Here is a 56,501-nt window from a genome sequence, read left to right on the forward strand (position 1 = left end):
ACCGATGAGCAGGACGTCCTCGCGGTGATGGCGGAGCGGGTCGGAGTGAACGACGACGCCGAGCACCGCCACGGCCAGGACACCATCGACCCGGAGCTGACGGTGGCCGCGCTGGAGCGCATGGCGGCCCGGCTGCGCAAGGCGGCGGACGGTCAGCAGCGGGTGCTCTTCGCGACCGGCCACCCGGGCGGCCTGCTCGACGTGCACCGTGCGACGGCGGACGCCCTGCGCGCGGCCGGCTGCGAGATCGTCGTGATCCCGGAGGGACTGCAGACCGACGAGGGTTACGTCATGCAGTTCGCGGACGTCGCGGTCCTGGAGCACGGCGCCACCCTGTGGCACACCCACTCCGGGCAGCCGATGCGGGCCATCCTCACCGGCCTCGAGCGCGAGGGCCGCCCGCTGCCGGACCTGGTCGTCGCCGACCACGGCTGGGCGGGGTACGCCGGGCAGCACGGCGTCGACTCCGTCGGCTACGCCGACTGCAACGACCCGGCGCTGTTCCTCGCGGAGTCGGAGGGCACGGTGCAGGTGGTGGTGCCCCTGGACGACCATGTGGTCAGCCCGCGCCACTACGACCCGATGACGGCGTATCTGCTGCGCGAGGCGGGCTTCGTCGAGTAGGGGGTTGTACTCGACCGCGTTGAAATCTCGGCGAACCTTGCGGGATTTCTTCGTGGAGGTCGCATCCCTGCACACATCCCCCTGAGACACGTCCCTGTCTGTTCAACCGGAAACAGAAGTGACGGAGTTTCTCAGGGGAACGGATGTTGCTGATGCGCGGAATCGACAGTGGACCTACGGCCCTTCTTCGGGCGCCGGGCGCGATGCGTGTGCCCTCGCAGCCGCTCCCCCCGCTCGCGGAGACGGTGCCCGCGCGGGAGGGACGCCGGCTGTATGTGATCGACGGGATCCGGCTGCTCGCCGCGCTGGTGGTGGCCGTGCACCACTACGCCGGCACGGACCGGCTCGACCAGCCGGGCAACCCGGTCTGGGGCCGGCCGGTGTCCGAGATCATGCCCACGGTGTTCCGTCTCTCGGCCTACGGCTGGATCGGCGTCGAGATCTTCTTCGTCATCAGCGGCTTCGTGATCTGCATGTCGTGCTGGGGCCGCACACCCCGGCAGTTCTTCGTCTCGCGGGTCATCCGGCTCTACCCGGCGTACTGGTTCGCCATCGCCTTCACCACGGCCGTCATCGTGGCCCTGCCCGGGGTGTGGGAGCGCCTGCGACTGCGGGACATCCTGCTCAACCTCACGATGCTCCAGTCGGGTTCGGCCTCGCCGCACGTCGACGGCGTGTACTGGACCCTGTGGACGGAACTGCGCTTCTATCTGCTGTTCCTGGTGGTCGTCGCCATGGGCCTCACCTACCGCAGAGTGGTCGTCTTCTGCTGCGTCTGGGGCACCGCTGCGATGATCGCGCCGATCTCCGAGCTGCGTCTGATGATCCTGATCGTCAACCCGGTCGCGGCCTGGTTCTTCATCGCCGGTCTGGTGCTGTACCTGATGTACCGCTTCGGCCAGGACCTGCTGCTGTGGGGCATGCTGACCATGTCGTGGCTGATGGCGCAGGTGGAGATCGGGCGCCGTATCGAGTCCGTCGAGCATGTCTCCGGCTGGCGCGGCAGCGCGCTGATCTACACGGTGTTCCTGCTGTTCATGGTCGCCGTCGCACTGGGATACACCGACCGGATCCGGTGGAGGTGGCTGGTCACCGCGGGGGCACTGACATATCCGCTGTATCTGACGCACTACCTCGCCGGTACGACGCTGATCAACCGGCTGCGGGACACCATGGACCCGCGGCTGCTGGTCGCCGTGGTGATTGCCGGGTTCCTGGGCCTGAGCTGGCTGGTGCACCGGTGTGTGGAGCGTCCGGCGGCCCGGCTGATGAAGCGGGGCCTGGACACGTCCTTCGCGCGGCTGCGGAACGCCACCCGCTCTTAGCGCGGGACCCGGACCACGCCCTCCTGGATCACCGACACCGCCAGCCGGCCGTCCTGCGTGTAGATACGGGCCTGGCCGAGCCCGCGTCCGGCGTACGCCGACGGTGACTCCTGGTCGTACAGCAGCCATTCGTCGGCGCGGAAGGGCCGGTGGAACCACATCGCGTGGTCCAGCGAGGCGCCGACCACATCACCGACGGCCCAGCCGCCCCGGCCGTGCGCGAGCAGGACGGAGTCGAGGAGGGTCATGTCGGAGACGTACGTGGCGAGGACGACGTGCAGGAGAGGGTCGTCGGCGAGCTTGCCGTTGGTGCGGAACCAGACCTGGGAGTGCGGTTCGCGCGGCTCGCCGAATTTGCCGTACGGCGGCTCGTCGACATAGCGCAGGTCGACCGCCTGGCGGGCCTCGAGGAAGCGCTCGACGACCGCCGGGTCGAGGTGGTCGTAGCCGCGCAGCCGCTCCTCGGAGGTGGGCAGCGACTCCGGGTCCGGCGCGGGCGGGATCGGGGTCTGGTGGTCCAGGCCCTCCTCGTACGTCTGGAAGGACGCCGACAGCGCGAAGATCGGCTTGCCGTGCTGGACGGCGACCACGCGGCGGGTGGTGAAGGAGCGGCCGTCACGCATGCGGTCGACGTTGTAGACGATGGGCGCGCCCGGGTCCCCCATGCGCAGGAAGTACGCGTGCAGGGAGTGGGCGGGCCGGTCCGCGGGCACCGTGCGGCCGGCGGCGACGAGCGCCTGGGCCGCGACCTGTCCGCCGAAGACGCGCGGGACGACTGCGGAGCGGGACTGGCCGCGGAAGATGTCCTCCTCGATCTGCTCCAGGTCGAGCAGATCGAGGAGGTCCTCAAGTGCCTCGTTCATGGCACCTTTTCTACTGGCAGGGGATTTCAGGAGCCTTAAAGGCCCATGTCCTTCGCGATGATCGACTTCATGATCTCGCTGGTGCCGCCGTAGATGCGGTTGACGCGGTTGTCCGCGTACAGGCGAGCGATCGGGTACTCGTTCATGAAGCCGTAGCCGCCGTGCAGCTGGAGGCAGCGGTCGATGACGCGGTGGGCGACCTCGGTGCAGAACAGCTTCGCGGAGGCGGCCTCGGCGGGGGTCAGCTCACCGGCGTCCAGGGCCTCCAGGGCTCGGTCGGCGACGGCCTCGGCGGCGTCCACCTCGGCCTGGCAGGCGGCCAGCTCGAACTTGGTGTTCTGGAAGGAGGCGACGGACTTGCCGAAGACGGTGCGGTCCTGGACGTACTCCTTGGCGAACCGCACGGCGGCCTTGGCCTGCGCGTAGGCGCCGAAGGCGATGCCCCAGCGCTCGGAGGCGAGGTTGTGGCCGAGGTAGTAGAAGCCCTTGTTCTCCTCGCCGAGGAGGTCCTCGACCGGGACCTTCACATCGACGAACGCCAGCTCGGCGGTGTCGGAGGTCTTCAGGCCGAGCTTGTCGAGCTTGCGGCCGACGGAGTAGCCCTCGGACTTGGTGTCCACGGCGAACAGGGAGATGCCGTGGCGGCGGTCCTCGGCGCTGGGCGCGTCGGTGCGGGCGCAGACGATCACACGGTCGGCGTGGACGCCGCCGGTGATGAAGGTCTTGGCGCCGTTGAGGACGTAGTGCGTGCCGTCCTCGCTCAGCTTGGCGGTGGTCTTCATGCCCGCGAGGTCGGACCCGGTGCCCGGCTCGGTCATCGCCAGCGCCCACATCTCCTCACCGGAGACGAACTTCGGCAGGAAGCGCTTCTTCTGCTCATCGCTGGCGAGCATCTTGATGTACGGCAGGCCGAGCAGCACGTGCACACCGGAGCCGCCGAACTGCACACCCGCGCGGGCGGTCTCCTCGTACATCACCGCCTCGAACTTGTACGAGTCGATGCCGGCGCCGCCGAACTCCTCGTCGACGCGGATGCCGAAGACGCCCAGCTCGGCGAGCTTGTAGTAGAAGTCGCGGGGCGCCTGGCCCGCCGCGAACCACTCGTCGTAGACCGGCACGACCTCGGCCTCGATGAAGGCGCGGATGGTCTCCCGGAACGCCTCGTGATCCTCGTTGAACACCGTACGGCGCACGCCGCCCACCTCCACCGGTACATGTCTAAGCGCTTGCTCACTCAACCGTACCGGCGAGTATCCACAGGCGTCCAGAGGTCAAGGTCCGTAACGCTCGTCACGCTTCCAGCGGTACGTCTCCCCTGTGCTCGTAGTTCAGCCCGTGCTCGGCGCAGGGCCGCCCCGCCTCATGTGGGCAGATCATCGAGTACGCGGTGACCCGGGCCCGGTACACCCGCCAGCGGGCCGGTGCTCGCACCTCGTCCGGCGTGATCGTCCAGCCGCCCCGGCCGGCGGGGTTCGGGATGACCCGCAGCGCCTCCAGCGCCTCCGCCCCGGCCAGCTCCGTCGCGGTGGCGGTCAGATACAGGGCGCGCGGGGCGGCCGTGCCGACCGGTGCGCGGGAGTCGTGGATGACGATGCCGACCCGGGGCTCATGGGCGAGGTTGCGCGAGTGGGTGACCTCGGGGGACGAGACCCAGTAGAAGTCGCGCCCGTCCTCGGTGGAGTAGAACACCGGCGAGGCCCAGGGGGCGCCGTCAGGGCCGACGGTCGCCAGCACCATGTACATGTTCCCGTCGATGATCGCCCGCGCCGCACTGCCGCTGCCGGTGTCGTCCGTCTGCTCGGTCATGCGTCCCCCTCGTTCCGCAGGCATGCCGCCGGAGAGGGGACCACTCTAGGGGCGCCGTGTGGAACCCGACCCCGCCGGACGGCGCCGCGCGCCACGCCCCGCCCGGAGCAGCCGTATGCCGACGAAGGCCAGCACCGCCACGCCCACCGCCGCCAGGATCACCTTGGAGTAGAGGCCGACCACGTCGGTGACCTCGTGCCAGCGGGCGCCGAGGGCGTAGCCGCCGGCGATGAAGGCGGCGTTCCAGATGAGGCTGCCGGCCGCGGTGAGGGCGAGGAAGAGCGGCAGCCGCATGCGTTCGACGCCGGCCGGTATCGAGATCAGGCTGCGGAAGATGGGAACGAAGCGGCCGAAGAAGACGGCCTTCGTGCCGTGCCGCAGGAACCACGCCTCGGTCCGCTCCACGTCGGCGACCTTCACCAGCGGCAGCCGGGCCGCCACCGCGATCAGCCGCTCACGGCCGAAGAGCGCGCCCAGCAGATACAGCACCAGCGCGCCGACCACCGATCCCGCGGTCGTCCAGGCGATCGCGGAGAAGACGTCCATCCGGCCCTGGCTCGCGGTGAACCCCGCCAGCGGCAGGATCACCTCGCTGGGCAGCGGCGGGAAGAGGTTCTCCAGGGCGATGGCCAGTCCGGCGCCGGGCCCGCCCAGCTTCTCCATGAGGTCGGAGGCCCAGCCGGCGACTCCGCCGAGGGGAGCCTCTGCAGCAATGATCATGTGCTCCACTTTACGAAGTCTTGACCTAAAGGCGGTATGAGGAAGGCCGCAGACCCGGCTGTGGCGATCCGCACGCCGACAGTGCGGTTTTCCGCAGGGTGCCGCCCCCGCACCCTTGGCTAGCCTGACCCGTCGTGATCGGATTCACCGAGCGCTGGCTGCGCCTCGCCGCCGGACTGCTGCTGGGCGGACTGACGGCGCTGGCCGAGTTCGCCTGTGTCGTCGGCGGCTGGATAGGCATGCCGGGGACGGGTGCGCTGCGCCTGGCCGAGTGGGAGCGCCGCCGCCTCGCGGTGTTCCAAGCCGCCGAGCTGGACCCTCCACGCAGCCGGAAGGCGGCCCTCGCATACCTGTCCGCGCGCTGGCCGCTCGGCCTGTTCGGGCTGCTGGTGCTGCTGACCTCGCTGATCGCCCTCGCGTACGCCTCGCTGCCGCTGTGGGCCTGGTTCGTGCTGGAGCCGGACGCCCCCTGGGACATCGTCTTCTCCGCGCTGGGCGGGCTGTTCCTGCTGTTCCTGTGCGCGCAGGGCGGCCGGGGCCTGGCGCAGCTGGACGAACAGCTGGCACGCCGCCACCTGGGCCCCAGCGAGACGGAACTGCTGCGGCGCCGGGTGGGCGAGCTGGCCGAGACCCGCGCCGGGGTGATGCAGGCCGTGCACGACGAACGACGGCGCATCGAACGCGACCTGCACGACGGGGTCCAGCAACGCCTCGTCGCGCTCGGCATGCTCCTGGGCCGCGCCCGCCGGGCCACCGACCCGGCCAAGGCGGACGCCCTGCTGCACCAGGCACACGAGGAGTCCGCGCACGCCCTGACCGACCTGCGCGAAACGGCATGGCGCATCTACCCCGCCGCCCTGGACGAGCGGGGGCTGGCCGCCGCGCTGGAGGGACTGGCGGAGCGATCAGTGATCCCGGTCCAGGTGTCGTACGAACTGGACGGCACCCCTCCCCCGGTCCCCGTGCAGACGGTGGCCTACTTCGTCGCCGCCGAGGCCGTCACCAACACCCTGAAGCACTCGGGCGCCACGCGCGCCGACATCCGGGTGACCCGGCGAGACACGGAGGTGATCGTGCGCATCGAGGACGACGGCGACGGCGGAGCCCCACGCCGCCCCACCACCGGCGGCCTGCTCGGCCTGTCCCGGCGGGTCGCCGCCCTCGACGGACGGCTCGACGTGGACAGCCCACCCGGGGGCCCGACCGTGATCACGGCGGAGCTGCCATGCGGGTGATGATCGCCGAGGACTCGGCGCTGCTGCGTGAGGGACTCGTCCGGCTGCTGGCCGACGAGGGACATGTGGTGACGGCCGCGGTGGGCAACGCGGACGCGCTCCTCGCGGCGGTCGCTGCGGACCCGCCCGACATCGTGGTGATGGACGTACGCATGCCGCCCACCCACACCGACGAGGGGCTACGGGCCGCGCTCCAGGTCCGCGAACGCCATCCCGGCACGGCCGTCCTGGTCCTCTCCCAGTACGTCGAGGGCCGCTACGCCACCGAGCTGCTCAGCGGCAGCAGCGAGGGCGTCGGGTACCTCCTCAAGGACCGGGTCATGCAGGTGGAGGAGTTCCTCGACGCCCTGGAACGGGTCGGCGCGGGCGGCACCGTCTTCGACCCCGAGGTGGTCCGGCGGCTCCTCAGCCGGAAGGACCCGCTGCACCGGCTCACCCCACGGGAGCGGGACGTACTCGGGCTCATGGCCCAGGGCTGCACCAACGCGGCCATCGCCCAGCGGCTCTACGTCTCCCAGAGCGCCGTGGAGAAACACACCAACGCGATCTTCGACAAGCTCGGCCTGACGGGTACGACCGGCTACAGCCGCCGCGTCCTCGCGGTGCTGCGGCACCTGAGCGCCCCCGACGGGTAGGTCACGCCGCCGCGAACGCCCCCCGCGCCATCCGGTGCAGCAGCACCGCCGTGACGCCCCGCCCCGGCAGCGACCCCGGCCGCCCCAGGTGCGGCGTCGAGTTCAGCAGGCCGAAGACCGAGTGCACCGCCGAGCGGGCCGTCGGCTCGGTCAGGTCCGGGTACACCTCGCGCACCACCTCCACCCACAGCTCGACGTACTGCCGCTGGAGCTGGCGCACCAGCTTGCGGTCGCTGTCGCGCAGGCGGTCCAGCTCGCGGTCGTGCAGGGTGATCAGGGGGCGGTCGTCGAGGGCGAAGTCGATATGGCCCTCGATGAGGGAGTCGAGGACCGCCTCGGCCGGCACTCCGTCGGCCTCCGCGAGGCGCCGCTTCGCGCCGGTCAGCAGCTGACCGCTGATGCCGACGAGCAGCTCGGCGAGCATCGCGTCCTTGCCGGCGAAGTGCCGGTAGAGACCGGGGCCGCTGATGCCCACGGCGGCGCCTATCTCGTCGACACCGACGCCGTGGAATCCACGCTCGGCGAAGAGCCGCGCGGCCTCCTTGAGGATCTGTTCGCGGCGGGTGGGGGCGTCGGTTCTGGTGGCCATGAAGGTAATTCTAGACAGGGAGGTTAGCGGTCGTTAACCTGATGGAAATGGTTAACGCTCATTAACAGGCGCTCATCCACCGTCGATCACTGGTGAGGGGACCGCAGGATGCATGAGGCACCGGAGCTCCACAGCGCGGCAGATCCCGCGTCGGAGGCCTTTCGGTCCAACGAGGAGGCCCACCGGGCGCTCGGCGAGGAGCTGCGCGGCAAGCTCGCCGCGGCCCGGCTCGGCGGCGGTGAGAAGGCCCGCGCCCGGCACACCGCGCGCGGCAAGCTGCTGCCGAGGGACCGGGTGGACACCCTCCTCGACCCCGGATCGCCCTTCCTGGAGCTGGCGCCGCTCGCCGCCGACGGCATGTATGACAACCAGGCCCCGGCCGCCGGTGTCATCGCCGGGATCGGGCGGGTCAGCGGCCGCGAGTGCGTGATCGTCGCCAATGACGCCACCGTCAAGGGCGGCACGTACTACCCGATGACCGTGAAGAAGCACCTGCGCGCGCAGGAGGTGGCCCTGGAGAACCGCCTGCCGTGTCTGTACCTGGTCGACTCGGGCGGTGCTTTCCTGCCCATGCAGGACGAGGTCTTCCCTGACCGGGAGCACTTCGGGCGGATCTTCTACAACCAGGCCCGGATGTCGGGCGCCGGGATCCCGCAGATCGCGGCCGTGCTCGGCTCGTGCACGGCCGGTGGCGCCTACGTCCCCGCCATGAGCGACGAGGCCGTGATCGTCCGCAACCAGGGCACGATCTTCCTCGGCGGCCCCCCGCTGGTGAAGGCCGCCACGGGTGAGGTCGTCACCGCCGAGGAGCTGGGCGGCGGCGAGGTCCACTCGCGTGTGTCCGGCGTGACCGACCACCTCGCGGAGGACGACCCGCACGCCCTGCGGATCGTGCGCAACATCGTCGCCACCCTCCCCGCGCGCGGGAACCTCCCCTGGGAGGTCGTGCCCGCCGCAGAGCCGAAGGTCGACCCGTACGGCCTCTACGGCGCCGTCCCCGTCGACTCCCGCACCCCTTACGACGTACGCGAGATCATCGCGCGCGTGGTCGACGGCTCCCGTTTCTCGGAGTTCAAGGCCGAGTTCGGGCAGACCCTGGTCACCGGCTTCGCCCGGATCCACGGCCACCCGGTCGGCATCGTCGCCAACAACGGCATCCTGTTCTCCGAGTCCGCCCAGAAGGGCGCCCACTTCATCGAGCTGTGCGACCAGCGCGGCATCCCGCTGGTCTTCCTCCAGAACATCTCCGGCTTCATGGTCGGCAAGGACTACGAGGCCGGCGGTATCGCCAAGCACGGCGCCAAGATGGTGACGGCGGTGGCCTGCACGCGCGTGCCGAAGCTGACGGTGGTGGTCGGCGGTTCGTACGGCGCCGGGAACTACTCCATGTGCGGCCGGGCGTACTCCCCCCGCTTCCTGTGGATGTGGCCCAACGCCAAGATCTCCGTCATGGGCGGCGAGCAGGCCGCCTCGGTCCTCGCGACCGTCAAGCGCGACCAGTTGGAGGCGCGCGGCGAGGACTGGCCCTCGGAGGCCGAGGAAGCCTTCAAGGCGCCGGTCCGGGAGCAGTACGAGCGCCAGGGCAACGCCTACTACGCCACCGCCCGCCTCTGGGACGACGGCGTCATCGACCCGCTGGAGACCCGGCAGGTGCTGGGCCTGGCACTGACCGCCTGCGGCAACGCGCCCCTGGGTGACCCCCAGTTCGGCGTCTTCCGGATGTGAGGGGGGCATTGATGTTCGACACCGTGCTTGTGGCCAACCGGGGCGAGATCGCCGTCCGGGTCATCCGGACCCTGCGCTCGCTGGGCGTGCGCTCGGTGGCCGTCTTCTCCGACGCGGACGCCGACGCCCGGCATGTCCGGGAGGCCGACACGGCGGTACGGATCGGCCCGGCTCCGGCCGCCGAGAGCTATCTGTCGGCCGAGCGGCTCCTGGAGGCCGCCGCCCGCACCGGCGCCCAGGCCGTGCACCCCGGCTACGGCTTCCTCGCGGAGAACGCGGCCTTCGCGCGCGCGTGCGCCGACGCGGGGCTGGTCTTCATCGGGCCTCCCGCCGACGCCATCTCGCTCATGGGCGACAAGATCCGCGCCAAGGAGACGGTGAAGACGGCCGGTGTACCGGTCGTCCCCGGCGGCCGGGATCCCGAACTGGCCGATGCCGCCCGTGAGTTGGGCGCACCCGTGCTGCTGAAGCCCTCGGCGGGCGGCGGCGGCAAGGGCATGCGTCTGGTGCGGGACCTGTCCGTGCTTGAGGAGGAGATCGCCGCCGCCCGCCGCGAGGCCCGCGCCTCCTTCGGCGACGACACCCTCCTCGTCGAGCGATGGGTCGACCGGCCCCGGCACATCGAGATCCAGGTGCTGGCCGACGGCCACGGGAATGTCGTCCATCTCGGCGAGCGCGAGTGCTCGTTGCAGCGCCGCCACCAGAAGATCATCGAGGAGGCGCCGTCCGTCCTGCTGGACGAGAGCACGCGCGCGTCGATGGGCGAGGCGGCCGTCCAGGCGGCACTGTCCTGCGGCTACCGGGGCGCGGGCACGGTCGAGTTCATCGTGCCGGGCAACGACCCCTCCTCCTACTACTTCATGGAGATGAACACCCGCCTCCAGGTGGAACACCCCGTCACGGAGCTGGTCACCGGCCTGGATCTGGTCGAGTGGCAGCTGCGGGTGGCGGCGGGCGAGCGGCTGGACTTCGGGCAGGACGACGTACGGCTCACCGGTCACGCCGTCGAGGCCCGTATCTGCGCGGAAACTGTGTCCATTAAAGAGGGCGCGCGCGGGTTCCTCCCCTCCGGCGGCACCGTCCTCAAGCTCCGCGAACCCCAGGGCGACGGCATCCGCACCGACTCCGGGCTCAGCGAAGGCACGGAGGTCGGCAGCCTGTACGACCCGATGCTGTCCAAGGTGATCGCGTACGGCCCGGACCGCGCGACCGCGCTCAGGAAGCTCCGGGCGGCGCTCGCGGAGACGGTCACGCTGGGCGTGCAGACCAACGCCGGGTTCCTGCGGCGGCTGCTCGCGCATCCGGCGGTCGTGGCGGGCGAGTTGGACACCGGTCTGGTCGAGCGCGTGGTGGACGACCTGGTCGCCACGGACGTACCCGACGAGGTGTACGAGGCGGCGGCGGCCGTACGGCATCAGGCGCTGCGGCCGAAGGGCGAGGGCTGGACGGACCCGTTCTCGGTGCCGAGCGGCTGGCGGCTGGGCGGCACGCCCCGGCCCGCGAGCTTCCCTCTCCGCGTCCAGGACCCGGTGGAGTACACCCCGCGCGGTGCCGCCACCGTCACCGACGACGACGTGTCCGTGACCCTCGACGGCGTACGCCACACCTTCCAGCGCGCCGCCGACTGGCTCGGCCGGGACGGCGACGCCTGGCACGTGCGCGACCACGACCCGGTGGCCGCCTCCCTCACCGGGGCCGCCCACGCGGGCGCCGACTCGCTCACCGCGCCCATGCCGGGGACCGTGACGGTGGTGAAGGTCGCCGTAGGGGACGAGGTGAGCGCCGGTCAGAGCCTGCTGGTGGTGGAGGCGATGAAGATGGAGCACGTCATCTCCGCCCCGCACGCCGGCACGGTCGCCGAACTCGATGTCACACCCGGCTCGACGGTCGCCATGGACCAGGTCCTGGCGGTCATCACCCCGGTGGAGGAGGACTGATGACGCTGCCCATGACGGTGCCTGCCGCGGACCTGCCCGCCCGGGTCCGTATCCACGAGGTCGGCGCGCGCGACGGCCTGCAGAACGAGAAGTCGACCGTGCCGACGGAGGTGAAGGCGGAGTTCGTGCGCCGGCTCGCCGACGCGGGGCTGACGACGATCGAGGCGACGAGCTTCGTCCACCCCAAGTGGGTGCCTCAACTCGCCGACGCCGAGCAGCTGTTCCCACTGGTCAGCGACCTGAAAGGGGTGCACCTGCCCGTCCTCGTCCCCAACGCCCGCGGCCTGGACCGCGCCCTGACCCTGGGCGCTCGCCGCGTCGCCGTCTTCGCCAGCGCCACGGAGTCCTTCGCCAAGGCCAACCTCAACCGGACGCTGGATGAGTCGCTGGGTGTCTTCGACCCGGTGGTGCGCCGCGCCAAGGACGAGGGACTGCACGTCCGCGGCTATGTCTCCATGTGCTTCGGCGACCCCTGGGAGGGCGAGGTACCCCTCCACCAGGTCGCCCGGGTCTGCAAGGCGCTGGTGGAGATGGGCTGCGACGAGCTGAGCCTCGGCGACACCATCGGCGTGGCGACCCCGGGCCACGTCCTCGAACTCCTCTCCCTCCTCAACGAGGAGGGCGTGCCGACGAACGTCATCGGCGTGCACTTCCACGACACCTACGGCCAGGCGCTCGCCAACACCTACGCCGCCCTTGAGCACGGCGTCACGACCGTCGACGCCTCGGCCGGCGGCCTCGGCGGCTGCCCGTACGCCAAGTCCGCCACCGGAAACCTCGCCACGGAAGACCTCGTGTGGATGCTGCGGGGCCTCGGCATCGACACCGGAGTCGACCTCGACCGTCTCGTCGCCACGAGCGCGTGGATGGCCGAACAACTGGGCCGACCCAGCCCGTCCCGCACCGTACGAGCCCTCTCCCACAAGGAGCAGTGAACAGCCATGGACCACCGTCTCTCCCCCGAACTGGAGGAACTCCGCCGTACGGTGGAGGAGTTCGCGCACGACGTCGTGGCGCCGAAGATCGGCGACTTCTACGAGCGTCATGAGTTCCCGTACGAGATCGTGCGGGAGATGGGCCGCATGGGGCTGTTCGGGCTGCCGTTCCCGGAGGAGCACGGCGGTATGGGCGGCGACTATCTGGCGCTGGGCATCGCGCTGGAGGAACTGGCCCGGGTGGACTCCTCGGTCGCCATCACCCTGGAGGCGGGCGTCTCGCTGGGCGCGATGCCGATCCATCTCTTCGGCACGGAGGAGCAGAAGAGGGAGTGGCTGCCGAAGCTGTGCTCCGGTGAGGTCCTCGGTGCCTTCGGGCTGACCGAGCCCGACGGTGGCTCGGACGCGGGGGCGACGCGGACGACGGCCCGCCTCGACCCGGAGACCGACGAATGGGTCATCAACGGCACCAAGTGCTTCATCACCAACTCCGGTACGGACATCACCGGCCTGGTCACGGTCACGGCGGTGACCGGACGCAAGCCCGACGGCAAGCCGCTGATCTCGTCGATCATCGTCCCGTCCGGCACACCTGGCTTCACGGTCGCGGCGCCGTATTCGAAGGTCGGCTGGAACGCCTCCGACACCCGTGAGCTGTCCTTCCAGGACGTCCGCGTCCCGGCGGCCAACCTCCTGGGCGAGCAGGGCCGTGGGTACGCCCAGTTCCTGCGCATCCTGGACGAGGGCCGGATCGCCATCGCGGCACTGGCGACGGGGCTGGCGCAGGGCTGCGTCGACGAGTCGGTGAAGTACGCGAAGGAACGTCACGCCTTCGGCCGTCCGATCGGCGCCAACCAGGCCATCCAGTTCAAGATCGCCGACATGGAGATGAAGGCCCACACGGCCCGCCTGGCGTGGCGGGACGCGGCCTCGCGTCTCGTGGCCGGGGAGCCCTTCAAGAAGGAAGCGGCGCTGGCGAAGCTGTACTCCTCCACGATCGCCGTGGACAACGCCCGCGACGCCACCCAGATCCACGGCGGCTACGGCTTCATGAACGAGTACCCGGTCGCCCGTATGTGGCGGGACTCCAAGATCCTGGAGATCGGCGAGGGTACGAGCGAGGTGCAGCGCATGCTGATCGCCCGGGAACTGGGACTGGTGGGCTGAGCCCGTCCGACCACCCGAACAAGGCCCAACATCCCTTGATTGCAAGGGTGTTGGGCCTTGTTGATCTACCGAGGCACCCTCACAGCAGGTAAACAGCTTCGATCACAAGGGCCCCCACCCCTGGACATCAGCTCAGGTTAGGCTAACCTACCTTCGAATTGTCCGGCGGGTGATCCGCCCTGTTCGAAAGCAGCGTAGCCATGCCCAACGCCAGAGCCACCCACCTCACCCGTCGCGGCATCCTCGCCGCGGGCGGCGCCCTCGGCCTCGGGGCCGCGCTGGCAGCGTGCGGGGACGACGACGGGAAAAGCGGTGGTTCCGGCGAGGCCACGACCGCTGCCAAGTCCGGCCCCTGGACGTTCAAGGACGACCGCGGCACCACGGTGAAGCTCGACAAGGTCCCGACGAAGATCGTCGCCTTCGTCGGTGTCGCCGCCGCCCTGTACGACTACGGCATCGAGGTCAAGGGCGTCTTCGGCCCGACCACGACGAAGGGCGGCAAGGCCGACGTCCAGGCCGGCGACATGGACGTCAGCAAGCTGACGGTCTTCGGCAACGCGTGGGACCAGTTCAACGTCGAGAAGTACGCCGCGTTCGCCCCCGAGGTCCTCATCTCCACGACCTTCGACAGCGCCGGCACCCTCTGGTACGTCCCCGAGGCATCCAAGGACAAGATCGCCAAGCTCGCGCCGAGCGCCGCGATCTCCGTCTACGACCGCCAGATCACCCAGCCGCTGGCGAAGATGTGGGAGCTGGCCGAGTCCCTCGGCGCGGACATGAAGGCCGACAAGGTCGCGGCCTCGAAGAAGGAGTTCGAGGCCGCCGCCGAGCGACTGCGCAAGGCCGCGAAGTCCCGTCCCGAGATCAAGGTGATGGCCGGTTCCGCAAGCCAGGACATCTTCTACGTCTCCGGCACCAACCTCTCCATCGACCTTGAGTACTTCAAGTCCCTCGGCGTGAACTTCGTCGAGCCGCCGGAGAGCGCGAAGACCGAGGGTGGCGGCTGGTTCGAGTCGCTGAGCTGGGAGAACGTCGACAAGTACCCGGCGGACGTCATCATGATGGACGACCGGTCCTCGACGATTCAGCCCGCTGACATCACCGAGGCGACCTGGAAGAAGCTGCCTGCGGTGAAGGCCGGGCAGGTCATCGCGCGTTCGCCTGAGCCGATTCTGTCGTATGCGAAGTGCACGCCGCTTCTCACGAGCCTCGCCGAGGCCATCGAAAAGGCCAAGAAGGTCGCCTAAGAGACGGCCACTTGGGGTTGTGGGGCGACTGCGGGCCGGTTTGCGGCTGGTCGCGCAGTTCCCCGCGCCCCTGAGTAGGCACACCTGACGTCGATTTGGGAGTTGCCCCCTATGACCACCGCCGTCGCCGCCCCCTTCCGCTTCTTCTCCCTCCAAGTCATACGGACGCGGCAGCTCGGGCCGTCCATGGTCCGGGTCACCTTTGGTGGGGACGAGCTCGCGTACTTCTTCTCCGACGGGCGTGACCAGTCCCTGTCGCTCTTTCTGCCGCACCCGGGGCAGAGCGAGCCGCAGGTTCCGCTGGAGCTCGGTGACGGGTGGTGGCAGGGGTGGCGGGAACTGCCGGACGACGTACGGGCCGTGATGCGGTCGTACACGCTGCGCTCCCTGCGCCGGAACCCCGACGAGATCGACATCGACTTCGTGCTGCACACTCCGGCAGGACCCGCGTCCGAGTGGGCCTCGCGGGCCGCCGCCGGTGACCGGGTCCTGCTACTCGGGCCCGCGATCGCGGACAACCGGGCGATCCGGTTCCGGCCGCCGGAGGACGCCGACCTTGTCGTCATCTGGGGCGACGAGACCGCCGTACCCGCCGTCTCCGCCATCCTCGAATCCCTGCCGGCCGGCACCCGTGCCCGGGTGTGGCTGGAGGTGCATGACGCCGGGGACATCCAGGATCTGGTGACGGAGGCCGACGCCGAGATCACCTGGCTGGTGCGGGAGGACGCCCTGGATGTCGTCCGAGCCTCCCAACTCCCGCCCGCCGAGCACCCGTACGTCTGGATCGCCGGTGAGTCCGGCCGGGTGAAGGCGCTGCGGCGGCACTTCGTCGGTGAACGCGGGATCGACCGGCGCAGGGTGACATTCGTCGGCTACTGGCGCCAGGGGATGACCGAGGAACAGCTGCGCGCCGCCGAGTAGTCACTCCCGGGATCGACGTGATCACGGTCACGGTCGAGGCCGCCCTAAGCCTCCGTTAGTTAGGTTAGGCTTACCTAAGTTGAACCACGGCACCCCCCGCACAAACACGGCCCGTCCCCACCGGAGGACCTCCCCATGCGCTCGCACCTGCTCAATGACACGACCGCGGAGCGGTACCGCAGCTCCGTGACCGAAGGTATAGAGCGGGTGGCAGCCAAACTCGCCGCCACCGACCGTCCGTTCACCGGTGTCACCGTCGACGCCCTCGCCCCGACCATCGACGCGATCGACCTCGACAAGCCGCTGCTGGACACCGCCGCGGTGCTCGACGAGCTGGAGGACGTCTACCTCCGGGACGCGATCTACTTCCACCACCCCCGCTATCTCGCCCACCTCAACTGCCCGGTCGTCATCCCTGCCGTGCTCGGCGAGGCGATCCTCTCCGCCGTCAACTCCTCCCTGGACACCTGGGACCAGTCGGCGGGCGGCACCCTGATCGAGCGCAAACTGATCGACTGGACGACCGCCCGGATCGGGCTCGGCCCGAACGCCGACGGTGTCTTCACCTCCGGCGGCACGCAGTCCAACCTCCAGGCGCTGCTCCTCGCCCGCGAGGAGGCCAAGACCGACACCTTCGCCAAACTGCGCATCTTCGCCTCCGAGGTCAGCCACTTCAGCGTGAAGAAGTCCGCGAAACTGCTGGGCCTCGGCCAGGACGCCGTCGTGTCCATCCCCGTCGACCACGACAAGCGGATGCAGACCGTCGCCCTCGCCCGCGAACTGGAGCGCTGCCGCCGCGACGGCCTCGTCCCCATGGCCGTCGTCGCCACCGCCGGGACCACCGACTTCGGCTCCATCGACCCGCTGCCCGAGATCGCCGAGCTGTGCGAGCAGTTCGGCACCTGGATGCACGTCGACGCCGCCTACGGCTGCGGGCTGCTGGCCTCCGTGAAGTACCGGGGCCGTATCGACGGCATCGAGCGCGCCGACTCGGTCACCGTCGACTACCACAAGTCCTTCTTCCAGCCGGTGAGTTCCTCGGCCGTGCTGGTCCGGGACGCCTCGACACTGCGCCACGCGACCTACCACGCCGAGTACCTCAACCCGAAGCGCATGGTCACCGAGCGCATCCCCAACCAGGTCGACAAGTCCCTCCAGACCACCCGCCGGTTCGACGCCCTCAAGCTGTGGATGACGCTGCGGGTGATGGGCGCCGACGGCATAGGGCAGCTCTTCGACGAGGTCTGCGACCTGGCGGTGGAGGGCTGGCAGCTGCTGGCCGCCGACCCGCGCTACGACGTCGTGGTCGAGCCGAACCTCTCCACCCTCGTCTTCCGCTACATCCCGGCCGCCGTCACCGACCCCGCCGAGATCGACCGCGCCAACCTGTACGCCCGCAAGGCCCTGTTCGCCTCCGGCGACGCCGTGGTCGCGGGCACGAAGGTCCAGGGCCGGCACTACCTGAAGTTCACCCTGCTCAACCCCGAGACGACGGCCGAGGACATCGCCGCCGTCCTCGATCTGATCGCCGGCCACGCCGAGCAGTACCTGGGAGAGTCCCTTGACCGCGCGTCCTGAAAACCCGACCAGAACCCATGATTTCGTGGGGATCGGGCTCGGCCCGTTCAACCTCGGCCTCGCCTGTCTGACCGAGCCGATCGACGAACTCGACGGCGTCTTCCTGGAGTCGAAGCCCGACTTCGAGTGGCACGCGGGCATGTTCCTGGACGGCGCCCACCTCCAGACCCCGTTCATGTCGGACCTGGTCACCCTGGCCGACCCGACGTCGCCGTACTCCTTCCTGAACTATCTGAAGGAGAAGGGCCGGCTCTACTCGTTCTACATCCGCGAGAACTTCTACCCGCTGCGCGTCGAGTACGACGACTACTGCCGCTGGGCCGCGAACAAGCTGAGCAGCATCCGCTTCAGCACGACGGTGACGGAGGTGACGTACGAGGACGAGGTCTACGTCGTACAGACCGCCGCCGGTGACACCTACCGCGCCCGCCATCTCGTCCTCGGTACCGGCACCCCGCCCTACATACCCGAGGCCTGCCAGGGCCTGGACGGCGACTTCCTCCACAACTCCCGCTATCTGCAGCACAAGCAGGAGCTCCAGAAGAAGGAATCGATCACTCTCGTCGGCTCCGGGCAGTCCGCCGCCGAGATCTACTACGACCTCCTCAGCGAGATCGACGTCCACGGCTACCGGCTGAACTGGGTCACCCGCTCCCCGCGCTTCTTCCCGCTGGAGTACACCAAGCTCACGCTGGAGATGACGTCGCCGGAGTACGTCGACTACTTCCGCGAGCTGCCGGAGGCCACCCGCTACCGGCTGACCACCGAGCAGAAGGGCCTGTTCAAGGGCATCGACGGCGATCTGATCAACGAGATCTTCGACCTGCTCTACCAGAAGAACCTCGGCGGTCCCGTGCCCACGCGCCTGCTCACCAACTCCTCCCTCAACAGCGCGCGGTACGAGAACGGCACGTACACGCTGTCCTTCCGCCAGGAGGAGCAGGGCAAGGAGTTCGAGCTGGACTCGCAGGGCCTGGTCCTGGCCACCGGCTACAAGTACGCCGAGCCGGAGTTCCTCAAGCTCGTGCGCGACCGCCTGGTCTACGACTCGCACGGCAACTTCGACGTCGCCCGCAACTACGCCGTCGACATCACCGGCCGCGGAGTGTTCCTCCAGAACGCCGGCGTCCACACGCACAGCATCACCAGCCCCGACCTGGGCATGGGCCCGTACCGGAACGCGTACATCATCCGCGAGCTGCTCGGCACCGAGTACTACCCGGTCGAGAAGACGATCGCGTTCCAGGAGTTCTCGGTATGAGCAGCACAGACACCTTCACGTTCCGCGCCCTCGACCCCCTGAAGGACGCCGAGCTGCTGCACGGCTGGGTCACCCACCCCAAGGCGGCCTTCTGGATGATGCAGGACGCGAGCCTGGTCGACGTCGAGCGCGCCTACATGGAGATCGCGGCCGACGAGCACCACCACGCGCTGCTCGGCCTCGACGAGTACGGCGTCCCCGTCTTCCTGATGGAGAAGTACGACCCCGCCCACCGCGAGCTGGTCGGCCTGTACGAGCCGCAACCCGGCGACATCGGCATGCACTTCCTCACGCCGCCCACCGACCGGCCCGTCCGCGGCTTCACCCGGTCCGTCATCACGGCCGTCATGGCGCACCTCTTCGAGGACCCGGAGGTGCGGCGGGTGGTCGTGGAACCGGACGTGTCCAACAAGGCCGTCCACGCCCTGAACGAAGCCGTCGGCTTCGTTCCCGAGCGCGAGATCCAGAAGCCGGAGAAGAAGGCGCTGCTCAGCTTCTGCACCCGTGAGCAGTTCGTAGCAGCCGCCGGAGGAGTAGCCGTATGACCCTGTCCGACGCCGTAGCGCATCTGTCCCCCCACCGCTGGGCGCGGGCCAACCGCCTCCTGATCCGCAAGGCACTCGCCGAGTTCGCGCACGAGCGCCTGATCACACCGGAGGCCGCCGAGGACGGCGCGTACGTCGTCCGCAGCGACGACGGCCTCACCCGCTACACCTTCACGGCCGTACTCCGTGCCCTCGACCACTGGCAGATCGACGCCGACTCGATCACCCGCCACCGTGACGGGGCCGAACTCCCGCTCGCCGCCCTGGACTTCTTCATCGAGCTCCAGAAGTCCCTGGGCCTGAGCGACGAGGTCCTGCCGGTCTACCTGGAGGAGATCTCCTCCACGCTCTCCGGCACCTGCTACAAGCTGACCAAGCCGCAGGTCCCGGTCGCCGAGCTGGCGAAGTCCGGCTTCCAGGCCATCGAGACCGGCATGACCGAGGGCCACCCCTGCTTCGTCGCCAACAACGGGCGGCTCGGCTTCGGCATCCACGAGTACCTCTCGTACGCCCCCGAGACCGCGAGCCCGGTCCGCCTGGTGTGGCTGGCGGCCCATCGCTCCCGCGCCGCGTTCACGGCCGGTGTCGGCATCGGGTACGAGACCTTCGTACGCGACGAGCTGGGCGCGGAGACCGTCGAGCGCTTCCACGCCGTCCTGCACGACCAGGACCTGGACCCCGCCGACTATCTCCTCATCCCGGTCCACCCCTGGCAGTGGTGGAACAAGCTGACGGTCACCTTCGCCGCCGAGGTCGCCCAGAAGCACCTCGTGTGCGTGGGCGAGGGCGACGACGAGTATCTGGCCCAGCAGTCCATCCGGACCTTCTTCAACACCTCCAGCCCCGAGAAGCACTACGTCAAGACGGCCCTGTCCGTCATCAACATGGGCTTCATGCGCGGACTGTCCGCCGCCTACATGGAGGCGACCCCGGCCATCAACGACTGGCTGGCCCAACTCATCGACAACGACCCGGTGTTGAAGGCCACGGGCCTGTCGATCATCCGCGAGCGCGCCGCCGTGGGCTACCGGCACCTGGAGTACGAGGCGGCCACCGACCGCTACTCGCCGTACCGCAAGATGCTGGCGGCACTGTGGCGCGAGAGCCCGGTGACCCAGCTGAAGGACGGCGAGTCACTGGCCACCATGGCCTCCCTCGTCCATGTCGACGACGAGGGCGCGTCCTTCGCGGGCGCGCTGATCACCGAGTCGGGCCTCACCCCGACGGAGTGGCTGCGCCGCTACCTGAAGGCCTACTTCACCCCGCTCCTCCACAGCTTCTACGCCTACGACCTCGTGTACATGCCGCACGGCGAGAACGTCATCCTGGTCCTGAGGGACGGCGTCGTCCAGCGCGCGATCTACAAGGACATCGCCGAGGAGATCGCCGTCATGGACGTGGACGCGGTGCTGCCGCCCACGGTCGAGCGGCTGCGCGTGGACGTCCCGGAGGAGAAGAAGCTCCTGTCCATCTTCACGGACGTGTTCGACTGTTTCTTCCGCTTCCTCGCCGCGAACCTCGCCGCCGAGGAAATCCTCACGGAGGACGACTTCTGGCGCACGGTCGCCGAGGTCACCCGGGACTACCAGCACTCGGTGCCCGAACTCGCCGACAAGTTCAAGCAGTACGACATGTTCGCCCCCGAGTTCGCCCTGTCCTGCCTCAACCGCCTCCAGCTCCGCAACAACAAGCAGATGGTGGATCTGGCGGATCCGGCGGGGGCATTGCAGCTGGTGGGCAACCTGAAGAACCCGATAGCGGGGCTGTAGCAGGCCCACACAGAGCTGGCGGGCACCCCCGGAGTACGGTCCTCCGGGGGTGCCCGTCTTCATTCACCAGGGAACTTGCGGCGACCGGTAGAAGTTGATCCCCAACGCCTCCCACCGCGGCCCCTGCGCGGCGAGCCGCACCTTGTAGCCGTCCCAGTCATGCGTGGCAGCCGGCGACCACCCCAGCTCAGCCACCCCCGCCAGCCTCGGGAACGCCATGTACTCGAGGTCCGAGGACTTCGAGAGCGTCTCAGTCCACATCGGCGCCTCGACGCCCCGCACAGCGGCGGAAGGAACTCCCGGCAGATAGTCGCCCGGATCCCAGTCGTAGGACCGCTTCACCTCAACCAGCCCCGCCCAGTCCAGCCCAAGCGGTGTATCGGCGGTGTACTTCATATCGAGGTAGATCCGATCGGCCGGAGACAGCACGACCCCGGTCCCGTTCTGCGCGGCCCTCGCAACCTGCGCCTTCTCCTCCGCACTCGTGCTGTCCAGCCCCCAGTACTGAGCGACGGCGCCCGGAGCCGGAGTGGCCCCGGTGAGCTGATGCCACCCCACCACGGTCTTTCCGTACTCCGCGACGATCGGCTGCACCCGGTCCATGAACTTCACATAGTCCTCGTGACTCGTGGAGTGCGCCTCGTCCCCGCCGATGTGCAGATACTTCCCCGGCGTCAGCGCGGCCAGCTCCCGGATCACGTCGTCCACGAAGTCGTACGTGATGTCCTTGCCGACGCACAGCGAGCTGAAGCCGACCTCGGTGCCGGTGTAGAGCGGCGGAGCCACCCCATCGCAATTGAGCTCGGCATACGACGCCAGCGCCGCATTCGTGTGCCCCGGCATATCGATCTCAGGCACGACCTCAAGATGACGCGAGGAGGCGTACCGGACGATCTCCTTGTAGTCGGCCTTGGTGTAGTACCCGCCGGGCCCGCCGCCGACCTGCGTGGAGCCGCCGTACGTCGCCAGCCGCGGCCAGGAGTCGATGGCGATGCGCCAGCCCTGGTCGTCGCTGAGGTGCAGATGCAGCTTGTTGAACTTGTACAGGGCGAGTTGATCGACGTACCGCTTGACCTGGTCGACGGTGAAGAAGTGCCTGGAGACGTCGAGCATCGCGCCGCGCCAGCCGTAGCGCGGGGTGTCCCGGATGGTGCCGCCCGCGACCAGCCAGGGGCCGGGCTGGACGGTGTTCTTCTCGACGGCGGCGGGCAGCAGCTGGCGCAGGGTCTGGACGCCGTGGAAGAGCCCGGAGGGCTTCGCGGCGGTGATGGTGACGCCGCCGCGGCCGCTGTCCAGGCGGTAGCCCTCCGCACCGAACGAGCCCTGGGCGAGGCGCAGTCGGATGCCGCCTTCGCCATGGGCGGTGACGGGGAGGCGGTAGCCGGTGGAGGGGCGCAGGACGGACGCGAGGTACTCGCCGACGCGGCGGGCCTCACGGGAGTCGTCCACGCGTATCCGGGTGCCGCTGGTGATCCGGTACGGCGATCCGCCCGGGGTGACCGAGGCGGGCGCCGGGACCAGCCGGTCGAGCGGTCCCGGCGATGCCGCCTCGGCGGGGGCGGCCCCTGTCACCGAGACGCCCATCGCGACCAGCAGCAGGGAACCGAGAAGGCGCAGCGTTCTGAGTCTCACAAGACCGTGTCTCACAAAACCGTCCCTTCGACGAGCCGTTGAGCCATCGAGCCGTTGAGCTCCAAGAGGTCTGGACCACCCTCTCGTGAGACAGGTGGAACAATCCACCCCATGGCGGAAATCATCCAGAAGGACGGCACGTGGGACTTCGACGGCGACGCACTGCGACTGACTCCCGGACGGGACAAGAACGTCAGCCTGTTCCGCAAGACGCTGGGTGAACTGGTCGTCCCGCTGGGCGCGTTGGCGGGCGTCTCCTTCGAGCAGGGCAAGAAGGCGGGGCGGCTCAGGCTGCGGCTGCGCGACGGCGCCGACCCGCTGCTGCACGCCACGGGCGGCCGGCTCGCCGAGCCCAACGACCCGTATCAGCTGATCGTGGAGTCCGACCGCTACGGCGTCGCCGAGTACTTCGTGGACGAGGTCCGCAACGCCCTGCTGCTGGACGAGGTCCCGGCCGATCCGGTCGACAGCTACCTGCTGCCGGGCCCGCCCCTCCCCTTGTCGGTCTCCGCAGGGGACGCCACCGCCAGCTTCGACGGCGAGCGCATCCGGCTGGAGTGGAACTGGAAGACGGAGGACGCCAAGGCCGCCGCCGGCACCCGCTCCATCGGCCTCGCCGACATCACGGCCGTGGAGTGGCATCCGGCGGCGGGCCTGGAGAACGGCCACCTGCGCTTCGTGGTGCGGAACGCGCCCACCACCAAGGCCCCGCCCAAGTACGACCCGAACGCCGTGGAGCTGTGGGGCTTCAAGAAGGACCCGCTGATGGCCCTGGTCGCGGCGGCGGTCCAGGCCCGCCTTCCGCATCCGTCCGCTCCGGTCGAGGACGAGGTCCCGCAGGAGGACCCCGTGGTCCAGGACCACGACGCCCTCCTGCGCCGCCTGCGCGAACTCGGCGAGCTGCATCGCACCGGCGTACTGACGGACGAGGAGTTCACCATGGCCAAGCAGGCGGTCCTGAAGCGGATGTAGCGAGGCCTACTTGGCCTTGCGGGCCACCGTGAAGTGGTCGATCCGGTCACCGGTCTCGGCGATGCCCGAGACCTTCAGGGTGGCGTACCGGCCGCGCGGGGCGGGGTTCACGTCCACCCGCAGGAACGAGTAGTTGAGGTACCGCACCCGCGACCAGGCGACGGTCTCGTTCTTCTTGCCGTCCTTGAGGTTGACGAAGGAGGCCACGGAGTCGACCTCGTTCTCGTGCCCCTCGTAGGAGTCGGGCGCGGAGAACGCGTACAGGCTGCGGCCGGCCGCGCCTGCCGTGACATAGACGACGCCCTCGGTCTCGGGGTAGGCCGTGCCGCCGATCGGCAGCTTCTTGACGACCTCGTCCCCCTTGATCACATCCGTGCGCTCGTACTGGTGGTTGTGACCGTTGATGACCAGATCCACCTGGTACTTCTCGAACAGCGGCACCCACTCCTGGCGCACGCCCCCCTCCGAGGCGTGCGCGGTGGAGGTGCAGTACGCGCAGTGATGGAAGAACACGACGACGAAGTCGATGTCATGGGCGGCCCGGAACTTCTTCAGCTGCGCCTCGAACCATGTGGTCTGCGTGCCGCCGGAGATACCGAGGTTGGCCGGGATCTCGTACGACACGTCGTTCGGGTCGAGCGAGATGATCGCGGTGTTGCCGTGGACGAAGGAGTAGACGCCCGGCAGGTGCTTCTTGTCCGGCCCGTTGTCGGGGAGCGTGAAGCGGGCCTCCTCGCCGCCGTAGCCGTTGGGCGAGTACCAGGCCTCCATGTCGTGGTTGCCGTAGCTCACCATCCACGGCACGGACTTGGCGACCGACTCGGTCTGGTACAGGAACTGGTCCCAGGTGCGCGAGTCGAAGCCGGTGTCGGAGGTCTTGCCCTGCCCCGCCGGGTCGCCGTACGCGATGTCACCGGCGTGCAGATGGAAGCTCGGGCTCTGGCCGAGGATCAGACTGTCGTTGGCCAGCGCGTGATAGCTGACGCCCTGGTCGCCGAAGGCCGTGAAGGTGAACGGCTCCTTGTGCGCGGGGGCGGTGGTGAAGGTGCCCAGGGTGCCGAGCAGGTGCGGCTCGGCGGGGTCGAAGCCGGCGTGTCCGACGCCGTAGTAGTACGTCCGGCCGGGGCGCAGGTGGGTCAGCTTGGCGTGGACGTAGTACTGGGTGTGGTCGGCGCTGGCTCCGACACCGGCCGGGGTGTAGAGGCTGCGGACCTCGGCCTCGATCTTGTGGGAGAGGTCCCAGGGGTGGGCGCCGATCCGGACGAACGGCTTCTTCACGGCGACCGGCACCTGCCACGAGACGGTCATCTCGGTGCGTGCGTCGTTGCCGTAGGCGAGGTGGCGGCCGAAGGGGGCGACCAGGGCGCCGTCGACGGTCTCGGTGCGCGGGGCGGCCTTCTGCGTCGGTACGGCCGCCTGGGCGGTGGCGCCGGGCACGAACGCGCCGCCCGCGACGGCACCGAGGGTGACGGCGCCGCCTCTGATCATCGAGCGCCGGGAGAACTTGGCGCGCAGGTACTCGTGCTGTTCGGCCATGCTCATGCGCTCGGCCAGGTGCTGGGGTACTCCCATGCGAGGTATGTCCATGGCGTCACAAGCTGGCCGGTGCACACATCCCCCCGCGGAACAACCGCCCAACGAACACCCATGGGCGTTCCATAACTCTCCCAAAGCCCTCTGACACCCTCGTGCCCGAAATCGGGCAGGATTCTTGCGAAGCGATCCCTCATACCCCAGGATCTACCGAGTGCACGACGACCTCGTTGATCATCTGACCCGCAGCACGCCCCTCAGCCGGGGCGAGGCATCGCGGGTGATCCAGGACGTGCTCGCCTACTTCGACGAGACGACCGAGGAGTTCGTCCGTCGCCGCCACCGCGAACTCCAGGCCCAGGGCCTGGTGAACGCGGAGATCTTCGAACGGATCGAGGCGGACCTGAAATACCGGACGGTGGCACCGCCGGAGCTCACGCTCCGCCAGTTGCGCCGGATCGTCTACGGCTAGGGATACCTATATATATGTGCGGAATCGTCGGATACATCGGGAAGCGCGACGTGGCGCCCCTCCTCCTTGAGGGCCTCCAGCGCCTGGAGTACCGCGGCTACGACTCGGCCGGTGTGGTCGTCTCCTCCCCCAAGGCGCCCGCCCTGAAGATGGTCAAGGCCAAGGGCCGGGTCCGTGACCTGGAGGCCAAGGTCCCCGCGCGCTTCAAGGGCACCACCGGCATCGCCCACACCCGCTGGGCCACCCACGGCGCCCCCTCCGACGTCAACGCCCACCCGCACCTGGACGCCGAGGGCAAGGTCGCCGTCGTCCACAACGGCATCATCGACAACGCCGCCGACCTGCGCCGCAAGCTGGAGGCCGACGGCGTCGAGTTCCTCTCCGAGACCGACACCGAGGTCCTCGTCCACCTCATCTCCCGCTCGCAGGCGGAGAAGCTGGAGGACAAGGTCCGCGAGACGCTGCGCCTGATCGAGGGCACGTACGGCATCGCGGTGCTGCACGCCGACTTCCCGGACCGCATCGTCGTCGCCCGCAACGGCTCCCCGGTCGTCCTCGGCATCGGCGAGAAGGAGATGTTCGTCGCCTCGGACATCGCCGCCCTGGTCACCCACACCCGCCAGATAGTGACGCTGGACGACGGCGAGATGGCCACGCTGAAGGCCGACGACTTCCGCACCTACACGACGGAGGGCACGCGTACGACCGCCGAGCCCACCACCGTCGAGTGGGAGGCCGCCTCCTACGACATGGGCGGCCACGACACCTATATGCACAAGGAGATCCACGAGCAGGCCGACGCCGTGGACCGCGTGCTGCGCGGCCGCATCGACGACCGCTTCTCGACGGTCCATCTGGGTGGGCTGAATCTGGACGCCCGCGAGGCCCGCCAGATCCGCCGCGTCAAGATCCTCGGCTGCGGCACCTCGTACCACGCGGGCATGATCGGCGCCCAGATGATCGAGGAGCTGGCCCGCATCCCCGCGGACGCCGAGCCGGCCTCCGAGTTCCGCTACCGCAACGCGGTCGTGGACCCCGACACCCTCTACATCGCCGTCTCCCAGTCCGGTGAGACGTACGACGTCCTCGCGGCCGTCCAGGAGCTGAAGCGCAAGGGCGCCCGGGTGCTCGGCGTCGTGAACGTCGTCGGTTCCGCCATCGCGCGCGAGGCGGACGGCGGCATCTACGTCCACGCCGGCCCCGAGGTCTGCGTGGTCTCCACGAAGTGCTTCACCAACACCACGGTGGCCTTCGCGCTCCTCGCCCTGCACCTGGGCCGCACCCGCGACCTCTCCGTCCGCGACGGCAAGCGGATCATCGAGGGCCTGCGCAAGCTGCCCGCCCAGATCGCCGAGATGCTGGAGCAGGAGGAGGAGATCAAGAAGCTGGCCCAGGAGTACGCCGAGGCCCGCTCGATGCTCTTCATCGGCCGTGTCCGGGGCTACCCGGTCGCCCGCGAGGCCTCCCTGAAGCTCAAGGAGGTCTCGTACATCCACGCCGAGGCCTACCCCGCCTCCGAGCTGAAGCACGGCCCCCTGGCCCTGATCGAGCCCGCCCTGCCCACGGTCGCGATCGTCCCCGACGACGACCTCCTGGAGAAGAACCGCGCCGCCATGGAGGAGATCAAGGCCCGCAGCGGCAAGATCCTCGCGGTGGCCCACCAGCACCAGGAGAAGGCCGACCAGACGATCGTCGTCCCGAAGAACGAGGACGAGCTGGACCCGATCCTGATGGGCATCCCGCTCCAACTCCTCGCCTACCACACGGCGTTGGCCCTCGGCCGGGACATCGACAAGCCGCGGAACCTCGCGAAGTCCGTGACGGTGGAGTAGCCACCGCCGGGGAGCGGGACGGCATCAGGGGCGCAGTACCGACTGCCATCTGGTCTCGCCGTCCCGCTCCTGTTCGGTCGCGGCCAGCCCCGCAGCGGCGGCCACCGCGGCCGAGGCATGGTGCTCGGGGTGGATGTGCGCGACGACCGTACGCACCGACCGCCGCCCCAGCCAGTCGACGAGCCCCCGCGCCGCCTCCGAGGCGAACCCGCGCCCCTGCCACGGCAGGCCCACCACCCAGGCGATCTCAGCGACGCCGTCGGCGGTGATCGTGGCCTGGACGGTGCCCACGAGACATGACTCGGCGCGCAGCCGGAGCACCCAGTTGCACCAGGAGACCGCGGGGTCAGGGGCTCCGGCGACGAGCCGTCCGTAGCGGGCGCGCAGGTCGTCGAGGGTGTGCGGGGCGCCGCCGATGAAGTGGTGCAGCGCCGGGTCCGACAGCACGACGGCCATCTCCTCGGCGTGCTCGACGCGCAGCGGGACGAGATCGAGCCGGTCGGTGCGGATCGGCTCGGCGGATGTGCGGGGTTCGGACATCGCCGCAGCCTACGGCCCGGCGGATGACCCTGCGGAAAGAGAATCAGCCGGTGACTTCGATGAAGTCACCGGCTGATCATCAAGGGTGAGTGACGGGACTCGAACCCGCGGCATCCTGGACCACAACCAGGTGCTCTACCAGCTGAGCTACACCCACCATGTCCGGTTGTTGACTTCCGTGGAGTCCCCGACCGGCCGAGAAAAAGTGTACAGGGTCCGAAGGGGTGCTCGCGCACGCCTTTTGGGGCGCCCTGGTGCGACCCCCCTCACACACCTACTGAGCTGGCAGAACGTACTTCGCGGCGATCGACTTCGCGGTGTCGGAGTCCGGGCCCGGCTGGGGCACGAAGACGGCCTCACGGTAGTAGCGGAGTTCGGCGATCGACTCGCGGATGTCGGCGAGGGCGCGGTGGTTGCCGTTCTTCTCGGGGCTGTTGAAGTAGGCCCGCGGATACCAGCGCCGGGCGAGCTCCTTGATGCTCGACACGTCGACGATCCGGTAGTGGAGGTAGTCCTCCAGCGTCGGCATGTCCCGCAGCAGGAAGCCGCGGTCGGTGCCGACGGAGTTGCCGCACAGCGGCGCCTTGCCGGGTTCCTTGACGTGCTCGCGGACGTAGGCGAGGACCTGGTCCTCGGCGTCCTTGAGGGTCGTCCCGCCGGCGAGTTCCTCCAGCAGCCCGGACGCGGTGTGCATCTGACGCACCACCTCCGGCATCGTCTCCAGCGCCGCGTCCGGCGGACGGATGACGATGTCGACGCCCTCGCCGAGGACGTTCAGCTCGGAGTCGGTGACGAGGGCGGCAACCTCGATGAGCGCGTCGTCGGACAGCGAGAGGCCGGTCATCTCGCAGTCGATCCACACCATGCGATCGTTCATGGGCCCCACCCTACGGCTGACGTCCGTTCTTGGGTGCCCCGCGTCGGTGCTGACCTCAAACGCCGGACGGGCTGGTCGGTCAGTCCGTCCGGCGTTCTCGAGGTCAGGCTCCGCTGCGCTGGCCCGGCAGGGCTGCCCGGCCGCCGACGTACAGCTCGCGTCCGTTCTCCGAAGGCGCGGGCGGGCCCACGGGTGCCGGGGTGCGGCGGGTCTGGAGCGGGACGGGGCCGCCCTCCGGGTACGGCGTGGGCGGCGGGCCCTGCGGTACCGGGCCCGGTCCGGGCGTGGGCTCCGTGTCCGTCGGTCGGTCACCCTGCGGACGCCGGGCGCGGTACGCCGCCCGGTACGCGGCCGGCGACGAGCCGAGCTGGCGGCGGAAGTGCCCGCGCAGCGCCACCGGCGAGCGGAAGCCGCAGCGGCCCGCGACCTCGTCCACCGAGTAGTCGGACGTCTCCAGCAGCCGCTGCGCCTGCAGCACCCGCTGGGTGATCAGCCACTGCAGCGGGGCCGAACCCGTCAGCGAGCGGAACCGGCGGTCGAAGGTGCGGCGCGACATGTACGCGCGCGCCGCGAGCGTCTCCACGTCGAACTGCTCGTGCAGGTGCTCCAGCGCCCAGGCGACGACCTCCGCGAGGGGGTCGGCGCCGATCTCCTCCGGTAAAGACCGATCGAGATAGCGCTCCTGACCGCCCGAGCGGCGCGGCGGGACCACCAGACGGCGGGCCAGTGCCCCGGCCGCCTCGTTGCCGTGGTCCGTCCGCACGATGTGGAGACAGAGATCGATTCCGGCCGCCGTGCCCGCCGACGTCAGCACGTCGCCGTCGTCGACGAACAGCTCTCGCGGATCCACGTGCACCGACGGATAGCGCTTGGCCAGCGTCGGTGCGTACATCCAGTGTGTCGTCGCGGGTCGGCCGTCCAGCAGGCCCGCCGCGGCGAGGACGAAGGCGCCGGTGCACAGCCCGACGATGCGGGCGCCTTCCTCGTGCGCCCGGCGCAGTGCGTCGAGCGCCTCCTCCGGCGGCGGCGAGGTGATCGAACGCCAGGCAGGCACGACGACCGTGCCCGCCCGTGAGATCGCCTCCAGGCCATGCGGCGCCGAGAGTTCCAGGCCACCTGTGGTCCGCAGGGGGCCTTCCTCGCCACCGCACACCAGCAGTCGGTAGCGCGGCACGCCGGCGTCCTGGCGGTCTATCCCGAACACCGACAGCGGTATGGAACTCTCGAAGATGGGGCCGCCGCTGAACAGCAGCACCGCGACGATCTCCTTGCGGCGTCGCCCGGAAAGCTTCCGGGCCGCGGCTTCCGGCGCGGCAGTGGAGTCGTGGCTCATACTGCTAAGCCCCCCTCGGTGGTCGCGGCTCCTCGGTTGTGTCGCTCCTGCACGTTTCCCCTCGGTCCTGCACGAGTCCCCCGCCGTAGACAGTCAAGATCGAATCTACTGTGTCGCGCCGCGCCTCAGTGGCCGGTTCACCACTCGGCACATTGTCGACTTGGCAACTTGGCGTGAAGCATTCGATCACGAAGCGTTGCACTCACGGGCCGTGCAGGGAAGTGCGCCTTGTCGCGGTGGCCAATCCACGTAGGGTGCGCAGACCCCCTGAGGCCCTTTCCGTGCAGGTGGAACGGGGGTTGGAGGGTGTTCGGGGCAGGGAATGCATGCGCGCCAGAAGTTGGCTGAAAAGTGGCGTGCCGGGGTGTGAAAACCGGTCAGCCGACCGGTGTATTTCCCCCAGTGTGACGTCCGCCTCTATGGGCCCCGGTTCCCGTCCGGTGATGGCGCCCGCGACGCCGGGGTGACGGGCCGTGACGCTCCTCCTGCCGCAGCCGGGTCGCGCCGCGCTCGGACTGGCGCAGCAGCACCCGGCACACCGCCGTCACGGCGGCGAGACCGAGGGCCGTGCCGGTCGCGCCGGCCAGCGAGGTGCCGTAGACGAGGAGGACCACGGGGACCAGGACGCAGCTGAAGGCCGCCCAGCGGACCACATCGGTGGCGCTGTCCTCGGCGGGGGTGTGGGGTCCGGACATGGGTGCGTGCTCCTGGGCTCCCTGGGCGGTGGCTCGTGGTGATCAACGCGGGTTCGAGCCCTGGGTCACTGATCAACGGCTGTCCATGCGGGGGGACACGAGTGAACCTTGTGCAAACCGCCTGTACACCGCAGCAACCATTGCGTTACGGGCGTCCCCTCGTGCATGCTCCCTGGAACCCGCACCGACCGTGAGCGGGTATCTGGGCTAAGGAGGCGTGCCGCCGTACCCTTGGGGTATGGGGTTGGGAAGACCATTCCCGGACACAGCTCCGCCGCAACGATGTCCCACCCACACAAGGATCTTTACGCCGAGACAGCCATGGCCGGTCACGAATTCTTCGAACCCGCGGACCGCAAGCGGCCCGTCGCCGACCCCACGGCGGCCGAGCCCCTGGCGGCGGAAGAGCCACGCCACTCCTGCGATCCAGCCTTCAAACACGGCGTCGTCGTCGGCTTCGACGGCTCCACCTCCAGCGAACGCGCCCTCGCGTACGCCATCGGCATGGCCCATCGCTCCGGGTCGGGCCTGATCATCGTCCACGTCGCCAACCGGCTGCCCACCACGGTGTGGGCCGGCTGTGAGCCACCGGTCTTCGTCGACGTACCGGATCACCGCACCGAGGTCCTCGGCCTCGAACTCGCGTGTGCGGAGTACCTCGCCGAGGTGCCGTGGATCCTCGTCGAGCGCGGCGGCGACATCTGCAACGAACTCGAAGAGGTGGGGCGGGAGTACGAGGCGGACGCGATCGTCGTCGGCTCCACGCACGGCATCGTCGGCCGGATCTTCGGGTCGGTCGCGGGGCGGCTCGCCAAGCGGGCCAAGCGTCCCGTCGTTGTCATTCCGTAACTCGCCGTTGTCCCAGGTGAGATGAGCCGTTCGAGACACCGCTCCCCTTCTCGCGTTGCGTGAATCTACTGGCGCGTAGAGGTGTTTGTGCCCTTGTGAAGGGCATATATGGCACACCGCACAACTGCACATGCATGAAGGGAGCCCGCCGTGGACAACGACGTCTCCGCGGGAAGCGGAATCACCAGCGTGGTCGGCCGACTCGCCCTCGGAATCACCCTGTTGGCCTTCGGCCTCGGGTACGCCGATGTGATCGACGGCGTGTCGGCCGCTGACGCCGTATCAATCGCCCAGTACGTGGGCGGCATCGCCCTCTTCGTCGCCGGACTGATGGCCCTCCGCGACCGTGACGGCGCGAACGGAACCGCGTTCGTGGCGCTCGGCTCGCTCTGGTTCACCTGGGCCGTCGCGGCGGACGCCCAGGTCTCCGCCAACGCCGCCGGACTGTTCCTGCTGCTCTTCGCCCTCGTGGCACTGTCCCTCACCCTCGCCGGCGGCGACCAGCTCGGCCAGGGTGCGTACGGGCTGTTCTTCGTCTCCCTGCTGCTCATGGCGATCGGCACCTTCGCCGACAACGACGGGCTCACCAAGGTGGGCGGCTGGTTCGCCGTCGCGGCCGGGGCGGTGGCCTGGTACGCCGCGACCGCCGCGCTGGCCCACTGGCCGACGGCACTTCCTCGACGCGCTGCGGGCCGGGGGGTGACGGCCACCGGTTAGCTGCGCAGGCTGGGGAGTTGGGCGGCTTCCCGGCATTTCGAGCGGACCCCCGTGTGAGTGGTGGCATCACGTGGGGGTCCGTGCGTTTGTTGTTCGGCCGGCCAATGCATTTGTGCCCGGCGCGCAACTCTCCGTCAATTCCGCGAACTCGGCTGCCGGCAATCTGCTCGCTGAACCTCGGCGGGTGTGGTCGAGCATGGCGGATGCCGTGTCCAGCCACTGTGGTTGGGGATCCACTCCGATGTACTCGGCCAGGCGGGTGAGTTCTTCGGTCGGCTTGTCCAGCAGATTCTCGTATGCGAGCGTCGTGCGCTGTCCTGCGGGAAGGCCGGCCAGGAACTCCGTGCCGTCGGTGACGAGTTCGGACCACAGGGCGCCGAATCTGCGGAGGGGGAGGTCGCGGTCTCGTACGAGGGCCGGGTCGAAGCGGTCGTCGAGGAGTGGCGCCAAGTCCGGGGGTAGGGCGCGTACATGCTCGGGGGTCAGGTCCGAGAAGCTCTCGATGCCTGCCCGTTCCTTGATCTCGCGGAGCAGGGTGATCGTGCGGTAGCCGACGTGGCGGCTCATGGAGAGGGCGCAGTCGGGGCCGTTCCTGAACATGTGGACGAACCTCGCGTCCGGGAAGGCCTCCCGCAGCTTCGGTGCCCAGCCGGTCGAGTAGCCGGAGCGCTCGACGACCGCGGTTCTGCCGAAACGGCCGCAGAGCAGGTCGAAGAGGGCCCGGTGGTGCTCGGCGGCGGTGCGCCCGGGCCATCGGGGCACCGTCTCGCCGAGGTCGTCGAGGAGACCGTCCGGGTCGTCGGTGAGGTGGGGCAGGACCATCAGGGAGAGGGCGGGGATGCCGGTGGTCTCCGCCGAGTAGCGGCCGGGGTCGCGGGTGTAGAGGAACTCCGGCAGCGGCAGCCCGCTGCGGATCATCCGCTCGAAGTGCGGGGCGGGACGGGAGAGCGCCTGCCAGAACTCCTCGCCGGTCACCTTCCCCTCGGGGAAGGCGGCGTCGCCCACGGAGGCCATGTACTCATTGAGGCTCAGTACGTCGGGGTGGGCGTTGAGCATGCGTGACAGCGCGGTCGAGCCGCTGCGTCCCGTACCGATGACGAAGGTCAAGGTACGCATGGGTCACCCTCCACATTCTGTACCGACCCCGTCCCGAGGGCCGCTGACCGCGTGTGCGGTCCATCCCTGCCCAGTCCATCGGGCCGCGTACCGGGGTGATCGAAGTCGGCCGATTTCTGCGGAGGTACGGCGGGGCGGCGTCCGAGCACGCGGATGAATGGGCCACGTCGGCACGGCGTTCGAGCCCTCGGCACCGGACCGTCGCGGTGGATCAGCGCGCGGGCACGACGCGAGGAAGCGGCACCGCCGGAAGTCTCCCGGGCCGCCTACGTCGCCGATCGGCCCGCCCTCGTCGGCCGGACGTCGGGTGGCCGCACGGCGATACTCACCGCCCCGGCGCATCCCGGACCGCTATGCACACCGGCGTCCACGCCACACCCACGCCCGCGCTCACGACGCCCGAGCGGCATTCGCCGAATGCTCCCGGGCCGCCTACGTCGCCTAAGGCGTCGCCGTCGCCGGTCGGCCCGTCGCCGGTCGGCCCACCGGCGATGCTCACCCCCACGGCGCATCCCGGACCGCCGGTACACGGCGTCCACGCCACACCCACGCTTGCTCCCGCGCTCACGACGCCCAGGCGCGAGCGAACGGCACCCGCCGAAAGTCTTCCGGGCCACCTACGTCACCTAAGCCGAAGCCATCGCCGATCGGCCCGCCCTGCGGCGACCCGCCCTTGTCAGCCAGCCGCCCGGCAGCCGCACGGCGATGCTCACCGCCCCAGCGCATCCCGAACCGCTCAGTACACCCGGCGTCCACGCCCACACCCGCGCCCACCCTCACGACGCCCAGGCACGAGCGAACGGCACCCGCCGAAAGTCTCCCGTGCCACCTACGCCACCCAAGCCGAACGCATCGCCGATCCGCCGCCCTGCGGCGACCCGCCCCCGTCAGCCGGCCACCCGGCAGCCGCACGGCGATACTCACCGCCCCAGCGCACCCCGAACCGCCCAGTACACCGGCGTCCACGCCACCCCCACACCCGCACCCACTCCCCCGCCCACCCTCACGACGAAGCCCGGGTCACCAACTCCGTAGCCAGCACCATCTGCCTCTTCTCCAACCCCCGCGACACCGCCGGACGCCGATCCGCGATCTCGCTCAGCAGGAGGTCGATCATGCGGCGGCCCATTTCCTCGATGGGCTGGCGGACGCTGGTGAGGGGTGGGTCCATGTGGCGGGCGATGGCGGAGTCGTCGTAGCCGACGAGGGCGACGTCGTCGGGGATGCGGCGGCCCGCCTCGCGCAGGGCCTGGCGGGCGCCCGCCGCTGTCACGTCCGAGGCGGCGAAGACGGCGTCCAGGTCGGGGCAGCGCTCCAGCAGCATGGTCATCGCCCTCGCCCCGCCCTCCTCGGTGAAGTCGCCCGCCTCGATGAGCCGCTCGTCCACCTGGTGCCCCGCGTCACCGAGGGCGTCGCGATAGCCGTCGACGCGGCGCTGGGCGCCGTAGACGTCGAGGCGGCCGGTGATGTGGGCGATCTTCCCTCTGCCGCGGCCCAGCAGGTGCTCGACCGCCGAGCGGGCACCGCCGTAGTTGTCGGAGTCGACCGAGGTCAGGGTCTCCGCCGCCGAGCGGGGGCCGCTGATCACCGCCGGGATCTCCAGCTGGGCCAGCAGGTCGGGGAGGGGGTCGTCGGCGTGGACCGAGACCAGCAGGACGCCGTCGACGCGGTGGGCCGCCAGGTACTGGGCGAGGCGGCGGCGTTCCTTGTCGCTGCCCGCGAAGATCAGCAGGAGCTGCATCTCGGTGTCGGAGAGCTCGGCGCCGACGCCCTTGAGCATGTCCGAGAAGTACGGCTCCGCGAAGAAGCGGGTCTCCGGTTCGGGGACGACGAGGGCGATCGCGTCCGTACGATTCGCCGCCAAGGCTCGGGCCGCCGTGTTCGGGACGTAGCCCAGCTCCGCCACCGCCGCCTCCACCGCCGCGCGGGTCGCGTCGCTGACCCGGGGCGAGCCGTTGATCACCCGGGAGACGGTGCCCCGTCCCACGCCCGCGCGGGCCGCCACCTCTTCGAGGGTGGGCCGGCCACCGCTCCGGCCCCGCGCTCCGTGGCTTGCCATGGGCTCCGCCCTCTCGCCGTATTCCGTGCCTGGCCTGGAATCTAACAGTCCCGCGTGCCGCACTGAGCGCCCCCGAACCGCCCCTTGCAGGTCCAGTTAACGGCCCGATAACTGAACGCAGAACTCCGCTCCCCCACCCTTGACACCCCCGCCCGGACCGACGAACCTTCAACACATCACCTGTGGGAGCGCTCCCACAGTACCTGACACATACACATCCCGCACGTTCCCCGCCCGAGCCGCAGCGTGAACAATGAACGGGCCCAGCAAGTGCAGTTGGCCGGGGGGTCGGCAGGTCAGGCAACAGGAGGAACCAATGCGCACGAGTATCCGTGGGTCCCGCAGGCTGATGACCCTCGCGGTCGCGGCCGCGCTGACGACAGGGCTGCTCGCCGGCTGCGCCGAGGACTCGGACGACTCTTCGGGCGAGGGCGGTGGCAACGGAGGCGGTGGCAAGACCACCCTCACCGTCGGCACCTTCGGCACCTTCGGCTACAAGCAGGCCGGCCTCTACGACGAGTACATGAAGCTGCACCCGGACATCAGCATCAAGGAGAACGTCACCACCCGTACCGACGTCTACTGGCCGAAGGTCCTCACCCGCCTCCAGGCCGGCTCCGGTGCCGACGACATCCAGGCCATCGAAGTCATGAACATCACCGAGGCCGTGCAGACGCAGGCCGACAAGTTCGTGGACCTCGGCAAGGAGGTCGACAAGTCGCAGTGGCTGGACTGGAAGAACGCCCAGGCCACCACCAAGGACGGCAAGCTCATCGGGCTCGGTACGGATGTCGGGCCCATGGCGATCTGCTACCGCAAGGACCTGTTCGAGAAGGCCGGCCTGGAGACGGACCGCACCAAGCTCGCCGCGCAGTGGCAGGGCGACTGGAACAAGTACGTCGACCTGGGCAAGGAGTACATGAAGAAGGCGCCCAGCGGCACCAAGTTCGTGGACTCGGCCTCCTCGGTCTACAACGCGGCCCTCGGCGGCGCGGACGAGCGCTACTACAAGGACGACGGCACCGTCGACTGGGACAAGTCGCAGGGCGTGAAGAACGCCTGGGACGTCGCCATGGACGTGGCGACCAGCGACATGTCGGCGAAGCTGAAGCAGTTCGACAAGCCGTGGGACCAGGGCTACGCCAACGGCACCTTCGCCACGGTGGCCTGCCCGGCCTGGATGATCGGCTACATCCTGGAGAAGTCCGGTGACGCCGGCAAGGGCAAGTGGGACGTGGCGGCGGCGCCGACCGCGGCCAACTGGGGCGGTTCGTTCATCGGCGTACCGACGTCGGGCAAGAACCAGAAGGAGGCCATCGCCCTGGCGAAGTGGCTGACCGCGCCCGAGCAGCAGGCGAAGGTCTTCGCCAAGCAGGCGAGCTTCCCGTCGACCCCGTCGGCGTACTCCACCCTGAAGCCGGCGACCGCCACCACCGAGTACTTCTCGAACGCGCCGATCACACAGATCTTCTCCGACTCGGCGAAGACGATCCCGTCGCAGTACTTCGGCATCAAGGACCAGGCGATCAACACGGCCCTGACCGACATCGGCATCCTCCAGGTCGAGCAGAAGGGCAAGAGCCCTGACGACGGCTGGGACGCCGCCTCCGAGGAGATCAAGGACGTGCTCGGCCAGTGAGCAGCTCCAAGCAGGCCCTCGCGCATCCCGCGTCGAGCGCCGACGCCGCGCCCGGTGAACAGCCGGGCGCGGCCGGCCGCGCTCGCGGTCGCGGTACACCCCCGCCGGGGAAGGACTCCTGGCGGAGCCGGCTGTACCGCTGGGACATGAAGGCGTCGCCGTACGCGTTCATCGCCCCCTTCTTCATCGTCTTCGGGGCGTTCTCGCTGGTCCCGCTGCTCTATACGGCGTGGTACTCGCTGCACAACGTGCAGTTGTCCAACCTCGACGGCCAGACCTGGACCGGCCTGGACAACTACCAGAACCTGCTGTCCTCGGACTTCTTCTGGAACGCGCTGTGGAACACCTTCACCATCGGTGTGATCTCCACGGTGCCGCAGCTGGTGATGGCGATCGGCCTGGCCCATCTGCTCAACTACCGGCTGCGCGGCTCGACGATGTGGCGGGTCGTGATGCTCACCCCGTACGCCACCTCGGTGGCCGCGGCGACGCTGGTGTTCGTGCTGCTGTACTCCTGGGACGGCGGCATGATCAACTGGCTCCTCGACTTCGTCGGCATCGACCCGGTCAACTGGCGTGAGTCCGACTGGGGTTCGCAGTTCGCGGTGTCGTCGATCGTGATCTGGCGCTGGACGGGCTACAACGCGCTGATCTACCTCGCGGCGATGCAGGCGATCCCGGCCGACCTCTATGAGTCGGCGGCGATCGACGGCGCCAACCGCTGGCAGCAGTTCATCCATGTCACGGTCCCGCAGCTGCGCCCGACGATCCTCTTCACGGTGGTCGTCTCCACGATCGGTGCGACCCAGCTCTTCGGCGAGCCGCTGCTGTTCGGCGGGGTGAGCGGCTCGAAGGGCGGCTCCGAGCACCAGTACCAGACCCTCGGTCTGTACATGTACGACCAGGGCTGGATCATCGGCAACCTCGGCAAGGCGTCCGCGATCGCCTGGTCGATGTTCCTGATCCTGCTGATCGTCGCCGTGATCCAACTGCTGGTCTCCCGACGGCTGAGGAAGTCCCAATGACAGCGACCGAACTGACGACTCCGCGGGCCGAGAAGGTACGGCCGCCCCGGCGCCCCCGCGTCATGGGCGCCGGCAAGCAGCTGCACGCCGGCCCGCTGACGTACGTCGTCCTGACCGTGTTCGCGCTGGTGTCGCTGGCCCCGCTGGTGTGGACGGCGATCGCGGCCTCGCGCACCGACCGACGGCTCGCGGAGACCCCGCCGCCGCTGTGGTTCGGCGGGAACCTGTTCAAGAACATGGACCGGGCGTGGGAGGAGGCCGGGCTCGGGAAGGCGATGTTCAACACCGTGTTCGTCGCGGGCACGATCACCATCAGCACGGTGCTGTTCGCCACCCTCGCCGGTTTCGCCTTCGCCAAGCTCCGCTTCCGGTTCTCCGGCGTCCTGCTGCTGCTGACGATCGGCACGATGATGATCCCGCCGCAGCTGGCGGTCGTACCGCTGTATCTGTGGATGGCGGACCTCGGCTGGTCCAACCAGCTCCAGACGGTCATCCTGCCGACGCTGTGCACGGCCTTCGGTACGTTCTTCATGCGGCAGTACTTGCTGCAGGCGCTGCCGAGCGAGCTGATCGAGGCGGCGCGGGTGGACGGCGCGAGCAGTCTGCGGGTGGTGTGGCATGTGGTGTTCCCGGCGGCACGGCCCGCGATGGCCGTACTCGGCCTGCTGACCTTCGTGTTCGCCTGGAACGACTTCCTGTGGCCGATCATCGCCCTGAACCAGGAGAACCCGACCGTCCAGGTGGCCCTGAACTCCCTGGGCACCGGATACGTCCCCGACCAGGCCGTCATCATGGCCGGCGCCCTGCTCGGCACCCTGCCGCTGCTGATCGCCTTCCTGCTGTTCGGCAAGCAGATCGTGGGCGGCATCATGCAGGGCGCGATCAAGGGCTGAGCCCCGGGCACGCCTTCTTCTTCCCAGGCCACTCGGGGCCGGGTCACCGCAGCCCCGGCCCCTCCTCCCCCTCTCCCCCCTCCACCCGTCGGTCCTCCACGACCCCCAATGGGAGCGCTTCCATGCCTGAACCCATGTCCTCCGTGTCCTTTCCCTCCGCCTTCCTCTGGGGCGCCGCGACCTCCGCATACCAGATCGAGGGAGCGGTGCGGGAGGGCGGCCGTACCCCGTCCATCTGGGACACCTTCAGCCATACCCCGGGCCGGACGGCCGGCGGCGAGCACGGTGACATCGCTGTCGACCACTACCACCGCTACCGCGAGGACGTGGCGCTGATGGCCGACCTCGGCCTGGGCGCGTACCGCTTCTCCATCTCCTGGCCGCGGGTGCAGCCGACGGGCCGGGGCCCCGCGGTGCAGGTGGGCCTGGACTTCTACCGCCGCCTGGTGGACGAGCTGCTGGAGAAGGGCATCAAGCCCGCCGTCACCCTCTACCACTGGGACCTGCCGCAGGAGTTGGAGGACGCGGGCGGCTGGCCCGAGCGGGACACCGCGTACCGCTTCGCCGAGTACGCGCAGATCGTCGGCGAGGCGCTCGGCGACCGGGTGGAGCAGTGGATCACGCTCAACGAGCCGTGGTGCAGCGCGTTCCTGGGCTACGGCTCGGGCGTGCACGCGCCGGGCCGCACGGAACCGGCGGCGACACTGCGCGCCGCGCACCACCTCAACCTGGCGCACGGGCTCGGCGCTTCGGCCCTGCGCTCGGTGATGCCGGCCCGCAACTCGGTGGCGCTCAGCCTCAACTCCTCCGTCGTCCGGCCCGTTTCCCAGGACCCGGCGGACCTGGCGGCGGCCCGGAAGATCGATGACCTGGCCAACGGGGTCTTCCACGGCCCCATCCTGCACGGCGTCTACCCGGAGTCCCTGTACGCGGCGACGGAGCTGCTGACCGACTGGTCGTACGTCCTCGACGGCGACCTGGCCGCGATCAACCAGCCCCTGGACGCGCTGGGCCTGAACTACTACACCCCGGCCCTGGTCTCCGCGTCCGACGCCGAATCGACCGGCCCGCGCGCCGACGGCCACGGCGCCAGCGAGCACTCGCCGTGGCCCGGCGCCGACGACGTGCTGTTCCACCAGACGCCGGGCGAGCGCACCGAGATGGGCTGGTCCATCGACCCGACCGGCCTGCACGAACTGATCATGCGCTACACCCGCGAGGCCCCCGGCCTGCCCCTCTACATCACCGAGAACGGCGCGGCCTACGACGACAAGCCCGACCCCGACGGCCGCGTCCACGACCCCGAGCGCATCGCCTACCTCCACGGCCACCTCTCGGCGGTACGACAGGCCATCACGGACGGCGCCGATGTCCGCGGCTACTACCTGTGGTCCCTGCTGGACAACTTCGAGTGGGCATACGGGTACGAGAAGCGGTTCGGGGCGGTGTACGTCGACTACTCGACGCTTGTTCGGACGCCGAAGTCGAGCGCGTACTGGTACGGGAAGGCGGCTCGGACGGGGGCGTTGCCGGAGGTGGACGAGGTGTTCTAGGGCCGGGGGACGGGGGGCCGTTCCGGGGGGCGGGGCGCGGTGTGCCGAGGGGGTGCGCCGCGCCCCGCGGCTACTGTGCTCGGGTGCTCTCATACGACGAATTGACGCCGCCGGAGCGTGAGTTGTGGAACGCCTTCCCCGAAGGGCGCCAGGTCGATCTGCGCCCGGACGACTCCGAGGGCGACCGTCCCGTCGCGGGCGGGCAGTGGGGGCCCGAACGCACCGTGCGGGCCGCCGTGATCGCGGCGCTGCTTCTGGGCGCGCACGGCGGCGAACCGGGCGCCGTGGCGTGTCTGCGGCTGACCGGTGCGCGGATCACGGGGCGCCTCGATCTGGCCGGGGCACAGATCGGGCACGCGCTGTGGCTGGCGGGCTGCTGGTTCGACGAACGGATCGAGCTCTACGGGGCGTCGACGCTGTCGATCGCCATCGTGGAGAGCCGTGTGCCCGGCCTCGAAGCCGGTTCGACCCGCGTCGAGGGCACCGTCGATCTGCGGGGTTCCCTGGTGGAGTACACCCGTACCTCGCCCCACCACAGCACCGTCACGGCCCTGTCCCTCATCAACGCCCGGGTGTCCGGCGCGGTCATCCTCAACCGTGCCCGGATCGACGCGCCCGGTGGCTGGGCCGTGGGCGCGGGTGGGCTGGTCATGGAGGGGGGGTTCTTCGCCCGACGCCTGATCGCACACGGTCAAGTACGGCTCCCGGGGGCGCAGTTGCCGGGTGGTCTCTTCATGAACGGCGCGCGCCTGGAGAGCCCTGGCCCGCGGGGAGTGGCATTGGCCCTGAACAGCGCGGTGGCGTCGACGCTCGACTTCTCCCGAGGGTTCACCGCCAACGGGACGGTACGGCTGCGGGGCGCCCGGATCACGGACAGCCTGACGTTCGAGGGTGCGGTGCTGAACGGACCGCCCGGGGGTGGTGGCCCCGCCCTGATGGCGATGCTGATGCAGGCCGTCGACTTCGACCTCGTCCTCGCGCGACGGCCGTCCGGCCCGGTGGATCTGCGGGGCGCGCAGGTGTCGTATCTGCACGAGGGCGAGCACAGCTGGCCGGACGTGGTGGAGCTGGACGGTTTCAGCTACGGCAGCATCAAGGAGGGCGAGGCCGGTGAGCGCAGGGAGGCGGTGGGTTCGCGGGGTTCCGTCGCCCATCGCATCGCGTGGATACGGCGCGGTCCGGGCTACAGTCCGCAGCCGTACGAGCAGTTGGCGACCTGGTACCGCACGGTCGGCCATGACGACGACGCCCGCCGGGTACTGCTGGCCAAGCAGCGTCACCGCCGTGGCACTCTGCGTCCGGCGGCGCGTGCCTGGGGGCATCTGCTCGACGCGACCGTCGGCTACGGCTACCGCCCCTGGCTGGCCGGCGTCTGGCTGCTGACGCTGACCCTGCTGGGCTCCCTGGTCTTCCGCGCCCATACGCCGACCGCGGTGAAGCCGGGCGAGGGTGCCCCGTTCCAGCCGCTCGTCTACACCCTCGACCTGCTGATCCCCATCGGGGGCCTGGGCCAGCGCACCGGCTGGTACTGGACGGACACCGGCGTGCAATGGCTCGCCTACACCCTGATCGCCTTCGGCTGGGTGCTGACCACGGCCGTCATCGCGGGACTGACGCGGACCTTGCAGAAGAACTGACCCGGGGGACGGTCAGGCGCGCCCCGGCCGGATGGGGGGGAAGACCGGCCGGGACGCGCAAACCCCCGTGGTTCGAGGGCGGCCTGGGTTCAGTTGTAGGCCGCGAACCCCTTCGAGAAGGCGAACTTGTCCTGGAGGATCGAGCTGCACGTCGCGTCCGCCGCAGGCTTCTCGCCGCCCGCGCACTGCTTGTCGCGGGTCGCCGACCACATCGACAGCCAGCCGAGGCCCTTGGACTTGGCGAAGTTCACCAGCTGGGTGGCGTCGTCGACCTTGAAGATCTCGGTGGTGACGTCGTTGACGCCGATCATCGGGGTGACGGCGACCGTCTTCCAGGCGTCGCTGTCGGAGCGGCCGAGGACGCTCTTGACCTGGGCCTGGGTGGCGGTGGCGGCCTGTTCGGCGTAGGTGCCCATGTCGCCGCTGTAGGCGGGGCCGTAGTCCATGGCCATGATGTTGACGGTGTCGATGTCGACGCCGTTCTGCTTGGCGTCGGCGAGGAGGTCGACGCCGGGCTGGGTGAGGCCCTCCGGCATGACGGGGAGGGTGTAGGAGACGTCCAGGTCGGGGTGGGCCTTCTGGAGCTGGGCTATCGCCTGGGCGCGGCGGGTGTTGGCCGCCTTGTCGGGCAGTGCGCCGCCCTCGACGTCGAAGTCGACCTTGGTCAGCTTGTAGGCGTCGACGACCTTGCCGTACGCCGCGGCCAGCGCGTCCGCCGAGGAGCAGGTCGTCGCCAGCTCGCTGCCGGCCGCGCCGCCGAAGGAGACCCGGACGTCGCCGCCCTTGGCGCGCAGGTCGCCGATCTGTGCGGCCACGGCGTCGGTGCCGAGGTCCGTGACGCCGCCCCACTTCGGGGTGCAGCCGCCGCCGTCGGTGATGAAGGCGAGGTTGTAGTTCTTCACGCCGGTCGCCTCGGCGCTCGCCGCCATGTCGAAGGCGGGGTAGAGGGAGGTGTCGATGTACGGGGCGAAGCCGGCGCCCGCCTTCGTGCCGGTGCCGGGGGTCGTGGTGGGCTTGGGTGTGGTGGTGGCCGTCGAACTCGGGGTCGGGGTCGGCTTCGGTGACTGGGTCTGTGTCGGGCGGCCGCTCGGCTCCGGTGTCGCGGTGTCGTCGACGCCGCACTTCGCCTCGTCGATCAGACAGCCCGTCGGGGCCGCCGTGCCGTTGACGACGAAGCCGACCGTCACCGACTCGCCCGCCGCCAGCCCGTCCGTGTCCCACTTCGGCGGGGTCACGGTGACATGCCGACCGCTCACGCTCGACTCGGCGTTCCACAGCGAGCCCAGCTTCGCGCCCGCCGGCAGGTCGAACTCCAGCGTCCAGTCCTTCTTCGCCTGACCGCTGTTGTTCGTGACGACGTACTGCGCGGTGTAACCCGTCGACCAGTCACTGGTCCTGGTGTACGCCGCTCCGATCCCGGCCGCCTGGGCGGTGCCGGTGAGCACGATGGCGCCACCGCCGACCGCGGCCGCCGCGACCAGGCCGCCGATCGCCTTGCTCCTGCCGCTGACCCTGCGCCGGTGCGTGCTCATCGCGTGTCTGCCTTTGCTGTTCGGGGGTGGGGTGCGGCAGCACGCTAGCGATCTCGAATCGGGCAAAGCGCCTGATCCGGACGGCGGTTGGGGACCTTAGGGTGCGCTTAAGGAAGGGATCGGGGACGGTTAAAGGTCGAGACCAATCTGCCGGGCCGACGGCGGCGGACGGACCCGCGATGCCCTCGTCGCACCGGCTCCCTCCCGTCCAGCTGGATCCAGATCCGCACCTCGGTCCCGCCCAGCACCGACGACCCGATGCGTACGTCGCCGCCCGTCGACTCGGCGAGCCGCCGCACTATGTCCAGGCCCAGCCCGGTCGACCCGGCGCTGCCCGAGCCCCGCCCGCGCGCCATCGCCGCCTCGGGGTCGGATATGCCGGGCCCCGCGTCCGAGACCAGCACGATCACCGCGTCCTCGCCGTTGTGCACGTCGACCGCGAACGCCGTGCCCTCGGCGGTGTGCCGGAACACATTGCCGAGCAGGGCGTCCAGCGCCGCCGCCAGATCCGCCCGGGCCACGGGTATCCGCACCGGCCGGTCCACGCCGGCCACCCGCACCTTGCGGCCCTCGTCCTCCGCCAGCGCCGACCAGAACGCCATCCGCTCACGCACCACCTCGGCCGCGTCGCACCCCGCGCCCGGACCGGCCGCCACCGTCTGCGGCTTGGCGTCCCGTGCCGTACGGATGATGGTGTCGACCTCACGCTCCAGCTGGGCCACGGCCGCCCGGGTCTGCTCGGCGGCCGGACCGTCCCCGAGCGAGGCCGCGTTCAGCCGCAGCACGGTCAGCGGGGTGCGCAGACGATGGGACAGGTCGGCCGCCAACTCCCGTTCGTTCGCGAGGAGTTGTACGACCTGGTCGGCCATCGCGTTGAACGCCACCGCCGCCAGCCGCAGTTCGGTCGGCCCCTCCTCGGGCACCCGGGCGCCCAGCTTGCCCTCCCCCAGTTCATGCGCGCCCTCGACCAGGCGCTGCGCGGGCCGCACCATCCGGACGCCGAGCCGGTCGGCGACGGCCACCGATCCGACGATCAGCGCGAGGCCGACGCCGGCGAGCACCGTCCAGGCCGTGGTGAGGCCATTGGTGACCTCCGCCTCGGGGACGTACACCTCCACGACGGCTATCTCACCCGAGCTCAGCGCGACCGGCTGGAGCAGCGTGGATCCGCCGGGGACCCCTGTGGTCGAGGCGCGCCCCAGCTTCCGTACGGTCGCGATGTCTTCGGCGGCGGCGCGCTGCCGGCCGAGGTCGACGGCACTCGCTTCGTCGGAGGCCGGGATGTGCACGGCCATGCCCGCGTCGGAACCGGCCGAGGCGACGACCCGCTCCAGCTGGTCCCGGTCGGTGGTGATGGACAGCGCCGGGGCGACGGCGGCGGCCTCCCGCTCGGCGTTGGAGAAGGCGCGGTCGCGGGCCATCTCCCGGATGACGAGTCCGAGCGGTACCGCGAAGGCGACCACGACCATGGTGGTGACCGCCAGGGAGACCTTGACCAGTGCCCACCTCATAGCGGCGGCTCCCCCATGGGTGGTTCCAGCTTCACGCCGACGCCGCGCAGGGTGTGCAGATAGCGGGGTCGCGCGGCGGTCTCGCCGAGCTTGCGCCGGAGCCAGGACAGATGGACGTCGATCGTCTGGTCGTCGCCGTAGGACTGCTGCCACACCTCGGCGAGCAGTTCCTTGCGGGGGACGACCACTCCGGGCCGGGCGGCCAGGAAGGCGAGCAGGTCGAACTCGCGGCGGGTGAGGTCGAGTCGGGCGCCGTCCAGCTCGGCCTGCCGGCGCAGCGGGTCGACGGTGAGGCCGCCGACGCGCACCACGGTCTCCGGCGGGGCGTCTCCGGCGGCGGAACGGGAACGCCGTAGGACGGCCGCCATGCGGGCCGAGAGGTGCTCGACCGAGAACGGCTTGGTGAGGTAGTCGTCCGCTCCCGCGTTCAGCAGCCGCACGATCTCCGTCTCGTCGTCCCGTGCCGTGGCGATGATCACAGGGACGTCGGTGATTCCGCGCAGCATCTTCAGGGCCTCGGAGCCGTCCAGATCGGGCAGGCCGAGGTCCAGGACGACCACGTCGAAACGGAAATGGGCGACCTCGCGCAGCGCCTCCAGCGCCGTCCCGACACTGCGCACGATGTGTGCCGCGTCGGTCAGGTGCCGGATGAGCGCCGAGCGAACGAACGGGTCGTCCTCGACCACGAGCACACTTGCCATGCGCCGCACCGTACGCCATGTGCGGGACCCGTTCCGGGGCCTGTGGATAACTCGGACCATGTGCGTCCTGTGTGACGCGTGAGGCAGTATGGCCCGCGATGCGCAGAGGATTCGTACACGCACTGGCTTGGTCGCTCGCCACGGGCGCGGCGGTCACGCTGTCGTGGTGGGGTGTCCACACGGTGATGGCGGGCACGGTGTACGACCGCCCGCGCGCCCTGCCCATCACGGCGGCCGATGTGTCGAAGCCGCTGGCGTCCTCGACGCATGCGCCACCTCGGCCGACCCCGTCGAAGAGCCCCTCGCCGAAGCCGACGAAGACGCCCCGCACACCGGCCCCCGCGAAGCCGTCGCCGAGCAACCCGAGCCCCTCCCCCACCACGTCCGGCCAGGTCAAGAGCTACGACACCGACGGCGGCCGGGCGGTCTTCGACATCGGTGAGTCCTCCGCGACCCTCGTCTCGGCCACGCCGGGCGCGGGCTGGTCGATGCAGGTGTGGAAGACGGAGACGTGGATCCGGATCGAGTTCGCCGCGGGCGCGGACCGGGTGTCGGTGTTCTGCACCTGGCACGACGGACCGCCGCGGGTGGAGATCGGCAACTACTGAGTCACCGGAAGACCGACGCGGGCGGGGCCGGCGAGGCCACCGCCGCCAGGTCCGTCACGGGGAGCGCCCCGCCGGTGAAGTCGGTGAGCGCCTTGCCGTGCTCGACGCGGGCGGGGTGCGGGTCGGAGGCGGCGCTCCGGGTCAGCTCGGGGACCGGGAGCGGCCGGTCGGAGGCGACGAGGACGGCGTTCCCGAAGCGCTTGCCGCGCAGTACGGCCGGGTCGGCGACCAGCGCCAGTTCCGCGAACCGGTCGGCGGCGGTGGCGATCTGGCCCCGCAGATGCGCGAGCGGCGGGCCGTCGGCGAGGTTGGCGGCGTACACACCGCCGGGCGCCAGGACCCTGCGTACGTCGTCGAGGAACTCCGTCGAGGTGAGGTGCGCGGGGGTACGGGCCCCGCTGAAGACATCGGCGATGACGAGGTCGGTCCATCCGTCGGGCACCTTGGCGAGGCCGTCCCGGGCATCCGTCGACCGCACCCTGATCCGGGCGGCCGGGTCCAACGGCAGCTCCCGCCGGACCAGTTGGACGAGGGCGGCGTCCCGCTCGACGACCTGCTGGGTGGACCGGGGCCGGGTGGCGGCGACATAGCGGGCGAGGCTGAGGGCGCCGCCGCCGAGATGGACGGCGCGCACCGGCCGGCCGGGCGGGGCGACGAGGTCGATGACATGGCCGAGGCGGCGCTGGTACTCGAAGGAGAGATACGCCGGGTCGTCCAGGTCGACGTGCGACTGCGGGGCGCCGTCGATGAAGAGCGTCCAGGCGCGGGCGCGGTCCCGGTCGGGTATCAGCTCGGCGAGTCCGCCGTCGACGCGCTCGACGACGGCTTCGACCACGGCCGACCTGCGCCGAGGGTTCCTGGACTTTCCCATGGGGGCATTGTCGCAAGCGGGCGGCGGTGCCGCCCGGGCAGCCGGGTCAGCGACAGTTGTCGGCAGCCTGGATCAGCCGTGCCGCCTCGCCGAGCGCGGCCCGCAGCACCGCGGGGTCGGTCGCCAGGTCGGCCTCGCCGGGCGGCAGGAGCCAGTCCGAGCCCTCGACGGGGGGCTCGGGGTTCAGGTCCAGGCTCAGCCCGCGGCCGTCGGTCTCGGTGCAGGTGCTGCCGGGTACGTCCCAGGCGGCGGCGGTGCCCGGCGGGACGACGAAGCCGAGGGTGTCGCAGCCGTCGTCGTGCAGGACGGGGCCCACCGCCTCGCCTGCCGCGCCCCGCCGCAGGATGTCGACCGCCTCCAGGCCCTGTCTCGCCGGGACGGTCACCACATCGCACCCCGCGTCCGGGTCGCAGCCCTCGCCCGGCGGCTCGCTGCACTCCACTGTCGGCGCGTGCCCCGCCGTGGTCGACGGCGTACGAGGAACGATGCTCTGGCTGGTCTCCATCCCGACCTCCACCACGGAACCCCTTTTGCAGTCCTAAGAGTTCAACGCGGCGCGACGTCAACGGCTACGGCGGAAGTCCGCCGCAAAGGATGGCAGTTCATGGCAGATCACGTATGAGATATCCGGTTTGTAGCCAAACCCTGCGTGAAGGGTCCGCTACAGCAGGTACGTTCATGCCCGCCGGACGCAAGGGCACCACACGGATATTCGGTACGGGTTCCAGTACGGACATTCGGGTCAACCCGCCCTCGTCCCGGCATGGTTCGACGGTTCGCACGAGAGGACCCGGCCATGGCGTCGTCAGAGCTGACCTCGTCCCAGCCCACCAGGCCGACGCGGCCGAATCTCGCGTTCCGGCAGCTGCGCGGACAGCGCTCGCCGGCCGAGTTCGCCGCGCTGGTGCGACGGGCCGCTCGCGAGATCGATGAGCGGGTGAGCTGTGACGCGCGTTACGTCGGGCGGGTCGAGGCGGGCGAGATCCGCTGCCCCAACTACGCGTACGAACGGGTGTTCCTGCACATGTTCCCCGGCCGCACACTCACCGACCTCGGCTTCGCGCCCCGCTCGTCCGTACGCGGACGCCGGGCGCGGGGCGACGAGGGCGCGCCCCCGGCAAGCACCACGAGCCCGGCGTGCACCACGAGTGAGACGCCGGGGGCTCATGAGCCGTATGACCCACTGAACCCGCAGGACCCGTTCCACCCGTACGACGCGTACGGCACAGCGCAGAACCACGAGAACCACGAGGAGAGCGACGTGCTACGTCGCGCATTCATGACCGGCGGGGGCGCCACGGTGGCCGCCGCCTCGCTGAGCCCTCTGGGGCTCGCCTTCGACGCCGCGGCCGCGGAGCGTCCCGTCCGACGTGTCGGGGGGCGCGAGGCGGACGCGCTCGAGGAAGCCGTGCGCCGTATCCGGCTGCTCGACGACCGGCACGGCGCCGACGGCCTCTACCGGCGCGCGGCAGCGCCCCTGCGGGCCGCCTACGCACTGCTCGACGCCGGTACGACCCGGCAGGCGGTCGGCGACCGGCTGCACGCGGGCGCGGGTGAACTGGCCATCTCGGTGGGGTGGCTGGCGCACGACTCGGGCCGCTTCGACGACGCGCGCTCGCACTACGCGGAGGCGCTGGCCACGGCCCGGATGGCGGGGGACCCGGCCTTGGAGGCGCACGCCTTCTGCAATACGTCGTTCCTCGCGCGGGACGCGGGCCGGCCCCGCGAGGCGGTGCGGGCGGCCCAGGCCGCACAGCGCGTGGCGCGGTCCCTGGGCTCCTCGCGGCTGATGTCGCTGCTGGCGCTGCGCGAGGCGGGCGGCTGGGCCGGGCTCGCCGACCGGACCGGCTGCGAGCAGGCCCTCGTCCGGGCGCAGGCCCTCTTCGCACGCGGCCACTCGGACGCCGACCCCGAGTGGATGAGCTTCTACGGCGAGGCCGAACTGGAGGTCCTGGAGGCGCAGTGCTGGTCGATACTGGGCAACTGGCGGCGCGCGGCCCGGCACGCCGGGCGGGCGGCCCACCTCCAGGATCCGCACTTCACCCGCAACATCGCCCTCTATACGGCGGAACTGGCCGACGACCTGGCCCGCGGGGGGCGTCCCGACGAGGCGGCCGCGGCCGGGATGCAGGTGCTGGATCTGCTGGACCAGGTGCAGTCGTCCCGGGTGCAGACGATGCTGGCGGGGACCGCGCGGGTGCTGTTGCCGCACCGGCGCGCGAGTGGTGTCTCGGCGTTCCTGGAGCGGCACGCGTCCACGCCCCGTACTCCGTGAGCGGGGGCCGCGCGGGCTAGCCCGCCAGGTGCCCCAGGTCGTTCCAGCTCTCGATGGCCGGCTCGCCGTAGGCCCAGCCCAGCACGGACAGTGACGTCGGGTTCAGCCGGATCCGTGCCGCGAAGTCCAGCGGCAGGCCCAGCCAGCGCGCGCCTATGGACCGCAGGATGTGCCCATGTGCGAACACCAGCACATCCCGGTCCGCCTCCCGTGCCCACGCCACGACCTCGTCGGCGCGGGCGGTCACCTCGGCCAGGGTCTCCCCCTCGGGCACACCGTCGCGCCAGATGAGCCAGCCGGGGCGCAGGGCCTGGATGTCGTCGGGGGTCATGCCCTCGTAGGCGCCGTAGTCCCACTCCATGAGCGTGTCCCAGGTACGGGCGCGCTCCCCGAAACCGGCGAGTTCGCAGGTCTCACGCGCGCGCGTGAGGGGGCTCGTGCGTATCTCCACCTCGGTCAGCGCGTCGTACGGCGCTCGGTGCAGGCGCTCGCCGAGCAGCTTCGCGCCCCGGCGGCCCTCCTCCAGGAGGGGCACGTCGGTCCTGCCGGTGTGCTTGCCGGACAGCGACCATGCCGTCTGTCCATGCCGGGCCAGCAGGATGCGCGGTGCCATGAAGGGGGCCTTCCGGAAGAAAAGAGAGGCGGAACACATCCATCATCGCGCACGCTGTGCACGGGCAACCCGGTGGGCGATCTCTGCGTCTTGAGGGCCGGGGCGCCCGCAGGGGGCGCACGCGTACACCGTAAAGTGGCACGACCGGTCAACCGGGCGCCGTAATGAGAAGGGGGAGGCGATCGGATGCCGCACGCCGAAACAGCTGGCGTGGAGGCGACGCCTCGGACCCGCCTGCGCTGGTGGACCGAGCTGCCACTGATCCTGCTGGTCTACGCCTGCTACTCGGCGGGACGGCTCCTCGCCCGGGGCGATGTCAGCCATGCCGTCGACCACGGCCTGGCGATCCTGGACATCGAGAAGGCCCTGTATCTCAACGCGGAGCACCCCCTCAACCGCCTCTTCACCCGCGAGCCCTGGCTCGGCGTCCCGGCCGACTTCTGGTACGCGTCGCTGCACTACCTGATCACGCCCGTGCTCCTGGTGTGGCTCTTCAGGTCCCGCACCGTGCGCTACCGCGCGGCCCGCACCTGGCTGATGACGTCGACCTTCATAGGCCTGATCGGCTTCACCCTGCTGCCCACCTGCCCGCCCCGGCTGCTCGCCGAGGGCCATGGCTTCGTGGACACGATGGCCCAGTACAGCTCGTACGGCTGGTGGGGCGGCGAGGCGAGCGCGCCCAAGGGCCTCGGCGGCATGACGAACCAGTACGCGGCCATGCCGAGCCTGCATGTGGGCTGGGCGCTGTGGTGCGGGGTCATCCTGTGGCGGTTCGGCGGGACGCGCCTGACGAAGGTCGCCGCGGTGGCCTACCCGCTGATCACCACGATCGTGGTGATGGGCACCGCCAACCACTACTTCCTCGACGCGGTCGCGGGTGCCGCCGTGATGGGCGTCGGATTCCTGCTGGCGCCGTATGTGATGCGGATCATGGACCGGCTGCGGACGCGCTTCGGACCGGCGGCGACGCCGGCCGCGGTCCCCGCCGGATCGGTCGCCAGGAACGCGGGCGCCCCCGTCACGGTCGGCTCCGGTGCCACTTCTTCCTCGATTGTCAGTGGCGGATGCCAGACTTCCGCGGGTGAGCGAATTCCACGGCAGCGCGAGTCCCGGCTCGGATCCGGAGCCGGGCAAAGTGCCTCTCCCCAGGACGCGGGGGACGGCGCTCCGGCACCGGCTCGCTGAGCTGCGCGGTCCCGACGTCCCGGCCAAGGCGCTGGACGCGCGCGCCCTGGCCGCCCTCGCCGCCAACCCCGGTTGCAGACGGCGGGCGATCCTGGACGGCGCCGGGGTGAACAAGACGGCGCTGGCGAGCGCGCTGGGGTCGCCGTCGGCCTTCGGGCAGTCACAGTTCGCCCTCACCCGTGGCAACGCCTTCGAGGCCAAGGTCAAGGCGGACGGCGGCGCCGAGCTGCTGCGCCTGGTGCACGAGAAGCTGGACCGCGCCGCCGAACCGCCCGCCCACGCGCGCGTGCCCGAACTCACCGCGACCGGCCCCGAGGGCCGCACGGCCCGTACGGCACTGGCGCTGCGCGAGGCCATCGAGGCGCCCGGCGAGTGGACCCTGCTCGACCACCCCATGCTCGCGCTGGACGTCGCAGGATCGCCCGCCTTCCTGGAGCCGGACGCGGTCGTCGTGCACCCGGACGGCAGCTGGACCGTCGTGGAGATCAAGTCCTTCCCGATGCTGGACGGTTCGGCGGACCCGGCGAAGGTGGGCGCGGCCGCGCGGCAGGCGGCGGTGTACGTGCTCGCGCTTGAGGCGGTCGCCGCCCGGCTGGAATCAACCCCACGCGTGCGTGACCGCGTCCTGCTGGTCTGCCCGAAGGACTTCTCCAACCTCCCCACCGCCTCGGCCGTCGACGTCCGCAAGCAGCGTGCGGTGACCGCCCGCCAGCTGGAGCGGCTCACCCGTATCGAGGAGATCGCCGACACCCTCCCCGCCGGTACCTGCTTCTCCCCCGAGCTGCCCGCCGCCGAGCTGACGGCCGCCGTCGAGTCGGTCCCGGCGACCTACGCGCCCGAGTGCCTGTCCGCCTGCGAGCTGGCCTTCCACTGCCGTGCCCGTTCGCTGGAGTCCGGCGCGGTGACCTCGCTGGGCCGCTCGGTGCGGGCCGAGCTGGGCGGTCTGACCACGGTCGAGGACGTCCTGTCGGCGGCGCGCGGTGAGTCCGGCGACCCGGACGACCCGGCGGTGGCGGCCCTGCGCAGAGCGGCACAGCTGCGCGCGGAGGCGGTGGCCGGGTGTCGCTGATCTCCACCCTCGCCCGGCTGGAGGCCGTCAGCACCGGCCGCGCCCAGCCCGCCGCGACCGTACGCCACCGGCGCCTGTCCGAGCGCCCCCTGGTCTTCGTGCCGCTCACCACCGCGGGCGAGGCCGGTGCCCCGCTCGGCGCGCTGGTCGGCACCGACCGGGACGCCCCGCATCTGCTGGTCGTACCGCAGCCGCGCGACCGGGACCTCAGGTTCACGTTCCTGTCCGAGTTGGCGGATGTCGTCCTGCCGTACATCGACGCCCACGCCGAGGACGTGGAGGCGGCCGAGCGCACTGACACCGACCCGGAGACCGGCAAGCGTGTCAAGGTCGAGGTGGAACTGTGCGCGGACGCCCCGCAGTTGATCGTGCCGAGCCGCGCGGGCGTCGAGTACGTACGGCTGCTGGGCCGCTCGATGCGCTTTCGGCGTACGGCGGAGCAGGACCCGGAGGCCCCTTATCCGGCGCCCCCGCGCGTGCCGCTGCTCGGCCGCTGGCTGACCCATTTCGGGGAGCGGGCCCGTGTCCCCGGCTCCTCGCTGCTGCTCGCCATGACGGACGTACTGTCCCGGCACTGGGCGACCGGCCAGTCCACCCTGGAGGACCAGCACCTGGGCGCGCTGCTCGCCTGGATCGCCCCTCCCGAGGGCGAGACGGGCGCCGAGGCGGCTGTGCGGGCGGAGCTCGCGCGGGACCGGGACGGCCAGCTGCTGTGCCCGCCGGCCGGGCCCGCGACCGACCCGGCGTTCGACAACAAGCTGCTGGCACCGGCGATCGAGCGCTACGACCGCGCGCGTACCGCCCTCGCCGCGTCCGAGGACGGCCTGGAGGCCGACGACCGGCTGGGCGGCCTCACCGCCGCCGAGCGGGAGATCCGAGCGCTCGTGGCGAGCCGGACGCGACCCACGTGGGACGCGGTGTGGCGGGGCCTCGACCTGCTTCGGGAGCTGCCCGAGGCGGGGCGGGTCGAGGAGCGCTGGACCCGCGACCGCTGGTCGTTCACCGGCCACCGGGACCGGGTCGTCGCCGGGGAACCCCCGCAGCCGCGCCGCGACGACGCGGTCACCGCCGCGAACAAGCTCGCCGCGCGCGAGCGGGAACAGGCTCGTCTGGAGGCCCAGGAGGCACTGGACGATCCGCTGGTGATGGCGGGGCGGCGACTGGCCGGGGAGGCGTTCGCGGGCGAGGTCACCGATGTGGTCATGGCGTACAGCGAGGGCAAGCGGCCGAGCCCGCGGCCCCTGGTCACCGTCCGCACAGACGACCGGCCGCATCTGGGCGAGCGGGCCAAGGTGTTCCGGTCGCTGGGCGGGAAGCCGCAGTCGGCGGAGTTCGTCGGGCACGAGGGGGACAGCTCGCTGGTCGTGCTGCGGGTGCTGGACAAGATGGGCCGCGGCAAGGAACCCGAGGAGGGATCGGTGCCGCAGAAGGGCGACCTGGTCTGCTTCACGCTGTTCGAGCACGAGCAGCGGGGCGGCGCGAAGCTGCCCGACCCGGAGCAGACACCGTGGACGCACGGCGGCCCGCCCGGGGAACAGGTGTCCGAGCCGGCCGATGCGCCGACCCAGGAGGATGTGCTGTGACCACCGTGTTCGACCCCGGTGCCGCGGCGGCCCAGGCCACCGACGCGATCCTCGCGGACACCCTGCACGGCACCGCGCGCGGTGTCGTCGTGGACTCCCCGCCCGGCGCCGGCAAGTCCACCCTCGTGGTCCGCGCGGCCCTGGAACTCGCGGACGCCGGACGCCCGTTGATGATCGTCGCGCAGACCAACGCCCAGGTCGACGACCTGGTGCTCAGGCTCGCCGAGAAGAACCCCGAGCTGCCGGTGGGACGGCTGCACAGCAGTGACGCCGACCCGTACGACAAGGCGCTGGACGACCTGCCGAACGTACGCAAGTCGGCGAAGGCGGCCGACCTCGCGGGCCTGGCGGTCGTGCTGTCCACGGCGGCCAAGTGGGGGCATGTCAAGGTCGACGAGCCATGGCGGCACGCGATCGTCGACGAGGCGTACCAGATGCGCTCGGACTCACTCCTCGCCGTGGCCGGTCTCTTCGAGCGGGCGCTGTTCGTGGGCGACCCGGGCCAGCTGGATCCCTTCGCCATCGTCGGCAGTGAGCAGTGGGCGGGCCTGTCGTACGACCCCTCGGCCTCGGCGGTGACGACCCTGCTGGCCCACAACCCGGACCTGCCCCAGCACCGCCTGCCGGTCTCCTGGCGCCTCCCCGCATCCGCGGCGCCCCTGGTCTCCGACGCGTTCTACCCGTACACGCCCTTCCGCAGCGGCACGGACCACGGCGACCGCCGGCTGTCTTTCGCGGTCCCGTCCGACGGCTCGGGCCCGGACCGGGTGATCGACGAGGCGGCGGAGGCGGGCTGGGGCCTGCTGGAGCTGCCCGCCCGGCACACCCCGCGCACGGACCCGGAGGCGGTACGGGCGGTCGCGACGGTCGTACGGCGCCTGCTGGACCGGGGCGGCGCGGCGACGTCGGAGCGCTCACCGGACCCCGCGCCCCTGACCGCCGACCGGATCGCCGTCGGCACGGCCCACCGGGACCAGGCGGCGGCGGTCCGCGCGGCGCTGGCCGAGCTGGGCGTGACCGACGTCACGGTGGACACGGCGAATCGCCTCCAGGGCCGCGAATACGACGTCACCGTGATCCTCCACCCCCTCTCCGGCCGCCCCGACGCCACCGCCTTCCACCTGGAAACAGGCCGCCTGTGCGTCCTCGCCTCCCGCCACCGGCACGCATGCATCGTGGTGTGCCGGGCCGGGGTGAGCCACCTCCTGGACGACTATCCGTCGACGGAGCCGGTGCAGTTGGGGACGGTGGTGAAGTTTCCGGATGGCTGGGAGGCGAATCACTCGGTGTTGGCACGGCTCGCGGAACATCGGGTGGCCTGGCGGCCTTGAAAGGAACCGCACCCACACGACCGACCGGACCACAGCACCGCCCACCCGCCGGACGGAGTCCGGCACGCCGCCGGAGGCGGCCAATGAATACAGCCCGGATGGCTGGGAGGCGAATCACTCGGTGTCGGCACGGCTGGCGGAACATCAGGTGGCCTGGCGGCCTTGAAAGGAACCGCACCCCGTTTGACCTGTCCCGACGCCCACTTGCGCGGGCGCGGGACAATGGACGGTGGACCGGTTACGTACGAGGAGGAGAAGACATGGCGGAGCCCACGCCGCGTCGGAACGACCCGCGGCTACGCCCCGCGCCCCTGCTCTTCGAGCCCGCGCAGGCGGCCGACGACCCGGAGCACTTCTTCGACCTGGAGTCGATCGACGACCCCCGTGCCCTGCTCGCGCGGGCGACCGAGCTGACGCAGGCGTTCCGGGCGGCGACGGACCGGGCGATGGAGTTCCAGGCCATCGCGGCGGCCCAGCTGGCGGACCCCCGGCGATTCGACCGGCTGACGCCCGCCGATATCGCCGAGCGGGCCGAGTGGACCGAGGACTATGCCAAGAAGATGGTGGAGTTCGGCAGAGACCTGATGCGGGGGGTCGAGGGGCCGGGCCACGTCGACCCGGTCTGACGCACGCCAGGTCCCGCAAGAGCCGTATGGCATATGCCGGGCGGGCAAGATACCCGCTCCCGCCTCCTCCTGTCCCGCATTTCGGCAACACTCGGAGACCGTCTGCTCACGCCCAGTAGATGTATGGGTCATGAGCAGCACACGGGACGACCTCATCTCCGGCCCCTCCGGCATCTGCGGAGTCACCCCCGACGGCGCCGCCTGGCTCGCCTCGGCAGGAACGTATCCGCGCAGCACGCTCACCCTCTGGGGGGAACGCCCCACGGCTCCGGTGGTCCTGCCCTGCGGCTCCGTCTTCGATGTCGTCAGCGTCCCCGCGATCTTCGGGCGCCGGATGCTG

Annotated in this window: 51 protein-coding genes and 1 tRNA gene (2 of these 52 only partly in view); 32 read left to right on the plus strand and 20 right to left on the minus strand. The window is 70.4% G+C overall.

Features of this window, described 5'->3' with window-relative positions; genetic code table 11:
• Both IE325_RS08715 and IE325_RS08720 read left to right on the plus strand, forming a co-directional pair.
• A protein-coding gene (locus tag IE325_RS08715) for a phosphatase (RefSeq protein ID WP_190069135.1) crosses the window boundary here: on the plus strand, positions 1 to 624 show its 3' portion. Its footprint begins 168 nt before the window's first position; 624 of the gene's 792 nt are visible here — the last part of the coding sequence; its start codon lies beyond the left edge, outside the window; its stop codon occupies positions 622 to 624.
• A gap of 203 nt (positions 625 to 827) precedes the next feature.
• On the plus strand, positions 828 to 1,949 hold the full coding sequence (locus IE325_RS08720; RefSeq protein WP_190069136.1) for an acyltransferase family protein: 1,122 nt from the start codon (positions 828 to 830) through the stop codon (positions 1,947 to 1,949).
• Here IE325_RS08720 and IE325_RS08725 read toward each other — a convergent pair.
• From IE325_RS08725 to IE325_RS08740, 4 genes are all read right to left on the minus strand, one after another.
• The gene (locus tag IE325_RS08725) at positions 1,946 to 2,812 is read right to left on the minus strand and encodes an acyl-CoA thioesterase (RefSeq protein ID WP_190069137.1); all 867 of its coding nucleotides are present in this window, start codon (positions 2,810 to 2,812) and stop codon (positions 1,946 to 1,948) included. The genes IE325_RS08720 and IE325_RS08725 overlap by 4 nt on opposite strands.
• Positions 2,813 to 2,847: 35 nt before the next feature.
• The gene (locus IE325_RS08730) at positions 2,848 to 4,005 is read right to left on the minus strand and encodes an acyl-CoA dehydrogenase family protein (RefSeq protein ID WP_190069138.1); all 1,158 of its coding nucleotides are present in this window, start codon (positions 4,003 to 4,005) and stop codon (positions 2,848 to 2,850) included.
• A 97-nt stretch (positions 4,006 to 4,102) separates the two neighbouring features.
• On the minus strand, positions 4,103 to 4,618 hold the full coding sequence (locus tag IE325_RS08735; protein ID WP_190069139.1) for a pyridoxamine 5'-phosphate oxidase family protein: 516 nt from the start codon (positions 4,616 to 4,618) through the stop codon (positions 4,103 to 4,105).
• Between the two features lie 45 nt (positions 4,619 to 4,663).
• Complete coding sequence (locus tag IE325_RS08740) at positions 4,664 to 5,338, minus strand: DedA family protein (RefSeq protein WP_190069140.1); 675 nt, start codon at positions 5,336 to 5,338, stop codon at positions 4,664 to 4,666.
• Positions 5,339 to 5,631: 293 nt separating this feature from the next.
• Between IE325_RS08740 and IE325_RS08745 the strand changes: the two genes are divergently transcribed.
• Positions 5,632 to 6,573 (plus strand): sensor histidine kinase, encoded by a 942-nt coding sequence (locus IE325_RS08745; protein WP_373315134.1) that lies wholly within the window; start codon positions 5,632 to 5,634, stop codon positions 6,571 to 6,573.
• Positions 6,564 to 7,208 (plus strand): response regulator, encoded by a 645-nt coding sequence (locus tag IE325_RS08750; RefSeq protein ID WP_190069141.1) that lies wholly within the window; start codon positions 6,564 to 6,566, stop codon positions 7,206 to 7,208. Before IE325_RS08745 ends, IE325_RS08750 begins: the two co-directional genes overlap by 10 nt.
• A gap of 1 nt (position 7,209) precedes the next feature.
• On the opposite strand, the gene IE325_RS08755 is transcribed toward IE325_RS08750, so the two are convergent.
• Positions 7,210 to 7,797, minus strand: a complete 588-nt coding sequence (locus IE325_RS08755) for an SACE_7040 family transcriptional regulator (protein ID WP_190069142.1) — start codon at positions 7,795 to 7,797, stop codon at positions 7,210 to 7,212.
• A gap of 108 nt (positions 7,798 to 7,905) precedes the next feature.
• Here IE325_RS08755 and IE325_RS08760 point away from each other — a divergent pair, with 108 nt between their 5' ends.
• From IE325_RS08760 to IE325_RS08805, 10 genes are all read left to right on the plus strand, one after another.
• Positions 7,906 to 9,522, plus strand: coding sequence for a carboxyl transferase domain-containing protein (locus IE325_RS08760; protein ID WP_190069143.1), 1,617 nt, complete (start codon positions 7,906 to 7,908; stop codon positions 9,520 to 9,522).
• Positions 9,523 to 9,533: 11 nt separating this feature from the next.
• A complete protein-coding gene (locus IE325_RS08765; RefSeq protein ID WP_190069144.1) occupies positions 9,534 to 11,459 on the plus strand; it encodes an acetyl/propionyl/methylcrotonyl-CoA carboxylase subunit alpha in 1,926 nt (641 codons plus the stop codon).
• Complete coding sequence (locus IE325_RS08770; protein ID WP_190069145.1) at positions 11,459 to 12,394, plus strand: hydroxymethylglutaryl-CoA lyase; 936 nt, start codon at positions 11,459 to 11,461, stop codon at positions 12,392 to 12,394. Before IE325_RS08765 ends, IE325_RS08770 begins: the two co-directional genes overlap by 1 nt.
• 6 nt (positions 12,395 to 12,400) lie before the next feature.
• Positions 12,401 to 13,561, plus strand: a complete 1,161-nt coding sequence (locus tag IE325_RS08775; protein ID WP_190069146.1) for an acyl-CoA dehydrogenase family protein — start codon at positions 12,401 to 12,403, stop codon at positions 13,559 to 13,561.
• Positions 13,562 to 13,761: 200 nt separating this feature from the next.
• Complete coding sequence (locus IE325_RS08780) at positions 13,762 to 14,808, plus strand: ABC transporter substrate-binding protein (protein WP_190069147.1); 1,047 nt, start codon at positions 13,762 to 13,764, stop codon at positions 14,806 to 14,808.
• 111 nt (positions 14,809 to 14,919) lie between these two features.
• Positions 14,920 to 15,729, plus strand: coding sequence for a siderophore-interacting protein (locus IE325_RS08785; RefSeq protein ID WP_190069148.1), 810 nt, complete (start codon positions 14,920 to 14,922; stop codon positions 15,727 to 15,729).
• A 135-nt stretch (positions 15,730 to 15,864) separates the two neighbouring features.
• Positions 15,865 to 17,307, plus strand: a complete 1,443-nt coding sequence (gene desA / locus IE325_RS08790; protein ID WP_190069149.1) for a lysine decarboxylase DesA — start codon at positions 15,865 to 15,867, stop codon at positions 17,305 to 17,307.
• On the plus strand, positions 17,291 to 18,568 hold the full coding sequence (locus tag IE325_RS08795) for a lysine N(6)-hydroxylase/L-ornithine N(5)-oxygenase family protein (protein ID WP_190069150.1): 1,278 nt from the start codon (positions 17,291 to 17,293) through the stop codon (positions 18,566 to 18,568). Before desA ends, IE325_RS08795 begins: the two co-directional genes overlap by 17 nt.
• Positions 18,565 to 19,113: a GNAT family N-acetyltransferase gene (locus IE325_RS08800; RefSeq protein ID WP_190069151.1), complete on the plus strand. Its 549-nt coding sequence runs from the start codon at positions 18,565 to 18,567 to the stop codon at positions 19,111 to 19,113. Before IE325_RS08795 ends, IE325_RS08800 begins: the two co-directional genes overlap by 4 nt.
• Positions 19,110 to 20,882: an IucA/IucC family protein gene (locus IE325_RS08805; protein ID WP_190069152.1), complete on the plus strand. Its 1,773-nt coding sequence runs from the start codon at positions 19,110 to 19,112 to the stop codon at positions 20,880 to 20,882. The genes IE325_RS08800 and IE325_RS08805 overlap by 4 nt, the downstream gene beginning before the upstream one ends.
• 63 nt (positions 20,883 to 20,945) lie before the next feature.
• On the opposite strand, the gene IE325_RS08810 is transcribed toward IE325_RS08805, so the two are convergent.
• Positions 20,946 to 22,466, minus strand: coding sequence for a beta-N-acetylhexosaminidase (locus IE325_RS08810; protein WP_190069248.1), 1,521 nt, complete (start codon positions 22,464 to 22,466; stop codon positions 20,946 to 20,948).
• Between the two features lie 159 nt (positions 22,467 to 22,625).
• On the opposite strand from IE325_RS08810, the gene IE325_RS08815 reads away from it, so the two are divergent.
• The gene (locus tag IE325_RS08815; RefSeq protein WP_190069153.1) at positions 22,626 to 23,486 is read left to right on the plus strand and encodes a DUF4429 domain-containing protein; all 861 of its coding nucleotides are present in this window, start codon (positions 22,626 to 22,628) and stop codon (positions 23,484 to 23,486) included.
• 6 nt (positions 23,487 to 23,492) lie between these two features.
• Here IE325_RS08815 and IE325_RS08820 read toward each other — a convergent pair whose 3' ends face one another.
• Positions 23,493 to 25,058: a purple acid phosphatase family protein gene (locus tag IE325_RS08820; protein WP_190069154.1), complete on the minus strand. Its 1,566-nt coding sequence runs from the start codon at positions 25,056 to 25,058 to the stop codon at positions 23,493 to 23,495.
• A 175-nt stretch (positions 25,059 to 25,233) separates the two neighbouring features.
• Here IE325_RS08820 and IE325_RS08825 point away from each other — a divergent pair, with 175 nt between their 5' ends.
• Together IE325_RS08825 and glmS are read left to right on the plus strand one after the other, a co-directional pair.
• Positions 25,234 to 25,491, plus strand: coding sequence for a hypothetical protein (locus tag IE325_RS08825; RefSeq protein WP_190069155.1), 258 nt, complete (start codon positions 25,234 to 25,236; stop codon positions 25,489 to 25,491).
• 14 nt (positions 25,492 to 25,505) lie between these two features.
• Positions 25,506 to 27,323, plus strand: coding sequence for a glutamine--fructose-6-phosphate transaminase (isomerizing) (gene glmS / locus IE325_RS08830; RefSeq protein ID WP_190069156.1), 1,818 nt, complete (start codon positions 25,506 to 25,508; stop codon positions 27,321 to 27,323).
• Between the two features lie 24 nt (positions 27,324 to 27,347).
• On the opposite strand, the gene IE325_RS08835 is transcribed toward glmS, so the two are convergent.
• From IE325_RS08835 to IE325_RS08855, 5 genes are all read right to left on the minus strand, one after another.
• Positions 27,348 to 27,863, minus strand: coding sequence for a GNAT family N-acetyltransferase (locus tag IE325_RS08835; protein ID WP_190069157.1), 516 nt, complete (start codon positions 27,861 to 27,863; stop codon positions 27,348 to 27,350).
• Positions 27,864 to 27,947: 84 nt separating this feature from the next.
• Positions 27,948 to 28,020 (minus strand) — tRNA-His (locus IE325_RS08840).
• Positions 28,021 to 28,137: 117 nt separating this feature from the next.
• The gene (orn, locus tag IE325_RS08845) at positions 28,138 to 28,740 is read right to left on the minus strand and encodes an oligoribonuclease (RefSeq protein WP_190069158.1); all 603 of its coding nucleotides are present in this window, start codon (positions 28,738 to 28,740) and stop codon (positions 28,138 to 28,140) included.
• A gap of 103 nt (positions 28,741 to 28,843) precedes the next feature.
• Positions 28,844 to 30,073, minus strand: a complete 1,230-nt coding sequence (locus IE325_RS08850) for a helix-turn-helix domain-containing protein (RefSeq protein WP_190069159.1) — start codon at positions 30,071 to 30,073, stop codon at positions 28,844 to 28,846.
• Between the two features lie 377 nt (positions 30,074 to 30,450).
• Entirely contained in the window at positions 30,451 to 30,768 is a 318-nt protein-coding gene (locus tag IE325_RS08855; protein WP_190069160.1) for a hypothetical protein, read from the minus strand.
• Positions 30,769 to 31,089: 321 nt separating this feature from the next.
• Here IE325_RS08855 and IE325_RS08860 point away from each other — a divergent pair, with 321 nt between their 5' ends.
• Both IE325_RS08860 and IE325_RS08865 read left to right on the plus strand, forming a co-directional pair.
• On the plus strand, positions 31,090 to 31,617 hold the full coding sequence (locus IE325_RS08860; RefSeq protein ID WP_190069161.1) for a universal stress protein: 528 nt from the start codon (positions 31,090 to 31,092) through the stop codon (positions 31,615 to 31,617).
• Positions 31,618 to 31,767: 150 nt separating this feature from the next.
• Positions 31,768 to 32,334, plus strand: coding sequence for a GPR1/FUN34/YaaH family transporter (locus IE325_RS08865; RefSeq protein WP_190069162.1), 567 nt, complete (start codon positions 31,768 to 31,770; stop codon positions 32,332 to 32,334).
• 66 nt (positions 32,335 to 32,400) lie between these two features.
• On the opposite strand, the gene IE325_RS08870 is transcribed toward IE325_RS08865, so the two are convergent.
• Together IE325_RS08870 and IE325_RS08875 are read right to left on the minus strand one after the other, a co-directional pair.
• Positions 32,401 to 33,450 (minus strand): sulfotransferase family protein, encoded by a 1,050-nt coding sequence (locus tag IE325_RS08870; RefSeq protein ID WP_190069163.1) that lies wholly within the window; start codon positions 33,448 to 33,450, stop codon positions 32,401 to 32,403.
• Positions 33,451 to 34,453: 1,003 nt separating this feature from the next.
• Positions 34,454 to 35,509, minus strand: coding sequence for a LacI family DNA-binding transcriptional regulator (locus IE325_RS08875; protein WP_190069164.1), 1,056 nt, complete (start codon positions 35,507 to 35,509; stop codon positions 34,454 to 34,456).
• A gap of 316 nt (positions 35,510 to 35,825) precedes the next feature.
• Here IE325_RS08875 and IE325_RS08880 point away from each other — a divergent pair, with 316 nt between their 5' ends.
• The 5 genes from IE325_RS08880 to IE325_RS08900 all read left to right on the plus strand — a co-directional run bounded on the left by IE325_RS08880 (position 35,826) and on the right by IE325_RS08900 (position 42,256).
• The gene (locus IE325_RS08880) at positions 35,826 to 37,148 is read left to right on the plus strand and encodes an ABC transporter substrate-binding protein (protein ID WP_190069165.1); all 1,323 of its coding nucleotides are present in this window, start codon (positions 35,826 to 35,828) and stop codon (positions 37,146 to 37,148) included.
• Positions 37,145 to 38,173, plus strand: a complete 1,029-nt coding sequence (locus tag IE325_RS08885; RefSeq protein WP_190069166.1) for a carbohydrate ABC transporter permease — start codon at positions 37,145 to 37,147, stop codon at positions 38,171 to 38,173. Before IE325_RS08880 ends, IE325_RS08885 begins: the two co-directional genes overlap by 4 nt.
• Entirely contained in the window at positions 38,170 to 39,066 is an 897-nt protein-coding gene (locus IE325_RS08890; RefSeq protein WP_190069167.1) for a carbohydrate ABC transporter permease, read from the plus strand. The genes IE325_RS08885 and IE325_RS08890 overlap by 4 nt, the downstream gene beginning before the upstream one ends.
• Before the next feature lie 122 nt (positions 39,067 to 39,188).
• Positions 39,189 to 40,619 carry a GH1 family beta-glucosidase gene (locus IE325_RS08895; RefSeq protein WP_190069168.1) on the plus strand — a complete coding sequence of 477 codons (1,431 nt, stop codon included), beginning with the start codon at positions 39,189 to 39,191 and terminating at the stop codon, positions 40,617 to 40,619.
• A gap of 83 nt (positions 40,620 to 40,702) precedes the next feature.
• On the plus strand, positions 40,703 to 42,256 hold the full coding sequence (locus IE325_RS08900; protein WP_190069169.1) for an oxidoreductase: 1,554 nt from the start codon (positions 40,703 to 40,705) through the stop codon (positions 42,254 to 42,256).
• 89 nt (positions 42,257 to 42,345) lie between these two features.
• On the opposite strand, the gene IE325_RS08905 is transcribed toward IE325_RS08900, so the two are convergent.
• From IE325_RS08905 to IE325_RS08915, 3 genes are all read right to left on the minus strand, one after another.
• A complete protein-coding gene (locus tag IE325_RS08905) occupies positions 42,346 to 43,788 on the minus strand; it encodes a glycoside hydrolase family 18 protein (protein ID WP_190069170.1) in 1,443 nt (480 codons plus the stop codon).
• 107 nt (positions 43,789 to 43,895) lie between these two features.
• On the minus strand, positions 43,896 to 45,299 hold the full coding sequence (locus IE325_RS08910) for a sensor histidine kinase (RefSeq protein WP_190069171.1): 1,404 nt from the start codon (positions 45,297 to 45,299) through the stop codon (positions 43,896 to 43,898).
• Complete coding sequence (locus IE325_RS08915) at positions 45,296 to 46,000, minus strand: response regulator transcription factor (RefSeq protein WP_190069172.1); 705 nt, start codon at positions 45,998 to 46,000, stop codon at positions 45,296 to 45,298. The genes IE325_RS08910 and IE325_RS08915 overlap by 4 nt, the downstream gene beginning before the upstream one ends.
• Positions 46,001 to 46,098: 98 nt before the next feature.
• Between IE325_RS08915 and IE325_RS08920 the strand changes: the two genes are divergently transcribed.
• Positions 46,099 to 46,608, plus strand: coding sequence for a hypothetical protein (locus tag IE325_RS08920; protein ID WP_190069173.1), 510 nt, complete (start codon positions 46,099 to 46,101; stop codon positions 46,606 to 46,608).
• A gap of 1 nt (position 46,609) precedes the next feature.
• Here IE325_RS08920 and IE325_RS08925 read toward each other — a convergent pair whose 3' ends face one another.
• Positions 46,610 to 47,479, minus strand: a complete 870-nt coding sequence (locus IE325_RS08925) for a spermidine synthase (RefSeq protein ID WP_190069174.1) — start codon at positions 47,477 to 47,479, stop codon at positions 46,610 to 46,612.
• Positions 47,480 to 47,525: 46 nt separating this feature from the next.
• Positions 47,526 to 47,984: a hypothetical protein gene (locus tag IE325_RS08930; RefSeq protein ID WP_373315129.1), complete on the minus strand. Its 459-nt coding sequence runs from the start codon at positions 47,982 to 47,984 to the stop codon at positions 47,526 to 47,528.
• 291 nt (positions 47,985 to 48,275) lie between these two features.
• On the opposite strand from IE325_RS08930, the gene IE325_RS08935 reads away from it, so the two are divergent.
• Positions 48,276 to 49,754, plus strand: a complete 1,479-nt coding sequence (locus tag IE325_RS08935) for an NsdA family TPR-like regulatory protein (protein ID WP_190069176.1) — start codon at positions 48,276 to 48,278, stop codon at positions 49,752 to 49,754.
• 16 nt (positions 49,755 to 49,770) lie between these two features.
• On the opposite strand, the gene IE325_RS08940 is transcribed toward IE325_RS08935, so the two are convergent.
• The gene (locus IE325_RS08940) at positions 49,771 to 50,367 is read right to left on the minus strand and encodes a histidine phosphatase family protein (protein WP_190069177.1); all 597 of its coding nucleotides are present in this window, start codon (positions 50,365 to 50,367) and stop codon (positions 49,771 to 49,773) included.
• Between the two features lie 186 nt (positions 50,368 to 50,553).
• Between IE325_RS08940 and IE325_RS08945 the strand changes: the two genes are divergently transcribed.
• The 6 genes from IE325_RS08945 to IE325_RS08970 form a co-directional block, all read left to right on the plus strand.
• Positions 50,554 to 51,552, plus strand: a complete 999-nt coding sequence (locus tag IE325_RS08945) for a phosphatase PAP2 family protein (protein WP_190069178.1) — start codon at positions 50,554 to 50,556, stop codon at positions 51,550 to 51,552.
• The gene (locus IE325_RS08950; RefSeq protein WP_190069179.1) at positions 51,503 to 52,621 is read left to right on the plus strand and encodes a hypothetical protein; all 1,119 of its coding nucleotides are present in this window, start codon (positions 51,503 to 51,505) and stop codon (positions 52,619 to 52,621) included. Before IE325_RS08945 ends, IE325_RS08950 begins: the two co-directional genes overlap by 50 nt.
• Positions 52,612 to 54,204 carry an amino acid adenylation domain-containing protein gene (locus IE325_RS08955; protein ID WP_190069180.1) on the plus strand — a complete coding sequence of 531 codons (1,593 nt, stop codon included), beginning with the start codon at positions 52,612 to 52,614 and terminating at the stop codon, positions 54,202 to 54,204. Before IE325_RS08950 ends, IE325_RS08955 begins: the two co-directional genes overlap by 10 nt.
• On the plus strand, positions 54,201 to 55,535 hold the full coding sequence (locus IE325_RS08960; RefSeq protein ID WP_190069181.1) for an AAA domain-containing protein: 1,335 nt from the start codon (positions 54,201 to 54,203) through the stop codon (positions 55,533 to 55,535). Before IE325_RS08955 ends, IE325_RS08960 begins: the two co-directional genes overlap by 4 nt.
• A 260-nt stretch (positions 55,536 to 55,795) precedes the next feature.
• Complete coding sequence (locus tag IE325_RS08965; RefSeq protein ID WP_190069182.1) at positions 55,796 to 56,161, plus strand: DUF8844 domain-containing protein; 366 nt, start codon at positions 55,796 to 55,798, stop codon at positions 56,159 to 56,161.
• A gap of 130 nt (positions 56,162 to 56,291) precedes the next feature.
• Positions 56,292 to 56,501 carry the beginning of a bifunctional DNA primase/polymerase gene (locus IE325_RS08970; protein WP_190069183.1) on the plus strand. It continues 390 nt past the right edge of the window, so 210 of the gene's 600 nt are visible here — the first part of the coding sequence; it begins with the start codon at positions 56,292 to 56,294; the stop codon falls past the right edge of the window.

The organism is Streptomyces lanatus (assembly GCF_014655715.1).
Lineage (GTDB): Bacteria > Actinomycetota > Actinomycetes > Streptomycetales > Streptomycetaceae > Streptomyces > Streptomyces lanatus.

Bases quoted from the DNA above. Each gene is read 5' to 3' on its own strand.
- IE325_RS08720 (WP_190069136.1), top strand. From the start codon at position 828: ATGCGTGTGCCCTCGCAGCCGCTCCCCCCGCTCGCGGAGACGGTGCCC.
- IE325_RS08725 (WP_190069137.1), bottom strand. From the start codon at position 2,812: ATGAACGAGGCACTTGAGGACCTCCTCGATCTGCTCGACCTGGAGCAG.
- IE325_RS08735 (WP_190069139.1), bottom strand. From the start codon at position 4,618: ATGACCGAGCAGACGGACGACACCGGCAGCGGCAGTGCGGCGCGGGCG.
- IE325_RS08740 (WP_190069140.1), bottom strand. From the start codon at position 5,338: ATGATCATTGCTGCAGAGGCTCCCCTCGGCGGAGTCGCCGGCTGGGCC.
- IE325_RS08750 (WP_190069141.1), top strand. From the start codon at position 6,564: ATGCGGGTGATGATCGCCGAGGACTCGGCGCTGCTGCGTGAGGGACTC.
- IE325_RS08755 (WP_190069142.1), bottom strand. From the start codon at position 7,797: ATGGCCACCAGAACCGACGCCCCCACCCGCCGCGAACAGATCCTCAAG.
- IE325_RS08760 (WP_190069143.1), top strand. From the start codon at position 7,906: ATGCATGAGGCACCGGAGCTCCACAGCGCGGCAGATCCCGCGTCGGAG.
- IE325_RS08765 (WP_190069144.1), top strand. From the start codon at position 9,534: ATGTTCGACACCGTGCTTGTGGCCAACCGGGGCGAGATCGCCGTCCGG.
- IE325_RS08770 (WP_190069145.1), top strand. From the start codon at position 11,459: ATGACGCTGCCCATGACGGTGCCTGCCGCGGACCTGCCCGCCCGGGTC.
- IE325_RS08775 (WP_190069146.1), top strand. From the start codon at position 12,401: ATGGACCACCGTCTCTCCCCCGAACTGGAGGAACTCCGCCGTACGGTG.
- IE325_RS08780 (WP_190069147.1), top strand. From the start codon at position 13,762: ATGCCCAACGCCAGAGCCACCCACCTCACCCGTCGCGGCATCCTCGCC.
- IE325_RS08785 (WP_190069148.1), top strand. From the start codon at position 14,920: ATGACCACCGCCGTCGCCGCCCCCTTCCGCTTCTTCTCCCTCCAAGTC.
- desA (WP_190069149.1), top strand. From the start codon at position 15,865: ATGCGCTCGCACCTGCTCAATGACACGACCGCGGAGCGGTACCGCAGC.
- IE325_RS08800 (WP_190069151.1), top strand. From the start codon at position 18,565: ATGAGCAGCACAGACACCTTCACGTTCCGCGCCCTCGACCCCCTGAAG.
- IE325_RS08805 (WP_190069152.1), top strand. From the start codon at position 19,110: ATGACCCTGTCCGACGCCGTAGCGCATCTGTCCCCCCACCGCTGGGCG.
- IE325_RS08810 (WP_190069248.1), bottom strand. From the start codon at position 22,466: ATGGGCGTCTCGGTGACAGGGGCCGCCCCCGCCGAGGCGGCATCGCCG.
- IE325_RS08815 (WP_190069153.1), top strand. From the start codon at position 22,626: ATGGCGGAAATCATCCAGAAGGACGGCACGTGGGACTTCGACGGCGAC.
- IE325_RS08820 (WP_190069154.1), bottom strand. From the start codon at position 25,058: ATGGGAGTACCCCAGCACCTGGCCGAGCGCATGAGCATGGCCGAACAG.
- glmS (WP_190069156.1), top strand. From the start codon at position 25,506: ATGTGCGGAATCGTCGGATACATCGGGAAGCGCGACGTGGCGCCCCTC.
- IE325_RS08835 (WP_190069157.1), bottom strand. From the start codon at position 27,863: ATGTCCGAACCCCGCACATCCGCCGAGCCGATCCGCACCGACCGGCTC.
- orn (WP_190069158.1), bottom strand. From the start codon at position 28,740: ATGAACGATCGCATGGTGTGGATCGACTGCGAGATGACCGGCCTCTCG.
- IE325_RS08850 (WP_190069159.1), bottom strand. From the start codon at position 30,073: ATGAGCCACGACTCCACTGCCGCGCCGGAAGCCGCGGCCCGGAAGCTT.
- IE325_RS08855 (WP_190069160.1), bottom strand. From the start codon at position 30,768: ATGTCCGGACCCCACACCCCCGCCGAGGACAGCGCCACCGATGTGGTC.
- IE325_RS08860 (WP_190069161.1), top strand. From the start codon at position 31,090: ATGGCCGGTCACGAATTCTTCGAACCCGCGGACCGCAAGCGGCCCGTC.
- IE325_RS08870 (WP_190069163.1), bottom strand. From the start codon at position 33,450: ATGCGTACCTTGACCTTCGTCATCGGTACGGGACGCAGCGGCTCGACC.
- IE325_RS08875 (WP_190069164.1), bottom strand. From the start codon at position 35,509: ATGGCAAGCCACGGAGCGCGGGGCCGGAGCGGTGGCCGGCCCACCCTC.
- IE325_RS08880 (WP_190069165.1), top strand. From the start codon at position 35,826: ATGCGCACGAGTATCCGTGGGTCCCGCAGGCTGATGACCCTCGCGGTC.
- IE325_RS08890 (WP_190069167.1), top strand. From the start codon at position 38,170: ATGACAGCGACCGAACTGACGACTCCGCGGGCCGAGAAGGTACGGCCG.
- IE325_RS08895 (WP_190069168.1), top strand. From the start codon at position 39,189: ATGCCTGAACCCATGTCCTCCGTGTCCTTTCCCTCCGCCTTCCTCTGG.
- IE325_RS08905 (WP_190069170.1), bottom strand. From the start codon at position 43,788: ATGAGCACGCACCGGCGCAGGGTCAGCGGCAGGAGCAAGGCGATCGGC.
- IE325_RS08910 (WP_190069171.1), bottom strand. From the start codon at position 45,299: ATGAGGTGGGCACTGGTCAAGGTCTCCCTGGCGGTCACCACCATGGTC.
- IE325_RS08915 (WP_190069172.1), bottom strand. From the start codon at position 46,000: ATGGCAAGTGTGCTCGTGGTCGAGGACGACCCGTTCGTTCGCTCGGCG.
- IE325_RS08920 (WP_190069173.1), top strand. From the start codon at position 46,099: ATGCGCAGAGGATTCGTACACGCACTGGCTTGGTCGCTCGCCACGGGC.
- IE325_RS08925 (WP_190069174.1), bottom strand. From the start codon at position 47,479: ATGGGAAAGTCCAGGAACCCTCGGCGCAGGTCGGCCGTGGTCGAAGCC.
- IE325_RS08930 (WP_373315129.1), bottom strand. From the start codon at position 47,984: ATGGAGACCAGCCAGAGCATCGTTCCTCGTACGCCGTCGACCACGGCG.
- IE325_RS08935 (WP_190069176.1), top strand. From the start codon at position 48,276: ATGGCGTCGTCAGAGCTGACCTCGTCCCAGCCCACCAGGCCGACGCGG.
- IE325_RS08940 (WP_190069177.1), bottom strand. From the start codon at position 50,367: ATGGCACCGCGCATCCTGCTGGCCCGGCATGGACAGACGGCATGGTCG.
- IE325_RS08945 (WP_190069178.1), top strand. From the start codon at position 50,554: ATGCCGCACGCCGAAACAGCTGGCGTGGAGGCGACGCCTCGGACCCGC.
- IE325_RS08965 (WP_190069182.1), top strand. From the start codon at position 55,796: ATGGCGGAGCCCACGCCGCGTCGGAACGACCCGCGGCTACGCCCCGCG.